Annotated in this window: 45 protein-coding genes (2 of these 45 cut by a window edge); 18 read left to right on the top strand and 27 right to left on the bottom strand. The window is 44.6% G+C overall.

Features of this window, described 5'->3' with window-relative positions; translation table 11 throughout:
- From J3492_RS01970 to purH, 3 genes are all read left to right on the top strand, one after another.
- Positions 1–102, top strand: partial view of a zinc-ribbon and DUF3426 domain-containing protein gene (locus J3492_RS01970; protein WP_207989476.1) — the end only. 999 nt of this gene lie to the left of the window's left edge; 102 of the gene's 1,101 nt are visible here — the last part of the coding sequence; its start codon lies beyond the left edge, outside the window; the stop codon is at positions 100–102.
- 198 nt (positions 103–300) lie between these two features.
- Positions 301–570: a DNA-binding transcriptional regulator Fis gene (gene fis / locus J3492_RS01965; protein ID WP_207989474.1), complete on the top strand. Its 270-nt coding sequence runs from the start codon at positions 301–303 to the stop codon at positions 568–570.
- A gap of 270 nt (positions 571–840) precedes the next feature.
- Positions 841–2,421, top strand: coding sequence for a bifunctional phosphoribosylaminoimidazolecarboxamide formyltransferase/IMP cyclohydrolase (gene purH, locus J3492_RS01960; protein ID WP_207989217.1), 1,581 nt, complete (start codon positions 841–843; stop codon positions 2,419–2,421).
- Positions 2,422–2,550: 129 nt separating this feature from the next.
- Here the strand turns inward: purH and J3492_RS01955 are convergent, their stop codons facing one another.
- A complete protein-coding gene (locus J3492_RS01955) occupies positions 2,551–4,425 on the bottom strand; it encodes a SurA N-terminal domain-containing protein (RefSeq protein WP_207989215.1) in 1,875 nt (624 codons plus the stop codon).
- Positions 4,426–4,712: 287 nt separating this feature from the next.
- On the bottom strand, positions 4,713–4,985 hold the full coding sequence (locus tag J3492_RS01950; RefSeq protein WP_207989213.1) for an HU family DNA-binding protein: 273 nt from the start codon (positions 4,983–4,985) through the stop codon (positions 4,713–4,715).
- 579 nt (positions 4,986–5,564) lie between these two features.
- Here J3492_RS01950 and J3492_RS01945 point away from each other — a divergent pair.
- The 8 genes from J3492_RS01945 to fdx all read left to right on the top strand — a co-directional run bounded on the left by J3492_RS01945 (position 5,565) and on the right by fdx (position 12,911).
- Complete coding sequence (locus tag J3492_RS01945; RefSeq protein ID WP_207989211.1) at positions 5,565–6,206, top strand: hypothetical protein; 642 nt, start codon at positions 5,565–5,567, stop codon at positions 6,204–6,206.
- A 568-nt stretch (positions 6,207–6,774) separates the two neighbouring features.
- Entirely contained in the window at positions 6,775–7,284 is a 510-nt protein-coding gene (locus tag J3492_RS01940; protein WP_207989209.1) for an Rrf2 family transcriptional regulator, read from the top strand.
- Positions 7,281–8,507, top strand: coding sequence for an IscS subfamily cysteine desulfurase (locus J3492_RS01935; protein WP_207989207.1), 1,227 nt, complete (start codon positions 7,281–7,283; stop codon positions 8,505–8,507). Before J3492_RS01940 ends, J3492_RS01935 begins: the two co-directional genes overlap by 4 nt.
- A gap of 199 nt (positions 8,508–8,706) precedes the next feature.
- Complete coding sequence (iscU, locus tag J3492_RS01930) at positions 8,707–9,117, top strand: Fe-S cluster assembly scaffold IscU (protein WP_207989205.1); 411 nt, start codon at positions 8,707–8,709, stop codon at positions 9,115–9,117.
- A 190-nt stretch (positions 9,118–9,307) separates the two neighbouring features.
- Positions 9,308–9,628 (top strand): iron-sulfur cluster assembly protein IscA, encoded by a 321-nt coding sequence (iscA, locus tag J3492_RS01925; RefSeq protein WP_207989203.1) that lies wholly within the window; start codon positions 9,308–9,310, stop codon positions 9,626–9,628.
- A gap of 158 nt (positions 9,629–9,786) precedes the next feature.
- Complete coding sequence (hscB, locus tag J3492_RS01920; RefSeq protein ID WP_207989201.1) at positions 9,787–10,380, top strand: Fe-S protein assembly co-chaperone HscB; 594 nt, start codon at positions 9,787–9,789, stop codon at positions 10,378–10,380.
- A 196-nt stretch (positions 10,381–10,576) separates the two neighbouring features.
- Positions 10,577–12,457 carry a Fe-S protein assembly chaperone HscA gene (gene hscA, locus J3492_RS01915; RefSeq protein ID WP_207989199.1) on the top strand — a complete coding sequence of 627 codons (1,881 nt, stop codon included), beginning with the start codon at positions 10,577–10,579 and terminating at the stop codon, positions 12,455–12,457.
- A gap of 115 nt (positions 12,458–12,572) precedes the next feature.
- On the top strand, positions 12,573–12,911 hold the full coding sequence (fdx, locus tag J3492_RS01910) for an ISC system 2Fe-2S type ferredoxin (RefSeq protein WP_207989197.1): 339 nt from the start codon (positions 12,573–12,575) through the stop codon (positions 12,909–12,911).
- Between the two features lie 132 nt (positions 12,912–13,043).
- Here fdx and J3492_RS01905 read toward each other — a convergent pair whose 3' ends face one another.
- Positions 13,044–13,475 (bottom strand): HIT domain-containing protein, encoded by a 432-nt coding sequence (locus J3492_RS01905; RefSeq protein WP_207989195.1) that lies wholly within the window; start codon positions 13,473–13,475, stop codon positions 13,044–13,046.
- 130 nt (positions 13,476–13,605) lie between these two features.
- The gene (gene mfd / locus J3492_RS01900; protein WP_207989193.1) at positions 13,606–17,286 is read right to left on the bottom strand and encodes a transcription-repair coupling factor; all 3,681 of its coding nucleotides are present in this window, start codon (positions 17,284–17,286) and stop codon (positions 13,606–13,608) included.
- Between the two features lie 228 nt (positions 17,287–17,514).
- Between mfd and J3492_RS01895 the strand changes: the two genes are divergently transcribed.
- Positions 17,515–19,149: a BCCT family transporter gene (locus tag J3492_RS01895; protein ID WP_207989191.1), complete on the top strand. Its 1,635-nt coding sequence runs from the start codon at positions 17,515–17,517 to the stop codon at positions 19,147–19,149.
- Positions 19,150–19,243: 94 nt separating this feature from the next.
- Here J3492_RS01895 and rraA read toward each other — a convergent pair whose 3' ends face one another.
- Together rraA and J3492_RS01885 are read right to left on the bottom strand one after the other, a co-directional pair.
- Entirely contained in the window at positions 19,244–19,780 is a 537-nt protein-coding gene (gene rraA / locus J3492_RS01890; RefSeq protein ID WP_207989189.1) for a ribonuclease E activity regulator RraA, read from the bottom strand.
- Between the two features lie 38 nt (positions 19,781–19,818).
- Positions 19,819–20,520, bottom strand: a complete 702-nt coding sequence (locus J3492_RS01885) for an NAD-dependent epimerase/dehydratase family protein (protein WP_207989187.1) — start codon at positions 20,518–20,520, stop codon at positions 19,819–19,821.
- 453 nt (positions 20,521–20,973) lie between these two features.
- Here J3492_RS01885 and rpsT point away from each other — a divergent pair, with 453 nt between their 5' ends.
- Positions 20,974–21,240 (top strand): 30S ribosomal protein S20, encoded by a 267-nt coding sequence (gene rpsT / locus J3492_RS01880; protein ID WP_207989185.1) that lies wholly within the window; start codon positions 20,974–20,976, stop codon positions 21,238–21,240.
- Between the two features lie 71 nt (positions 21,241–21,311).
- Here rpsT and J3492_RS01875 read toward each other — a convergent pair whose 3' ends face one another.
- The 19 genes from J3492_RS01875 to J3492_RS01785 all read right to left on the bottom strand — a co-directional run bounded on the left by J3492_RS01875 (position 21,312) and on the right by J3492_RS01785 (position 43,988).
- Positions 21,312–22,148: a histidine phosphatase family protein gene (locus J3492_RS01875; RefSeq protein ID WP_207989184.1), complete on the bottom strand. Its 837-nt coding sequence runs from the start codon at positions 22,146–22,148 to the stop codon at positions 21,312–21,314.
- A 118-nt stretch (positions 22,149–22,266) separates the two neighbouring features.
- The gene (locus J3492_RS01870) at positions 22,267–23,061 is read right to left on the bottom strand and encodes a metallophosphoesterase (protein WP_207989182.1); all 795 of its coding nucleotides are present in this window, start codon (positions 23,059–23,061) and stop codon (positions 22,267–22,269) included.
- A 140-nt stretch (positions 23,062–23,201) separates the two neighbouring features.
- Positions 23,202–23,903 carry an orotidine-5'-phosphate decarboxylase gene (gene pyrF, locus J3492_RS01865; protein ID WP_207989179.1) on the bottom strand — a complete coding sequence of 234 codons (702 nt, stop codon included), beginning with the start codon at positions 23,901–23,903 and terminating at the stop codon, positions 23,202–23,204.
- Positions 23,904–23,980: 77 nt separating this feature from the next.
- On the bottom strand, positions 23,981–24,388 hold the full coding sequence (locus J3492_RS01860) for a LapA family protein (protein WP_207989177.1): 408 nt from the start codon (positions 24,386–24,388) through the stop codon (positions 23,981–23,983).
- Between the two features lie 133 nt (positions 24,389–24,521).
- Positions 24,522–24,824 (bottom strand): integration host factor subunit beta, encoded by a 303-nt coding sequence (locus tag J3492_RS01855; RefSeq protein WP_207989175.1) that lies wholly within the window; start codon positions 24,822–24,824, stop codon positions 24,522–24,524.
- Positions 24,825–25,226: 402 nt separating this feature from the next.
- Positions 25,227–26,906: a 30S ribosomal protein S1 gene (gene rpsA / locus J3492_RS01850; protein WP_207989173.1), complete on the bottom strand. Its 1,680-nt coding sequence runs from the start codon at positions 26,904–26,906 to the stop codon at positions 25,227–25,229.
- 316 nt (positions 26,907–27,222) lie between these two features.
- Positions 27,223–27,930 (bottom strand): (d)CMP kinase, encoded by a 708-nt coding sequence (gene cmk, locus J3492_RS01845; protein ID WP_207989472.1) that lies wholly within the window; start codon positions 27,928–27,930, stop codon positions 27,223–27,225.
- A 223-nt stretch (positions 27,931–28,153) separates the two neighbouring features.
- A complete protein-coding gene (gene tadA, locus J3492_RS01840; RefSeq protein WP_243453049.1) occupies positions 28,154–28,753 on the bottom strand; it encodes a tRNA adenosine(34) deaminase TadA in 600 nt (199 codons plus the stop codon).
- Between the two features lie 6 nt (positions 28,754–28,759).
- Entirely contained in the window at positions 28,760–29,497 is a 738-nt protein-coding gene (locus J3492_RS01835) for a uracil-DNA glycosylase (protein WP_207989171.1), read from the bottom strand.
- A 137-nt stretch (positions 29,498–29,634) separates the two neighbouring features.
- Complete coding sequence (locus tag J3492_RS01830) at positions 29,635–32,169, bottom strand: AAA family ATPase (RefSeq protein ID WP_207989169.1); 2,535 nt, start codon at positions 32,167–32,169, stop codon at positions 29,635–29,637.
- A 688-nt stretch (positions 32,170–32,857) separates the two neighbouring features.
- The gene (locus J3492_RS01825) at positions 32,858–33,271 is read right to left on the bottom strand and encodes an ATP-dependent Clp protease adaptor ClpS (protein ID WP_207989468.1); all 414 of its coding nucleotides are present in this window, start codon (positions 33,269–33,271) and stop codon (positions 32,858–32,860) included.
- Positions 33,272–33,366: 95 nt separating this feature from the next.
- Positions 33,367–34,167 (bottom strand): hypothetical protein, encoded by an 801-nt coding sequence (locus J3492_RS01820; protein WP_243453048.1) that lies wholly within the window; start codon positions 34,165–34,167, stop codon positions 33,367–33,369.
- 259 nt (positions 34,168–34,426) lie between these two features.
- Positions 34,427–35,494 (bottom strand): N-acetyl-gamma-glutamyl-phosphate reductase, encoded by a 1,068-nt coding sequence (argC, locus tag J3492_RS01815; RefSeq protein ID WP_207989167.1) that lies wholly within the window; start codon positions 35,492–35,494, stop codon positions 34,427–34,429.
- Between the two features lie 95 nt (positions 35,495–35,589).
- Positions 35,590–36,726 (bottom strand): uroporphyrinogen decarboxylase, encoded by a 1,137-nt coding sequence (gene hemE, locus J3492_RS01810; protein WP_207989165.1) that lies wholly within the window; start codon positions 36,724–36,726, stop codon positions 35,590–35,592.
- Positions 36,727–36,873: 147 nt separating this feature from the next.
- Complete coding sequence (gene proB, locus J3492_RS01805; RefSeq protein ID WP_207989163.1) at positions 36,874–38,046, bottom strand: glutamate 5-kinase; 1,173 nt, start codon at positions 38,044–38,046, stop codon at positions 36,874–36,876.
- 100 nt (positions 38,047–38,146) lie between these two features.
- The gene (cgtA, locus tag J3492_RS01800; RefSeq protein WP_207989161.1) at positions 38,147–39,352 is read right to left on the bottom strand and encodes an Obg family GTPase CgtA; all 1,206 of its coding nucleotides are present in this window, start codon (positions 39,350–39,352) and stop codon (positions 38,147–38,149) included.
- Positions 39,353–39,687: 335 nt separating this feature from the next.
- A complete protein-coding gene (locus J3492_RS01795; protein ID WP_207989151.1) occupies positions 39,688–41,133 on the bottom strand; it encodes a glyceraldehyde-3-phosphate dehydrogenase in 1,446 nt (481 codons plus the stop codon).
- A 350-nt stretch (positions 41,134–41,483) separates the two neighbouring features.
- Positions 41,484–42,434 carry a lipocalin family protein gene (locus J3492_RS01790; RefSeq protein ID WP_207989149.1) on the bottom strand — a complete coding sequence of 317 codons (951 nt, stop codon included), beginning with the start codon at positions 42,432–42,434 and terminating at the stop codon, positions 41,484–41,486.
- 429 nt (positions 42,435–42,863) lie between these two features.
- A complete protein-coding gene (locus tag J3492_RS01785; protein WP_207989147.1) occupies positions 42,864–43,988 on the bottom strand; it encodes an NUDIX domain-containing protein in 1,125 nt (374 codons plus the stop codon).
- Positions 43,989–44,170: 182 nt separating this feature from the next.
- Between J3492_RS01785 and hemP the strand changes: the two genes are divergently transcribed.
- Positions 44,171–44,335, top strand: a complete 165-nt coding sequence (gene hemP / locus J3492_RS01780; RefSeq protein ID WP_201574229.1) for a hemin uptake protein HemP — start codon at positions 44,171–44,173, stop codon at positions 44,333–44,335.
- A 96-nt stretch (positions 44,336–44,431) separates the two neighbouring features.
- Here hemP and J3492_RS01775 read toward each other — a convergent pair whose 3' ends face one another.
- Both J3492_RS01775 and J3492_RS01770 read right to left on the bottom strand, forming a co-directional pair.
- Positions 44,432–49,426, bottom strand: coding sequence for a translocation/assembly module TamB domain-containing protein (locus tag J3492_RS01775; protein ID WP_207989145.1), 4,995 nt, complete (start codon positions 49,424–49,426; stop codon positions 44,432–44,434).
- Positions 49,427–49,574: 148 nt separating this feature from the next.
- Positions 49,575–52,982 (bottom strand): BamA/TamA family outer membrane protein, encoded by a 3,408-nt coding sequence (locus J3492_RS01770; protein WP_207989141.1) that lies wholly within the window; start codon positions 52,980–52,982, stop codon positions 49,575–49,577.
- Positions 52,983–53,374: 392 nt separating this feature from the next.
- Between J3492_RS01770 and J3492_RS01765 the strand changes: the two genes are divergently transcribed.
- From J3492_RS01765 to J3492_RS01750, 4 genes are all read left to right on the top strand, one after another.
- Positions 53,375–54,700, top strand: coding sequence for an MFS transporter (locus J3492_RS01765; protein ID WP_207989139.1), 1,326 nt, complete (start codon positions 53,375–53,377; stop codon positions 54,698–54,700).
- A gap of 198 nt (positions 54,701–54,898) precedes the next feature.
- A complete protein-coding gene (coq7, locus tag J3492_RS01760; protein WP_207989137.1) occupies positions 54,899–55,543 on the top strand; it encodes a 2-polyprenyl-3-methyl-6-methoxy-1,4-benzoquinone monooxygenase in 645 nt (214 codons plus the stop codon).
- A 306-nt stretch (positions 55,544–55,849) separates the two neighbouring features.
- Positions 55,850–56,839, top strand: a complete 990-nt coding sequence (locus tag J3492_RS01755) for a tetratricopeptide repeat protein (protein ID WP_207989134.1) — start codon at positions 55,850–55,852, stop codon at positions 56,837–56,839.
- A 504-nt stretch (positions 56,840–57,343) separates the two neighbouring features.
- Positions 57,344–57,671 carry the beginning of an esterase/lipase family protein gene (locus J3492_RS01750; protein ID WP_243453047.1) on the top strand. 2,129 nt of this gene lie beyond the right edge of the window, so 328 of the gene's 2,457 nt are visible here — the first part of the coding sequence; its start codon is at positions 57,344–57,346; the stop codon falls past the right edge of the window.

Here is a 57,671-nt window from a genome sequence, read left to right as displayed (position 1 = left end):
CCACAAAACCTATTAACTGCCGAGCAGACCAAACCCCTGATGTTCACTATTCCGATTACTCATGAACGCATCAGCCAAGTGACGATCGATCCCATTTATTAAGATATAAGGCTTATCTAAAGAAGACCCTTATTACCTGCTTGCCACTCTTGAGGACATTACCTTATGGCACACCGTACCCACTCCTCTGCCAACCGTTTTGCCCAAAGCGCTACTCATGCTACCGACTGCCCTGACCAGGATGGCCTGTGTCTAACCGATATAACCACCGAGTCCATCTCAGATGATGCTGCCAGCCACGTGCACAGTTATACATCATCTACCGCTTCATTAAATGACGCACAGCAGCCTTTGCGGGTACACGTTGAGCGTGTGGTTCGTGAATACTTTGTAGCGCTAGAAAATGAAGTACCAACAGACCTTTATGAGCTTATCTTAAAAGAGGTTGAGCTGCCCTTACTGACTGTCGTTCTTGAGCAAACCCGTGGTAATCAAACAAAATGCGCTCAAATCTTAGGGCTAAACCGCGGTACCTTACGCAAAAAAATGAAAGCCTATAATCTAATGTGATTTATCTAAAACGTATCAACTTTTCTAGCATAAAACGGCTTAGCGCTTTGTGTAAACTCGCTAGATGTTTTATCATAGCGTTCATCATTTATAGAAGCGCAACTGCTAAAGTTAATCAATACTCAACATTGATATGTTAGTATTGAGCCTTCATTATTGACTCTTATCACTACTATGCTCGGCAACTTATAGTTTGACGACATGACAGCTATGGTTGCTATTACTATCCTGCCAGACGTAATGTCAGGCTTTTTTTATGGAACTGTTTTTATGGGTACAAAACCGCTTGCTCTACTCTCGGTCTCTGATAAATCCAATATTGTCGCATTTGCTCAAGGGTTGATTCAGTCAGGATTTGGTCTACTTTCTACTGGTGGTACCTATCGTTTACTTAAAGAACATGACGTAGATGTCACTGAAGTATCAGACTATACAGGCTTTCCAGAGATGATGGATGGCCGTGTCAAGACACTTCATCCAAAAATTCATGGCGGTATTCTAGGGCGTCGTGGTACTGATGATAAAGTTATGAGTGAGCATCAGATAGATCGTATCGATCTGGTCGTCGTCAACCTCTATCCATTTGCTGAAACAATTGCTCGCCCCGACGTGACCATGAATGATGCCATAGAAAACATCGATATCGGTGGTCCCACTATGGTGCGTGCTGCAGCTAAAAACCATGCCCATGTTGGCATTGTTACTGACCCTGCTGATTATGAGCGTATCATGACAGCATTAAATGACAATGGTCAGCTCACAGCGGCTCTACGTTATGATCTAGCTGTCAAAGCTTTTGAGCATACCGCACAATATGATGGTATGATTGCAAACTTTTTAGGACGCCGTGTCAATGATACCCAGCAACCAGAAACCTTTGCACGCACCCTAAACCTGCAGCTCGAAAAAGTACAAGACCTGCGCTATGGTGAAAACCCACATCAGCAAGCGGCATTTTATATTGAAAACCATCCGAGCCGTAGTCAACAAGCCTCCATCTCAACCGCTCAGCAGTTACAAGGCAAGGCTCTGTCTTACAACAATATTGCAGACACAGACGCAGCACTTGAGTGTGTCAAAGCCTTTAACGCTCCTGCTTGTGTGATTGTCAAGCATGCCAATCCTTGCGGTGTTGCAGTAGATAGCGACCAAGTTGCTGCTTATAAGACTGCCTTTAGTACCGACCCTGAATCTTCTTTTGGCGGCATTATCGCTTTCAACCGTCAGCTCACTGTTGCGGCAGCCAAAGCAATTATCGACAATCAGTTTGTAGAAGTCATCATCGCCCCTAGTCTAGAAGATGGTGTACTGGACGTTACCAGCAGTAAGAAAAACGTCCGTGTCTTGGTTTGTGGCGAACTGCCGACCTCAGATCAACGAGATAGCCAGCTTGACTATAAGCGGGTCAATGGTGGTTTATTGGTACAAGAGCAAGACCTTGGTTTAATCACTGCCAATGATCTAAAAATCGTCACTGATGTGCAACCTACAGAGTCGCAAATTGCTGACTTATTATTCAGCTGGAACGTGGCAAAGTATGTTAAATCTAATGCGATTGTCTATGCCAAATCTCAGCGTACCATCGGGGTCGGCGCAGGACAGATGAGCCGGGTTAACTCTGCACGTATCGCCGCTATTAAAGCAGAACATGCTGGGCTAGCTACTGCCGGTTCTGTCATGGCATCAGATGCTTTCTTCCCATTCCGTGACGGTATAGACAACGCTGCAGAAGTAGGTATTTCAGCGATTATTCAGCCTGGTGGCTCTATGCGTGATGATGAAACCATTGCTGCTGCAAATGAGCACGGCATTGCCATGGTCTTCACTGGTATGCGCCATTTCCGCCACTAGTATTCAGCCAGTTAATATTTATTGATTTATTTATTATCCATTAAAAAAGCCACTGTATTAAAAATACAGTGGCTTTTTCTTTGACTGCGCTTTGGTATTAGAGCTACCGATTAGGTCTAATTAACGTCTTTACCGACCCTGTGCGCTTGCCATGTTGGCTTCATTGATATCTACTTTATACACCAAACGCAGATAGTCTAAATAATCCTGCAATTGATCTTGTCCTAGATTATCCCGAATAATATTGGCAGTTTGCAGCTTTTCAAGATCAGACAGCTGAGATTGCTGTTGGGTCTCGATACGATCCCCAACCAACACGCTTGCTCCCATCTCTGTCTCACTGGCTAAAGCAACGACACCCTCTTCAGGCGCTTGCGTACTAAATGCCAGACTACGCTCTTTTTCGGTAAGTAGACCGGTTTGACGGCTGACTTCACCTAAAGACTGTAGGTTTGCTGCGTATTTTTCAATATCAGCTGGAGTTTTTATCTGAGCGGCCAACTGCTTAGCCTCTTGAAGGGCAAGCGCACTGGCTTTTTGTTGACGTAGTATCTCAGTGATTTTAGGTGTCGCTGCTTCTAGCGTCAAAGTCTTGGTCGGTCGATAGTGACTTGGCTGTACCCATACCGTACCTGTACCCACTTCAATGCCTGCAGTGACTGCTTGGTCCTGAATGGTAAACTCATCGAAGGCTTGATTGATGACTGCAGGCTGCGACAATACTGAGGTATTGTTGTTTTTACGGTAATCTTCGATACGCTTAAGGGCGACGTTTTCTTGCTGCGCAATATCTTCAATACTAAAGCCATCTGCTGCCAAGTCATTGATAGCGGTGACTTTATCAGCATACATAGCCTGACGCTTGTATTCTTTTGCTTTGGCGGTGAGCTCTTCACGCATACTGTCCATAGAGGGCACTGTGCTACCATCGTCTTTTGTCACCATAAATATCTGATAACCAAAACTGGTTTTGACAGGTTCTGTGACCTCACCAACACTCAAGTCCTGTAACGCAGTTTCGACAGCAGCAGCATCAGTCCCAAACACCGATGGATTGAAACGCCCAATGGCACCGCCATTGGCACCTGACGGATCATCTGACTCGGTCTTAGCCAACGCTGCAAACGACTCGCCTGCCTCCAAGCGCTGTTTAATACTGTTCGCACGAGCCTCAGCATCCTCACCCGTCAATAGAATTTGGCTAAGCTGACGTTCATCAACGACTGCCAGACCCTGCTTATAAGCCTCATATTGCTGTTGCAGCTCCTCTGTGCTGATATCATCAACGTCAATCAGCGCCGGACTTAGTTGAATATATGCCAAATCCACCATGGCATCGCTCTTAAGTGTGTCTTTATTGGCGTCATAATAGGCTTGTATATCGGCATCAGTCAGCGTGACTTGCTGCTCATAGTCTTGCCAATTAAACCGACTCAGCCAAATATGACGTGACTCTAGCTGCAAATCTATCAATTGATTTACCGCTGACATTGGATAAATGGCGGTACCAACGATACTGGCATTAAGCTGATCGAGGCTCAGCTGATTGCGAAACTCAGCAAACAGCTGATCCTTGGTCATGCCACGCTGACGCAAAAAGAAGGAAAACTGATCATTTGAGAACTCACCATTTTCATCTTTAAAAATATCCTCTTGCAACAGCAAACGGTTGATGGTGTCATCTGACACCGTCATGCCAAGCTTGCCTGCTTGCTGCTCAAGTAAGGTACGATCGATTAGACCTTTAAGGACTTGCTGATGTAACACCTCTTCATTCAGCAGGCTAGCATCCTCTATTTGATCCAAAATTTCAGAACGTCGGTTATTTACAGCAGTTTGATACTCAGACAATCCCACACTCGCTTCACCTACCTGAGCAATTTGGTTTGGATCTACTCCCCCTTGGAAGTAACTCTCAATACCCAATAAAGCAAGTGGTGATAGGCATAGAATTAATAAAATGCGACCAGGCCAGCTTTTTAAAAAATCGCGCAATTTATCCATAATTATTTCTACTTTTAACCTATATTAATAAAAACCATCGCAATAAGACCAATATCAGTGGATGCAATGGCATGGTGAGGGACCTCTAATATATAAAATAGCAGCGTCACGCGCGCCCTATGATACGTGATTTTTGACTGATACTCAAAATATTCACACCACTCATTTATAGAGACAACGCTAATTTTATACAATAAAAAAGCACCTTCGTTAAAAGGTGCTTTTTATCGTTTGCACGTCCATTTGATATATAAATGGTCACTCAAACATGACAAGCTAAAGGCGACTTAGTTTAAGCGCTCTTTTAGGTTTTTACCAGCTTTAAAGCTTGGTACTTTGCTGGCAGGTATTTTAAGCTCTTCGCCAGTCTTAGGATTACGGCCAGTACGTGCTTTACGGTCTTTTACGCTAAACGTACCAAAACCAACTAATGAGATGCTATCGCCAGCTTCTAGAGCTTCACCGATACTTTCCATGACGGCATTTAGGGCATCACCAGCTTGTGTTTTGTTTAGGCCACTTTTTTCGGCAATGCTATCAATCAATTCTGACTTATTCATAAGTTTTCCTTCAAGTTTAAGGGCTGAAATAAACGCTAACGTCAGGCATTGTATCGCTCTCAGAATATTTAAGCAATAAAAACAAGTTCCAACGTCTTAATTTTCAGGTTTTGCGTTGTTAACGTCTTTATATCAAGGCTATATAAGGAGTGCAAGCGATTTTACATTTTTTCGTGGCCATCATTACCTTTTTGACACTTAAAATTACTCAACTCAACTGTCAATCGCTGTGTGATTTGTAAACTTAAAACTATATTATAAAGCAGCCACTAAACTATAGCGTTATAGAGGTTTACAATACCCTCTACTTAAGATATAAAATCACCCTATTAAAACTTGTATCATATGGCTTACCGCTGATTTGGTTTACTAACCGGCACATCTATCAGCGTTACTTTTTATGATGAAGGCGTTATGATAAAGACGCTATGGTTATTGTTTAACGATAACTACGATACAAAAATTACTGTTTAAAGTTACTGTTCAAAAACTGTGCGCAAAAGCGGCATACCCCATAAGCTTGCAGCGCTTGTTATTTTGGCGATCACTATTACCTGCCCAACAAAACGGATTATTTACATGAAGCGTTCTACGTTGTCTCACTCCCTTCTTAATATTACTCTGGTATTCGCTGAGTCAGCATTAACCCTGCTATTACGCTTGGATCCTGAGCTACGTAAAGCTGCCTACCCACTTGCTAAGCAAGGCACTGTCGTCAGTTTGCGTTTATACCTACCCCATGTTGAGATATTTGCCACCTTTAGCTCTAAAGGAGTGTTACTGGATGCTCAGCTGCCCGTTGATCGTAGTGAGCCTGATATCGTCATTAATGCTTACAGTCTTCAGGTATTAAATGCGGTGATGTCTCATGGTAGTGATGCGGCGGATAAGTTACAGATGCGCGGTGAGGTCCATCAAGTCCAATTGGTTCGACAGTTTATAATGCAGCTGGGTATGGGCAGCCTTATTCAAGGTATTATTAAAAAATTTAAAGGAAGCACTAGCAAGTCTAAGCCCAATGATGACGAGATGGAAGCAAAGAAAAATGACTACAAGCTACGCATAAAAGAACAACAAACACAAATTAATACGCTAACCATCAAAAACCGTGAGCTCGAAACAACAGTAAAAGAATTACAAAGCAAACAAAAAACCTTAACGATTTCAGCGGTAGTAGCTGCTGTCATCGCCGTCATCGCTATCGTGATTGCATTACTCTGAGACTAGCGCTACCCAATCAAGCCTATCCCATTTTGCTCAATAGTCTCTGGATGACGTGATGGCATTAGACTATTGAGTAGCCCCGTCGTTTTGTCATCTTACTCACAATTGTTATCTCTAGTCAGGTCAGTATAAAAAAGACCCAACAAGACTAGAATAAATTATTTGCAGCCTCTGTCAGTATAGGTACAGCACGCAAAAAAATTCATACCAGTCTTGCCTGTTCATGCAATGTATGTATTTTATTTAGTATCGACTATAAGACTTGGTGATTTTATTTTATTAATTATAGCGATAAATAAGGTTAACCATTTAACCACATTTTAATCTTGACTAAATTACTCAGGATTAAGTATAATACCTCTATTGCAACAGACATCGGATGAATTATCTGTCGTGTGACGGTCGGATGCTTATAACCGGTCGTGCCGCTGCGGTCAGAATACATTTATTGCTTTTGACTTATTTATTAGAGTTGATACCTGTAAAGCTCAGTTCAACGACTCAAACTACGATAATAAGTTCGTGATCGAATGTGGCTTATCATTGATCAACTTGGAGATATTTTATGCGTTTAACCACTCGAGGCAGATATGCCGTGACCGCATTATTGGATCTGGCCATACAAACCAGCCAGCAAGACAGTGCCGTCTCTTTATCTGATATTGCCAAACGACAGTCTATCTCTATCTCATATCTTGAGCAATTATTTTCTAAATTGCGAAAACGGGGACTTGTGACCAGTATTCGCGGCGCAGCAGGCGGTTATCATTTAGCCAAACCACTGCAAGAGATAGACGTCATGAGTATCATATCCGCCGTCGATGAGTCGGTGAATGCCATGCAGTGTGAAGGACGTGGCGACTGTCAAGGTGGAACCATGTGTTTAACCCATGATTTATGGTGCTCATTATCAAATCATATCGAACAGTACTTGAAAAATATAACATTAGCGCAATTACTAGATATAGAAAGCGTGCAGTCCGTATCAGAACGTCAGCACCTGTCTACAAAAGAGACTTCTATAAAAGACATTAACACTATTACTTTATCGACAAGCGAGGCAAACCCAGCATGAGCCAACATAACTCCCTTATTTACTTAGATTACGCTGCCACTACACCAGTTGCCAAACCGGTAGCTGCAAAAATGAGCGAATATCTGACTGTAGATGGTATCTTTGGTAACCCAGCCTCACGCTCACACGGTTATGGTTGGCAAGCAGAAGAGGCAGTAGAAACTGCCCGTCAGCAAGTTGCTGAAGCGATAAATGCTGACCCTCGTGAGATTGTCTTCACTTCTGGGGCGACAGAGTCAGATAACTTAGCCCTCAAAGGGGCGGCCAATTTTTATCATTCTCGTGGTAAGCACATCATCACCAGTAAGATCGAGCACAAGGCGATATTAGATACCTGCCGTGAGCTTGAGCAAGAAGGCTTTGAGATCACCTATCTCGAACCACAAGCAGCGACTGGTCTTATTTTACCAGAGCAAGTAAAAGAAGCGCTGCGTGACGATACAATCTTAGTGTCACTGATGATGGTAAACAACGAGCTTGGTACCATTACTGATGTGGCTGCTATCGGTGAGATTACCCGAGAAGCAGGTGTGATCTTCCATGTCGATGGCGCACAGTCTATTGGTAAAGTGCCTGTGGACCTGGCAGAGATGAAGATTGACCTGATGAGTTTCTCTGGTCATAAAGCCTATGGCCCCAAAGGTATCGGCGCATTATTTGTCCGTCGTAAGCCACGTATTCGTCTAAAAGCTGAGCAGCATGGCGGTGGTCATGAGCGTGGTATGCGTTCAGGAACGCTACCAACCCATCAAATCGTTGGTATTGGTGAAGCTTTTGCCTTAGCCAGTGAGCGCTACGAAGAAGATCATGCTCACGCAGCCAAACTGCGCCAAAAGCTATGGGACGGTCTACAAGATATCGAAGAGATTTATTTAAATGGTGATATGGACAACAGCGTACCCAACATCATTAATATCAGCTTTAACTTTGTTGAAGGTGAATCGCTTATGATGTCGCTAAAAGACTTGGCTGTCTCGTCAGGTTCGGCTTGTACTTCAGCGACACTTGAACCATCATATGTGCTTCGTGCTATTGGTCGCCCCGATGAATTGGCTCACAGCTCGATTCGTTTTAGCTTTGGCCGCTATACGACTGAAGAAGACATCGATAGAGTCATCAAGCAAATGCATGAAGCCGTTGACAAGCTGCGTGCTTTATCGCCGCTTTGGGATATGTACCAAGAAGGTGTCGACTTAGACTCAGTAGAATGGACTGAGCACTAATTTAGCAAGTGAATGGCCCTTTAAGCCATTACATATATTGAATAGATAATTTTTACTAAACGATTGATCAGACAGTTATAAGTACAGTGTTATTGTATATATACATTATTATTGACTTAAAGTTTGACCCCAATTATCGATGAGTAGATAGTTACTGATAAGTAGTCTATCTCTCATCACCTAACTAGGAGAAAACCTCATGGCCTATAGTGACCAAGTTATTGATCATTACGAAAATCCACGCAACGTTGGCAATCTTGACAAAAATGCTAAAAACGTTGGTACCGGTATGGTTGGTGCTCCAGCTTGTGGCGATGTGATGCGTCTACAGATCCAAGTCGATGATCAAGGTATTATCGAAGATGCTCGCTTCAAAACTTATGGCTGCGGCTCAGCTATTGCATCAAGCTCACTCGTTACTGAGTGGCTAAAGGGCAAAAGCTTAGACCAGGCGGGTGAGATTAAAAACATGGATATTGCTGAAGAGTTGGCACTGCCACCAGTAAAAGTCCACTGCTCTGTACTTGCAGAAGATGCGATTAAAGCCGCTATCAGCGATTACAAAGACAAGCATGGTACTGGTGAAGCAGCTGAAGAAGCCACCAGCTAAACGTGCTACTGCATACGTCATGCTGACTCAGGAGTACTGTAGTAGCATTGTGTTAAAAACCAGTAACGATCTTGGTCGTTACTGATGTTGAAAAATGCTAGAAGGTGGCAATGACGCTTATGTACTTGTCACCTTTTATTTTATATTTAATGAACCTTTTTATTATTTATTATAGTCAATGGGAGTTGGCATGATTGAAATGACAGAACGCGCCGCTCAGCATGTACGAGAGTTTTTAGACAATCGTGGCAAAGGCGAAGGTATTCGAGTGGGCATCCGTACAGCCGGCTGTTCAGGTTTGGCTTACGTTTTAGAGTTCGTCGATACACCGGATGATAACGATACTCGCTACGAAAGCCGTGGCGTCAATATTTTTATTGATCCGAAAAGCTTGGTGTATTTAGATGGCCTGCTTATGGATTACGAAAAAGAAGGCTTAAACGAAGGCTTTAAATTTACCAACCCCAATCAAAAAGGTGAATGTGGTTGTGGCGAGTCGTTTACGGTTTAAGATTTGGATCATGAACGATAGATGCTAGTATAAGCTTGGCGTTTTCAGCCCATCATACTTTAGGCTCATCATTAAATAATTTTAGTTAGCTATTTTTATTAGACAGGTTTTTCAACCTGATCAAGTATTTTATAATAAATAAAAGCAAGGCGTATGCTATGACAGACATTACCGCAGAAGCACAATTTGATAACTTTTTTGCTTTATTTGAACAACCTGCTCAATTTGACGTCGATCAAGTGCGCCTTGAACAACAGTTACGTCTATTACAAAAACGCTATCACCCTGATAATTTAGCAGTCGATGAGACTAAGGGCGTGACAAGTGCGCTGCAGGCTAAACAGCAATCTGAACAAGCTTCAGCACTGATTAACCAAGCATACCAAACCTTAAGCACTCCTGATAGTCGTGCCAGTTATTTACTGCAATTGGCTGATCAGGCACAAAACTTGGAACACTCGATTGCAGATTTAGACTTTTTAGAAGATGCCATGCAAATGCGCATCGATCTCGACGAAGCCATCGAAGACAAAGATCGTGCGACATTACAACAGCTACATCCGCAAATTACGGCACGCCTGACCAAACAATCTGAGCGCTTTAGCCTTGCCTATCAAGATGAAGACTGGAAAACAGCAATTGATGCCACACAAAAGCTAAAGTTTTTGGTCAAGTTAGATGCTGATGTAACAACGGGGCTCGATGAAGTAGCGAGCGCTGAGCAGTCAGATGATGATGATTTATACGTTTGAACTACTGACTTTAGGTTTGGTTACTTTTGAATAAGCTTGGTGTTCTTTCTATAGATGCTGCAGCTTTTGTATTCAAACGCAGTTCTCAAGGGAAAAGTAATATTTAACCACCCAACACTTAAAACCAGTTTAACGACCACGTATAATCTCTGAATTTACTTCATTTCACTTATCTATTTTATCTCTGAGTTAACTTATGTCTTTATTGCAAATTGCCGAACCCAATCAAAGTGCCCAACCGCATCAACATCGTTTTGGTCTAGGCATCGACCTTGGTACCACACGTTCATTGGTTTCAGTAGTGCGCTCTGGCAAGGCACAAGTCCTAGAAGCAGGAGCTACGGCAGATACGCTACTGCCATCCGTGGTTTATTACCCAAGTACAGGCAGACCACAGGTTGGCTATGACGCCTTAGCTCACTTAGCAGATGATCCAAAAAACACCATCATCTCGGCGAAACGCTTTATGGGACGCAGTCAAGCAGACATTAAATTCTCTCATCCCTATGAGCTGAGCGGCAATGCAGACGATATGCCAGCCTTCGTCACTGCCCAAGGTGAAGTCTCTCCTGTCGAAGTCTCAGCACGTATTCTGGCCGCCCTTGAGCAACGAGCCGCAAGCGCATTGCCTGCAGACAGTATCGAAGGCGCAGTGATTACTGTACCTGCTTACTTTGATGAAGCACAGCGCCAAGCCACTAAAGATGCTGCTCAAGCGGCAGGGATTAATGTCCTGCGACTGTTAAACGAGCCTACCGCTGCTGCAGTGGCTTACGGTCTAGATAAGCCAGATGAAAATGAGACTAATGAACACTATTATTTAATTTACGATCTGGGTGGTGGCACCTTTGACGTCTCTGTCTTAAAACTCACTGATGGCGTGTTTGAAGTATTAGCAACGGGCGGTAATAGCGCCTTAGGGGGTGATGATATTGATCGCCTTATGACCAATTGGCTGATCAAACAATTAAGCATCGACCCCAAAGATGTCAGCCGTCATGACAAATCGATACTTGCCCAACAAGCCAAAGCATACAAGCAAGCACTTACCGACGCTGAGCAGGTCAATATAGATATCACGGTCAATGGGCAATCTTATCAAGGCGTGCTACAGCGTAAGGACTTGCTGACCATAGCAGAGCCAGTCACTCGCCGTACGCTAAGCGTCTGCGAACAGGTGTTACGTGATGCCAAACTTGAGATTGAAAACTTGGATGAAGTGATCTTGGTCGGTGGTTCTACCCGTATGCCTGCTGTACAGCAAACAGTAGCAGAGTTTTTTGCCAAACAGCCTTTGTGTCGTCTAAACCCAGATGAGGTAGTCGCCCTAGGTGCGGCTCAAACAGCACACCAGCTCGTTAATGGTGACAGTGATAACAATCTATTGCTGTTAGATGTCACCCCTTTATCGCTCGGTCTTGAAACCATGGGTGGCCTGGTTGAGGTACTGATTCCACGCAACACCCCCATTCCAGTAAAAAAACGACAAGTATTTACCACCTATCAAGATGGTCAGACGGGTATGGTGATCCACGTGGTGCAGGGTGAGCGTGAAACTGTTGAAAACTGTCGCTCACTTGGACGTTTTGAGCTATATGGCATACCACCAATGAAGGCAGGTTTTGCTCGCATTGAGGTGACCTTTAGTATTGATGCCAATGGCCAGCTTACTGTCAGTGCACAAGAGACGACGACCAAAACAGAAAGTAAGATTGAGATTGTGCCTGCTTATGGCCTATCTGATGAACAAAAAGAACAACTGCTTGTGGCCGGGTTTCAGCATGCCGAAGAAGATAAAAACGCCCGCTCTTTGATTGAGACCAAAGTAGAAGCAGAGCGTGAAGTATTGGCGCTGCAGTCGGCACTAAATGAGTTTGCAGCCCTACTCACCACCGAAGAGCAGCAAGCCCTTACCGAACAAATCCAAGCTCTACAGACGGCGCTGAGTACTGACGATCTAACTGTGATTGAAACGGCACAAGCCAATCTCAAGCCACACAGCGATGCTTTTGCCGCTCGTATTATGAATCAAAGTGTCAAGGCCAGTATGGCGGGTACCAGTGCACAGGACTGGTAATAGATACGCTTCATCACTCATACATTTATAGATAACGCCTAACTATTGTACTAGGCTGATATCTTATAGCTTTTACTTTTTACCTTTTAATTGATTAGCACTGGATAGATTATATATGCCAAAGATTACCGTATTACCTCATCATGAGATTTGCCCCGAAGGCACTGAAGTCGAATTAGAGTCAGGTCAAAACCTGTGCAAAGCGCTATTAGAAAAAGGCATCAAGATAGAGCATGCTTGTGAGATGTCAAAAGCCTGTACCACTTGTCATGTTGTCGTACGTAAAGGTTTTAATAGCTTGGATGAGATGGACGATATCGAAGCTGATTTACTCGACCGTGCTTGGGGGTTAGAGCCAGACTCTCGCCTGTCTTGTCAGGTCATGCTAGAGGACGAGGATCTCACCATTGAGATTCCTAAATATACACTCAACCATGCCAAAGAAAACCATTGATCTGTACTTCTCTTTGAAGCAGTATAGCTCTAGTAGCAAAAAGTACATATAATAAAGCCAGCTCACGAGTAGCTGGCTTTTTCACATCTCTACCATCGATATCTCATATCCATCACTGATATCTATGGATATTTACATTTGCCAGTCAAATGGCATCTGATGATGGCCTCGCAGCGCCATCATTAAGGTCTGCTGCATCTGAGACAACACAGCCGGCGTATATGGAATAGCGGGGATACCCCATACTGGGTTTGGCCATTGCATATCGTTTTGATAACGCACGATATGATGAAAATGCAATTGTGGCACCTGATTACCAAGTGCTGCCACATTCATTTTGTCCGCTTGGAAGGTCTTGGAAAGTTGGCTTGACAGCCAGCTTGACTCACGTAAAAACTGCGCTTGATCAGACTCAGAAAGCTCGTATAGCTCTTTAATACCTGATACACGTGGCACCAATATTAACCAAGGAAACTGGCAATCATTAATCAAGCGACACGTCGACAATGGAAAATCACCCACCAAAAAACTATCAGCGGCAAGTTTAGGATGCAGTTGAAACATAGTGACGGCTTCTCTTGTTATAAAACATCAATGGAATCAAGATTTATAAAATCTAAAACATAAGGGTGATCTATTTTATCAGTTATCAGCCAGATAAAATAGCGCCATTAGCGATTCACTGCCGCAAGCTCTATACCGCCTCGAGCACCATATGCTCACTAAAGTAGCGCAGCAGCTCTTGAATGACAGTCACTCGCTGCTCAGCAGTTTCAAGCTTGTCGGCATCTGTATAGCGAATGCCTGAAGCGCCATTCATGCGATAGCGCTGACCATCGGATTGAATCAGCTTAATAATCGCTAACGCATCAACTGGGGTATCGGGAGCAAACTCCAATGTTACGCTATTGCTATTGGCATCTATTTTATTGATTTTAAGCGGCTCGGCTTGTAAACGCAGACCATGAATGGCAAACAGCTGCTTGGTTTGATCAGGCAAGCTACCAAAGCGATCTATCATCTCAGTACGAATATCCGTCAACGCCTCCTTGTCATCAGCATTACTAATACGCTTATAAAATAATAAACGCTGGTGTACGTCGTGTAAGTAGGCTTCTGGTATCAAGGCGGCACTGTGCAGATTGATCTCGCTGGTCAGTGATAACGGGGTGTTTAAATCTGGCTCTTTACCGGCTTTAATCGCTTTGGTAGCCCGCTCGAGCATATCCATATACAAGCTAAAACCAATCGCCTGCATATTGCCACTTTGCTGCTTGCCGAGTATCTCTCCGGCTCCTCGAATCTCTAAATCTTCGCTGGCTAGCATAAAGCCTGCGCCAAGCGTATTGGCACGCTCGATAGCGTGTAGACGTCGCTTTGCATCGCCTTTAAGCCCTTTTAACGATGGCACCAGTAAGTAACAGTAGGCTTGATGATGACTACGGCCCACACGGCCACGCAATTGATGCAGCTGTGCCAGCCCAAACTTGTCAGCCCGCTCAATAATAATGGTATTGGCATTGGGGACATCGATACCTGTCTCGATAATCGTCGTACACACCAAGACGTTGAATTTTTTATGATAAAACTGCTGCATGATTTGTTCAAGCTGCCGTTCTTGCATTTGACCATGCGCCACCCCTACCCTAGCTTCTGGCACCAGCTCACGAATTGTCTCTGCCATACGCTCGATACTAGCGACATCATTATGTAAAAAGTAAACCTGCCCGCCACGTAATAGCTCACGTAAGATAGCCTCTTTCATTAACGCCTGTGTCTTTTGCATGACAAAGGTTTTGATGGCGAGACGACGGGCAGGCGGCGTGGCAATAATTGACATGTCACGCATACCAGATAGCGCCATATTTAGCGTACGTGGAATGGGTGTGGCGGTCATAGAAAGACTATCTACGTCGGTCTGAATCGCCTTAATACGCTCTTTATGCCGCACGCCAAAGCGATGCTCCTCGTCGACAATCATCAAGCCCAAATTAGCAAACTGAACGTCTTCTTGCAGCAGTTTATGCGTACCGATAACGATATCGACCTTACCTGCCGCCAGATCTGTCAACACCGTATCTTGATGTTTTTTGCCGCCAAATCGTGATAGGGTTTCGATACGTACTGGCCAATCAGCAAAACGATCACGAAAGTTATCTTCGTGCTGTCCTGCCAGCAAAGTCGTCGGTACCAGTACCGCCACTTGATAACCGGCGCTAACTGCAATAAAGGCGGCACGCATCGCCACTTCTGTCTTACCAAAGCCCACATCCCCACAAATAAGTCTATCCATAGGTTGGTTTTGCTTCATATCATGCATCACTGCCTGAATGGCATTGGCCTGATCTGGGGTTTCTTCATAAGCAAATTGACTGGCAAACAGCTCGTACTGTGAAATATCTATCTTAAAGTGAATACCTACTTTTGCTTCACGCCTTGCCTGCATATTAAGCAACTCAGCAGCCACATCATGAATTTGTTCGAGCGCTTTTTGCTTGGCCTTATCCCACTTGCCGCTACCGATCTTATGTAGTGGTGCCAGCGCTGGATCACCACCACTGTAGCGACTGATCATTTGTAAGTTTGCGACAGGCACATAGATACTGGCATCGTCAGCATATTTTAAATGAATAAACTCTTGCTCACCATCACCCACATCTAACGTAATCAGACCATTATAACGGCCGATACCGTGCTCAATATGAACGACTGGACTGCCTTCAGTCATCTCTGTGACGCTTTTGACTAAAAACTCTTCAGATACCCCACTGTGACGGCGACGGCGTGTTTGTAGTACTTGACGGCCAAACAGCTGAGTTTCACTAATGAGCACCAGACGCTCAGGGACATAAACGCCACGCTCAATCGGGGCAACGGTCAAACCCACCTGAGGCAGGCTATCCTGCTGTATCGACTGCTGCGTATGCTGATTTGCCAAAAATGCCTCAAAGTTATTATAGGTGGTGATGCCGATCTTACCTTTGAACAGCTCTATTAATATCTCACGGCGACCAGCCGTCTCAGCGACGATCAGCACTGGCGTGTCTGTCTGCGCTTGACGCTCTAAAAATGCTAACAGCGCAGTTAAGGGCTCGGCCTTTTGATGATTGACAGATAGCTGCGGTGGGTGCTCTGCACTTAGCGTCACCACACCTTTTTGCTTTTTTGAGTCGGACATATCCGCTGAATCATCATGAGCAGTCAGCTCGTCACGGGCACTAAGAATCACACGGGGGAAGCGCTTGAGCTGCTCATTAAGTACATTTGAGAGTAAATATAGCCATTCAGGAGCGACAATAGGCTTATCGATATCATGACGGCGTTCTTCATAACGACGCTGGATTTGTGACCAATAGTCTGACTGTTTTTCACTGATAAGCTCATCCGTGATAAACAAAGCGTCACTGGGTAGATAAGAAAATAGCGTACCTTGTGCTTCCCAATCCTCTAGATCAAAAAATAATGGCTGATAATATTCAAGCCCGCTACTGGCAATCCCTGCCATCACGTCTTTGTGCAGCTCAGACTTACGGCTGCTGGTATTGGGAAACATCTCGGCGAAGTTGGTACGGAACGTCTCTCGACCTTCTTCTAATGGAAACTCTTTGGCAGGAAGTATCTGAAACTGCGTCAGGGGTTTAGAGATATCTGGCAGCTTATGCAGTAGCGACAGTGATTCTTGCCCCATGCTTTGATCATTATTTGCAATCAAGGCTTTAAGATCAGCCTCAGTTAAGGTTCGCTGAGTTTGGGGATGAAAAAACTTGATGGTTTCAATCTCATCATCAAACAGATCCAAGCGCAGTGGGAATGGCTGCCCCATCGCAAAAATATCAACAATACTGCCACGAACAGCAAACTCGCCTGGCTCAAAGACGTTTTCTACCGCTCGGTAACCCGCCTTTGCCAACAGCTCACGCTGGGTATTGATATCAAAAGTATCACCGACACTAAGATCGAAATGCTGACCAATCAGCCAGCTGGGCGGTGCCACACGCTGCATGAGGGTCTGTACGGATATAAGCAAGACACCTGATGTCGGCATATCAGTAAGCAGATTAATACGTTCACTGACAATATCCTGATGCGGTGACAGCTCATCATAGGTCAGGGTTTCCCAGTCAGGAAACACATAAGCATCGACACCGCAAAACGCCAGCTCGGTCTCTATCTGATTGAGCTGGTTTTGATCCCGGGTTACCACGACTTTTAATCGCTCCTCAACCTTCCATAACGGCTCATCAACCAAACTTGCCAGCCACAAGCTGCTGACTGCACCGTGAACAGGAGCGAGCCAACGTTTTTGCGACTCCTTAATAGGAAACAGCTTCTGATTAATGGGGGCAAATGCGGCAGTCAAAGCAGTGATAGGCATAGCAAATTCAAGTCATGGTTAGGAAGTAGAAGGCTATTATACGAACATTTTTTACATTGACCAAATCAATGCCGTAACGGTTTGTCACCGTTTGACAATGGTCAGCTATTTGTTAGTATGGCCTACTTTTTAGCTGTTGCACTTTTAATACATTTTTATTAACTCATGTTTGTTAACCAGGACATCTTATCAAACAGCTCAGCTACCTCATCAGGAGATTCGTCACCTATGAACGAGCACAAAAAAATTCCCAAACCGCTAATTGACAAGTTCCGGCGGCAACTCTACACCACCAAGCACAAGGTGGGAGAAAACAATATTGATATATTCGGCTTAGAGCTGCATAACCCTGTGTTTTTTGTGACTGCGCTTGCGGTTATCGGCTTTGTGCTGTTTACCTTGCTAGCACCTGAAACTGCCAATTTATGGCTAAATGGCACTAAGGATTGGGTGGTTAATCGGTTTGATTGGTTCTTTGTCAGCACTGCCAACATCATGGTGTTATTTTGCTTTATTTTGATTGTATCGCCTTATGGCAGTATCCGTATTGGTGGCATCAATGCACGCCCCGACTTCAATAGACGCTCATGGCTTGCGATGTTGTTTGCTGCTGGTATGGGTATTGGGCTGATGTTTTGGAGCGTGGCAGAGCCGCTTGCTTATGCCAGTGGCTGGGCAGGTACACCGCTGAATGTGGCGGCGGACAGCCCTGAGGCATATCGGGCAGCGATGGGTGCCACCATGTATCACTGGGGACTGCACCCTTGGGCAATTTATGCTGTAGTGGGTCTGTCTTTAGCACTTTTTGCTTATAACTTTCGCTTTCCGCTGACCATGCGTTCGGTATTTTACCCTATATTTAAGGAAAAGACTTGGGGTTTACCCGGTCACATCATCGACGTACTTGCCGTGCTGGCTACCATCTTTGGTCTGGCAACCTCACTAGGGCTTGGTGCTCAGCAAGCCGGTAGCGGGTTGAACTATCTGTTTGGTTGGGATTTTGCTGGCAACTCACTGGAGATGATGATCATCGTGGTGGTCACAGCACTTGCCACGATATCTGTGGCACGTGGCCTTGATGGCGGGGTCAAGGTACTGAGTAACGTCAATATGATAGCGGCCGCAGCGTTACTGTTGTTTGTATTTTTTGTGGGTAACTCGCTGGGCTTATTGGGCAAAATCGCTGCAACTACCGCTGATTATATCTCTTATATCGTACCGCTATCTAACCCAGTCAACCGTGCTGACAGTGACTTTTTTCACACATGGACGGTATTTTATTGGGCGTGGTGGATCAGTTGGTCGCCATTTGTCGGTATGTTTATCGCACGTATCTCAAAAGGCCGTACGGTACGCGAGTTTGTGGTGTCCGTTATGCTCGCACCCACGCTGGTTACCATCATTTGGATGACTATCTTCGGTCAGACAGGGCTGAGTCAATACCAAAACCAAGTGGGCGAACTGGCAGGCGGGGTGAGCAATGCCTCGCTCACTTTGTTCCAGATGCTAGATAATCTGCCCCTTGGTACCATAACGTCCTTAATCGCCATTATTTTGGTTATGGTGTTTTTTGTCACCTCCTCAGACTCAGGCTCGTTAGTGATTGACACCATCACCGCAGGCGGTAAGATTGAAGCGCCTGTGGCTCAGCGTATCTTTTGGGCCATCGCTGAGGGCGCTATTGCGATCGCTTTACTTTATGGCGGCGGCGCCGAGGCACTCAAAACCATTCAGGCCGGCTCGGTCAGTACCGGACTACCCTTTACCGTGGTGCTGATCGTCATGTGTTTGAGTCTTTGGCTTGGCTTACGGCGCATTTACAAAGCGCGCGAGCAGATGCTCTCTGAATTAGAAAAATACTAGGGACTGTTGATACAGTCGACCACTGATGGCTACAAAAAAGCCCCAGTCTATTCACATAGACTGGGGCTTTTGCTGTCTTTAGTGATAATTTATCTTAATCGATCAAAGGCTTGTCACTGGCAATAATGCCGTTATTATCGACATAGACAAACATTCCTGAGTTCAACGTCAAATCACCAAAGCTGATTTCTAGATCCGTTTGCCCTTCATCACGGCGGGTAGACTTGCGTGGAATACAGCCAAGTGCCTTAACCCCAATGTCCATCTGTGCTAGGTCATCAACATCACGGACACAGCCGTAGACAATGACCCCTGCCCAACCATTATCGATAGCGGACTGGGCAATCATATCGCCAAGTAACGCACAACGCATAGAGCCACCGCCATCAACGACCAGTACTTTGCCCTCGCCATTGTTGTCCTTACCATCACTATTTAATAGCGCTTTGACTCGGCTATTATCTTCAAAGCATTTTACGGTCACTATTTCGCCGCAAAACTTGTCTTTTGCCCCAAAGCTGTGAAATGACTTGCCTTCGATATTGGGCAGGCAGACCTGCGACTCAGGATTGGCATCCAATAAATCACAAGTGACAAAATTCTCTTTGTTCATAGCTGTCGATTCTGACATGATGATACACTCCTTGTTGAGGGTTAATGGCTTTTATTCTACTTTTTTACTCGTGTCATCGCTAGCATCTGTTTGTTTTCGATGATATCTGTCGTGCTTGGCACACTCTCTTTACGATATCTATTACGCTCGTATACGTCATGTGCCGCCATTGCCATAGCGATGGCCACTCGTTTGGCTGAGATTGGATGTAGAGGCAGTGATTCAGACACCAATGGCGAGATGAGCTTAAAGACTGTTTGGCTAATATTCTCAAGTGGCCGGCCTTTATGCTTGCCCAACAGTAGTGAAGGGCGAAAAATAACCAACTGCTCAAAACCTATAGCGGTGATAGACTGCTCTGTCTCCGCTTTTACTTGATTGTACAAAAACCGACTGTCTAAGTCTGCATTCATAGCAGACAATAAAAAGAAGTTTTTGACCCCTTTGTCATAGCATAGCTTGGCAAAGTTGACATTATAATCATGATCTACTTTTCTAAACACCTCATCACTGCCTGCTTGCTTTTTGGTCGTACCTAAGCAGCTAAATGCGTCTGTTGAACCATCGACCCCTACACTGGCAAACACTTCTGCCAAATTATTAAAGTCAGTGACTTGATAAAAACGCATACTGGCGTTGATATAGCGCGGTGGACGCCGAGCAATCACAATTACAGTGTCATAAATTTCACTAAGCTGCTTGATCAGATGTTGTCCTACCAACCCTGTTGCGCCAATGATAACTGCTTTTCGCTGCATACCCTATCCATCTTCTTTTATTTGATCTTTTGACTATCATACCTAACCTTAGGCTATCATACCTAAGTTAGGGCCCTGTAGAGATGGGGATTCTAAAGTTTATTGTAAGAGATTTTATCACGGTAATGAATCACAACCGACTAATAACCTGCATTCCTTTACACTGCCTATCAGAGAACCACCCCAGTCATAACTTCTTTGAGTTTTAACAATCAAATACATTGTTCTTAGCGCAATAATTTGTTAAGATATCCGGCTTTACACGTCATAACTGTTTAATTATTCCAAATGGTTTTGACGGTTGCGATGTTTTATGGGTACTAGAGACCCTAACAACAGACATCGACATCATATTTGACGAGACGGCTGCTCGTCACCGATGATTGTTCGAACCCTTATTTATTGCAATCAACTTTCACACATTTTTATCTGTCTTTCATAAAGGAGATACGCGTGGCTAATACTGCACAAGCTCGTAAACGCGCCCGTCAAAACACCAAACGTCGTCAAGAATCTGCGTCACAACGCTCTATGGTTCGTACTTATTTAAAGCGTGTTGATGCGGCTATCGAATCAAAAGATTATGACGCAGCTACCGAAGCTTACAAAAAAGCGGTACCTGTGATTGATCGTATGGCTGACAAAGGCATTATTCATAAGAATAAAGCTGCTCGCCGTAAGAGCCGTCTAAACAAAGCGATCAAAGCCTTACAGGCATAAGATTTGCAGCGACCACATTAGGTGTTTGCTAAAGCCTTGTTCTTGTGACAAGGCTTTTTTTGTTTAAAGCGTTATGTCCACTTTACTTCTGGCGGTAATAAGAGCTTGTTAGAAGGAAACCCTGATAAGCGATAGCCATCTAACAAACTCTTGATGGGACGCACATACACCTCACCCCGCCAAATAAAATAAGCATTTGCTTTATCAAAAGGCCTATCATCAAACCACAAAAACACTCCTTCCATCATCTTAGGCCAGTCATTCCAATCGATCTCGACAACATCAAGCATGACTGCTAAAAAAGCAGACAGTAACGTATCATGGCTCACTGCCAACATTAGATGACCCGGCTGCGGCTGGTTTTGATAAAAAAGCGATAAAATATCCAAGCCACCTTGATACGCATTTTTGGTGCCTTCAAGATTGCCTTGCAAAAACCGATTGATAAAGTTAAGTACCCCGATCTCTTTAAACACCCGATTCGCAATATCAGGCTCAGTCACCAGACTACCAGGCTCGACCAACAACGACTGATGCTCAATATGGCGCTCTAGCCCTGCCCCCTCTTGCATCAATTGTGCAGTATCAATACAACGTCCAATCGGGCTTGAGATACTATCGACATCCAATGAATAAGGTAAATGACTTGCAAGCCAACGACCCCATGACTTAGCGAGCACACGACCTCTAGGGGTTAATGGCAGCTGATAGCTGGCAAACCCCTGCCCATCAGAGCGCTCACGCAGGGAGTGTCTGGTAAATAAAATAAGCCGCTTATCAGTTGGCAGCAGCTCAACCGATGGAATCATACTATCAGGCAAGTGAGCAGGTGCTGGCGCAATTGGGTTTTTGGTCAGAGATGCTTCAGCCTGATGCTTAGAATTATAAGAATCTGGAAGTTTATTCATGGCGACTAGCGTAGCAGAATTCTCATCTTAAGTGAAAGAAATACAAGTTGAGTAACGATATAAAGTCTTGGCTTGTCGTCCTCTGATGCTTGTCTCATGACAGACCATTAGAAAAAACTTAGATTTCAATCACTTTGTCCCAAGCAAATGCTATCTCAGTGCTGCTGACTTCATTGGGATAAGCACGAGGGTTGACGAGCACACGCGTGTTGTGAATTTGATAATCAAATGCTTCATGGGTATGTCCATGCACCCAAAGCGTAGGCGCCCATGACTCATACATCCAAGCAGATAGATCACTTACAAAAGCAGCATTACTTGGCAAGTTAGCATACTTCTCAGACACAGATAATGGGCTGATACTGTGGTGACTCATTACCACCGTTTTTTTGCCAAGCGTTTTGGCCGCCATCAAGGCTTGCTGCAGCCATTGACGCTGCTTAGCATGAATCTGTATCGAGACCTCAGGTGAAAACAAATCATATCCGGCATAAATCTGCTTATAGTCTCGCATAAATCGCCTAGCAACCATCATAGTATCTTCATCAGCTTGATATTGATAGTCGGTCCACAAGGTACAGCCTAGGATGCGCACATCACCCACATCCATATATTGGCATTGCAAAAAACGTAGCCCCTGACAGGTGGTGGTATTATAGTTGTCCCACGTTGCCAGTTTTTTGTCAAAATGCAGTACATCTTCACTAAAGTACTCATGATTGCCAGCAATAGTCACGACAGGGACTTGCAACCGTGCCGCCTGCTCTTGCAACCAAGGCATGCCGCTATCGCTATTGGCAGTATCTCCTGCTACCAGCACCAAGTCAGCCTCTGTCTTGGGGATATGACCCATGGGATGTGACTGGCGAGCGTAGCTATCGATGTGTAAATCGCTTAAAATCTGTAATTTCATATTATCCAATACAACCAAAAAACATCAATAAATAGAAAACAGTGTAGCACTTAGCTTTGCGCAATTAAAAAGTAAAAAAGACAACTCAGGAGCTGTCTTTTTTATTATATTTCAAAAATAGAGATTCCACTTTATTCTTGTTAAATACCTTGCAAAATTTTATGTAGCTTTGCAGTAGGGTCTGGCGCTTGGGTGATAGAACGCCCAATCACCAAATAATCTGCACCATCATCTAATGCTTGCTTCGGCGTGCAAATACGCTTTTGGTCGTCTGCATTATCTTCTGGTAGGCGAATGCCAGGAGTGACCAGCTTGAAGTCTTTCCCACACAGTGCTTTAAGCGCTTTTGCTTCTTGAGCGGAACACACGACGCCATCAAGACCTGATTGCTGCGTGAGCTGCGCTAAACGGCTTACTTGTGGTTCTAAACCATCAGTGACACCTATCTGTGGCAACACGTCCTCAGTCATAGAGGTAAGTACAGTGACGGCAATCAATAACGTGTCATAGCCACCTGCTACTAACCGCTCCTTTGCCAATGACATCGCTGCACTACCTGCGCTGGCATGCACATTCACCATCCATACACCCAGATCTGCCGCTGCTAGTACCGCTTGTGCAGTAGTATTAGGAATATCGTGAAATTTTAAGTCCAAAAACACTTCAAAACCACGCTGATGCAACGCTTTTACGATCTCAGGACCTGAACGCGTAAACAGCTCTTTACCAACCTTTAAACGACATAAAGCCGGATCCAAATGGTCCGCTAACGCTAGTGCTGTATCCATAGTATTATTGTCTAAGGCAACAATAACAGGGGAGTTTATTATTTTTTTACTCATAATTTCGCTACTTATTATTCATGATGAGAGAGGTGGTTCTATCAGTACTGTATGACCATAAGCCATACAAAACCTAATCAGTCACGCTTGCGCTTAGTTAAGGTAGCACCCTTGTGAGCCGTACTTGTAGAGGTATCTTGCACCTGAGCAGGCGTCGCACCATAGACAGCCTCCTCTACCGTAGGGGCAGTCGCTTGACGGTCGATAACTGCGTTAGCTTGCGCCACTTGTTCTTCTAAGTTTTTATTGAGTTTTTGCAAACGAGAGATTTCCCACTTATTTTGTAGGACACGAAACATTAAAAGTGACAACAACAAACCTATCACTATGCCTAGTGTTAAGCAGATAATGAGTAGTAGTCCTAGATTCATCGCAGGCGCTTGAGAAAATAACAAACTCACAGCGACCTCAGTGTTGTTGGCCAATACCAGACCAAGCGAATAAGCAAAACTCAAAAAAAGTAAAACCAGCAGTAAAAATCGCATTATTTATATCCTTCAGCTATCGGTTATGTACAGCAATCACTTGATAACAATACGTCATTAAGACGCTGCAAATAGCCATCAAGAGCTCAACACACTCAGTGCTTATTATTCAGACTAGCACATTGTTATAGGATCACACTGCTGCTTTTTCGTTTACTGCCTCGCGTAACGCTTTACCAGGTTTAAAATGAGGAATGGCTTTAGCGGGTACTGGAACGCTCTCTCCTGTCTTAGGGTTACGACCTATGCGAGCCCGGCGATGATGCAAACAAAAACTACCAAAGCCTCGCACCTCGACCCGACCATCATTGGCTAAAGTATCGACCATCAAATCTAATATTTCACGAACTGCGTCATCTACTACTGTTTCAGCCATCGTGTCACAGTTAGCGCTCAAATTATTGATAAAGTCTGATTTGTTAATCGCTTGTTGCATTATTACGCTTGCCTTTTTATGTTGTAGTTATCATCTAAAAGCACAGCCATGAGTTCAAGCTAGATTATCGCTAATAGATGGTAAACCTACCATTAGATTAATATTTATTGATTGCCTTATAGCTACGAAAAAGCATCTTTGTAAACACTCAAAAACACCAAATATTTCCATTTATATGAATGAAAAGTTTTTACGCTTCAAACACTTAGTGCTAAGTTTACATTTCGTTACTCAGGGTTGCAAATGATAGCGGAAATTATTGTAAATGGGAATGACCGTTTAAGCAATTAAAGCAAAAACTTTATAAATCTTATTTTTTAATAACCAAATATAATTTCACTCATAAAAAAAAGCGACCGAAGTCGCTTTTTTTATATTACTTTTAGATCAATAATTTGTCGCTTACTGCATTTGCTCTTTGATCAAGTCACCAATTGTTTTTGGCTGAGCATCTGTTGCTTGTGGCGCGTTGCTACCTAGATCTTTGATTGCTTGACGCTCTTCAGCTTCGTCTTTTGCTTTAATTGACAGGCTGATGTTGCGTGTCTTACGATCTACGCTGATGATCTTCGCTTCGACGTCATCACCAACACTTAGGTGCTTGGTAGCGTCTTCAACACGGTCACGCTGAATCTCTGACGCACGTAGATATGCTTCAACTTCATCAGCAAGCTCAATCGTAGCACCTTTGGCGTCTACTTCTTTCACTTTACCGTTAACGATAGCACCGCGGTCATTAGCGACTAGGTATTCGTTAAATGGATCTGAGCTTAGCTGCTTGATACCTAGGCTAATACGATTTGCTTCTGCATCTACAGACAATACCATCGCTTCAACGGTGTCGCCTTTGTTGTAGTTACGAATCGCTTCTTCGCCAGTTTCGTTCCAAGAAATATCAGACAGATGTACTAGACCGTCGATACCACCGTCTAGACCGATAAAGATACCAAAGTCAGTGATTGACTTAATAGTGCCTTCGATCTTATCACCACGCTCATGCTTCTTATCAAACTCATCCCATGGGTTTGCTAGTGTTTGCTTGATGCCGAGGCTGATACGACGACGCTCTTCATCGATATCTAGAATCATCACATCAACTTCATCACCCACTTGTACTACTTTTGATGGGTGGATATTTTTGTTGGTATGATCCATCTCTGAGACGTGTACTAGACCTTCGATACCTTCAGCAATCTCAGCAAAACAACCATAGTCAGTTAGGTTGGTCACGCGAGCTTTAACAATGCTGCCTACTGGATAAGTACCACCTACATTGTCCCAAGGATCAGTTCCTAGCTGCTTTAGACCTAAGCTAACACGGTTGCGCTCACGATCAAACTTCAGTACTTTAACCTTTAGGTCTTGACCCACTTCAACCACCTCAGATGGGTGCTTGATGCGGCGCCATGCCATATCAGTGATGTGAAGTAGTCCGTCGATACCACCTAAGTCTACAAACGCACCATAGTCAGTAAGGTTCTTCACGATACCTTCGATCTCGATACCTTCTTCAAGCTTATTGAGTAGCTCTTCGCGCTCAGCTGAGTTTTCAGCTTCCATCACTGCACGGCGGCTTACCACAACGTTATTACGCTTTTGGTCTAGCTTGATAACTTTAAACTCTAACTCTTTACCTTCTAGATGTGTCGTGTCACGAATCGGACGTACATCTACTAAAGAACCAGGTAGGAACGCGCGTACTGAACCCACGTCTACGGTGAAGCCACCTTTAACTTTGCTAGAAATGATACCTTTTACAATCTCATCATTATCAAAGATTTTTTCGAGGGCATTCCACGTTTCGACGCGCTTGGCTTTTTCGCGTGACAGCAGGGTCTGACCCATACCGTTATCGACTGCTTCAACCACGACATCAACGCTATCGCCAACTTCAACTTCAAGTTCGCCTTCTTCGCTTAAAAACTCTTCACGAGCAACAATACCTTCAGATTTAAGACCAGTATCTACAGTGATCCAGTCATTATCGATGGCTACTACAGCACCTGTGATGACCGAGCCACGCTCGATATCCAGACCCTGCTCTTCAATGCTCGCTTCAAATAGTTCAGCAAATGATTCCATTATGTCTACCTTTGTATAGCCGTATCCTGTCCAGCACAGTACGGATCAAATTTATGATTATATAAAACGTGAATACTGGTTTTATATCTTATACAACCATATAAAAAACTTTTGTTGGTAATAAGCGTACTATATTGGCTCATTAGCAACAACAGTCTTTTTGTGAATTGCTTACTTAATATAAGTAATCATGGTCAAAGCCGCTGTCTTTCTGTTCCTTTTTTTGCTATCGACAGCTTATAGCGAAACGCCCCCTACTATCATATTTAAACCGTTAGCGTCAGTTGAAAACAAAACGATTAAAATTTCAAAAGCGTTAAGCCGTAAAGCAGATACCTTGCTTTTGGCAATAAGCCTTTACTTGCTCATAAACAGCACTGGCATCCAATGTCGAGCTGTCTATCACTAAGGCGTCTGCTGCCGGTTTTGATGGTGCAGTAGCACGATTTTCATCACGGGCGTCACGAGCCTTAATCGTCGCTAAAATCGCATCAAAGTCCGCAGCTTGGTGGTTATTTAACAACTGAGCCACTCGGCGCTGCGCACGTGCCTCAGCACTAGCAGTCAAAAAAACCTTCACATCGGCATCTGGAAATACGACAGTACCCATGTCTCGGCCATCAGCGACAAGTCCCGAGCGGGTTGCCATATCTTGTTGCAACTTGAGTAATGCCTGACGCACTTGACTAAATACCGCAATCTGTGAGGCATAACCGCCAACGGTTTCATTGCGCACTTGCTCACCTACCGCCTCTCCATTCACTACAATATCGACCCGACCTGAGTCGTTATTGGGTACAAAGGAGATATCAAGACTTTGGGTTAATACCAACAAAGCATTTTCGTCAATCGGCTGACTGGCATCTGCTGATACTAAACCCGCTTCGTAAGCTTTTAAGCCTACGATACGGTATAAAGCACCAGAGTCCAATAACTGATAATTTAATGCTTGAGCTAAACGCCAAGTGACCGTACCTTTGCCCGCGCCGCTGGGACCATCAATACAGATCACAGGATAACGCATCATGGCTTGATTATTACCGTTATCAAATAAAGCGCCATCAGGTATAGGTTCAGTCATGCTAATCACTCAAATTATATATAGACGCTACTTGTACTGGGGATTCAATCGCCTAAAAACCACAATATTACATTATATATCAAACACTTAAGTACAACTTAAGTGTTGCAGCACCAAATAGGGCGATATTATAACAAGAAAACGGCATCATCACCATGGCTGATATTTATATTTCATCACGATGTTGTTTTATCAGTAACTGCTTTGCCTGCTGTATTTTTTTTGCTGACTTACGACGCTCCCGAAAAAACGCTTTGAGCAGTTGGCTACTGTGTGCGCTACACAAGCCCTGATCCACTTCAAGCGTATGATTATAAAAATCTTGAGCAGGCAAGTTTAGTTGACTGCCAACCATACCTGCCCGTGGCTCACTAGCAGCAAAAACGAGTCTGGCGACACGTGCATGTATCAGCGCACCAACGCACATAGTACACGGCTCAAGGGTGACATATAAAGTCGTACCTGCTGGTAAACGGTAATTATTGAATGCAGCGCAGGCTTCTCTAATCGCAATGACTTCTGCATGAGCGGTGGCATCATGACGACTTATTGGTTGATTAAACCCTTGACCAATAACCTGCTGATTATGTACCAGCACTGCACCGACTGGTACTTCTCCAAGCGCTGCCCCTCGCTGAGCAAGCTCGAGCGCATGATGCATCCATTGAACGTCTTCAATGGGCCAAAAACGACAAAGACTTAAGTCAGGCGGGCGCAAACTATCACGGCTCAATTGAAACGGCTGTATAACAAAACGTGTCATCATCAATAGCTACTGAGGCAATTGCCAATCAATAGGCGTCTGACCGTGTTGAGACAGATAGTCATTGGTTTTAGAGAACGGCTTAGAGCCAAAAAACCCACCGCGATTGGCTGCAAGTGGTGAAGGATGAACCGCCGTCAGAATCAAATGCTTATCCGTATCGATATACTTGCCCTTTTTTTGTGCTTTACTGCCCCACAGTATAAAAACTGTGTGCTCTGTTTGCTCGTTGACCACATCAATCACCGCATCAGTAAATTGCTCCCAGCCTTTGTTTTGATGGCTGTTTGGCTCACCTTCTTTGACAGTCAAGGAGCTGTTTAATAGCAGTACGCCTTCCTGCGCCCAATGCGTTAAATCCCCATGAGCAGAGTGCTGAGTGCCAATATCATCCGCCATTTCTTTTAGGACATTATTAAGTGAGGGTGGCTTTGGAATGGCCTTTGGTACAGAAAATGACAGCCCCATGGCTTGACCTGGACGATGATAAGGATCTTGACCCAAAATAACGACCTTAACTTGCGATAAGGGGGTTAAGTTAAAAGCATTGAACATTAAGTGAGCAGGAGGATAGATACTGTTCTGCGACTGATATTCCTCTTTTAAAAAAGCACGTAAATTGTCCATATTGGCAGACGTCAGCTCATCCGCTAAAGCGGTTTTCCAGTCCTCTGGCAAACGCACCTTATCTAAAATCGCTTGTTTTTGCTCTGGTGTTTTGGTGTTTGTTTCATCGAACAGTCCCATGACATATCCTTTATATTTTTATAAACTAAAGCCCTGCTGATAAGGGTAAGGCCTCATATCTACCTTATAATGAATTATAGCAATAAAAAAACGGCTACCACAGTCATATGGTAACCGTTTCAACAGATGATAAATTATCAGCTGGCTAGTGACTCAGAATCTGGACGCGGTTCGTGAGTTTCAACCACAGTCAATACGATACGACTGTCGGTTGAGGCTTTATCACGTTTGTCAATATTCATAGATGGTTTTTGTAAATCTACAGCCACTTCATCAGACTCTAAAGTAACATGCACCACCCCACCATTGACCAACTCACCAAATAAAATCATATTTGCCAACGGCTTTTTGATTTCATCTTGAATCAGGCGCTGCATAGGACGTGCTCCCATCAAGCGATCATAGCCTTTATGCGCCAGATAGTCACGAACCTCATCATCAATCTCCAGCGTCACCTGCTTGTCATCAAGCTGAGCTTGTAACTCTACCAAGAACTTATCAACCACTGACACCACGACCGAGGTATCTAGAGCATTAAACTGTATAATGGCATCTAGGCGGTTACGGAATTCAGGCGTAAAGACACGCTTGAGTGCTTCGGTGTTGTCACGGCTATGGTCTTGCTCAGTAAAGCCCATAGAAGAGCGGCTGATACTATCGGCACCGACGTTGGTGGTCATAATGATAATAACCTGCTTGAAACTGGCCACACGGCCATTATTATCCGTTAAAGTACCATGATCCATGACTTGCAATAACAAGTTAAAGACATCAGGGTGCGCTTTTTCGATCTCATCAAGCAACAACACACAATGTGGGTGCTGATTGATCTTTTCAGTTAGCAGACCTCCTTGATCAAAGCCGACATAACCCGGCGGCGCACCGATGAGACGTGAGGCCGTATGCGCTTCCATATACTCTGACATATCAAAACGCACCAACTCTACCCCTAACAGATTTGCCAGCTGGCGGGACACTTCTGTCTTACCCACCCCTGTAGGTCCTGCAAACATAAACGAACCGATTGGCTTATCCGCCTCTTTTAGACCCGCTCTCGATAACTTAATGGCATCTGCTAATGTCTCAATCGCTTCATCCTGACCAAATACCAAGTGCTTAAGATCACGATCTAAATGCTCGAGTATGCTTTTATCATCAGAGGATACGGATTTAGGCGGAATACGTGCAAGCTTAGCGATAATTGCTTCAATATCAGCAACATCGATTTTGATCATCGCCTTTTTGCTGTTCGCCGTTTGTAAGTCATCTATATCGTCTGACAGATCTTCTGCTTTGGCAGTTACAGCATCTTTCTGCACGTTTTCAGCAGCAGTATCAGGCTCAGCTTCGGTATAATCTTGCTGATCGATGCTTTGTTCTAAATCAGCAATAAAGCTCTCTTCTGCATCGAGGTCTTTGCTATCAGGCACTACGCCTAAGCGTTTGTAAGCTCCTGCTTCATCGATCACATCAATCGCTTTGTCTGGCAAGAAGCGCTCATGAATGTGCTTAGATGACAGTTGCACTGCAGACACCAACGCTTCGTCAGTGTATTCAACATTATGAAACTCTTCATAGCGTGGCTTTAGTCCACGTAAAATATCAATGGTATCGTCCACACTTGGCTCTTTGACATCAATTTTTTGGAAACGACGTGAAAGCGCATGGTCTTTTTCAAACACTTGACGATACTCAGTAAAAGTCGTCGAGCCTATGCAGCGTAGCTCACCATTGGCCAGTGCTGGCTTGATTAAGTTTGAGACATCCATATTGCTGCTCATCGATGAGCCTGCACCGATAATCATATGAATTTCATCGATAAACAAAATCGCATTCGGTTTTTTCTTTAACGCATCAAGTAACGACTTCATACGTTTTTCAAAATCACCGCGATACTTAGTTCCTGCAATAAGCGCACCGATATCAAGACTATAAATCACGCAGCCATTGAGTGGCTTTGGTGCTTTATCATTGATAATCAACCACGCTAGGCCTTCGGCAATCGAGGTTTTACCCACACCAGGCTCACCCACCAATAGCGGGTTGTTTTTGCGGCGACGGCACAACACCTGCGCTGTACGCTCAATCTCAGACGCTCGGCCAATCAAAGGATCTGTCTTACCTTCAGCGGCACGTTGATTTAAGTTGCTAGCAAACTCTACTAAAGGATCTTTGCTGGTTTTTTCAGACGCACTACGGCGCTCACCCGTCATTGATGCCCGTGGCTCAGACGGCTCATCTTTATCTTGACCGTGTGAGAGATATTGTGTCAGCTCTAAACGACTGATGCCTTGTTTTTTGAGCAAATACACAGCATAGGTATCGTGCTCAGAGAACATCGAAACCAAAATATCCGATCCTTCAACCAGACGACCACCCCCGATCGACTGCACATGAAAGATAGCACGCTGCAAAATACGATCAAAGCTCTGGGTGGGCTGCGGCGATTGCTCCATATCCGCATCTATAGTCGGCGTATGCTTGCTAATATAAGCTTCCAGCTCGGTACGTAGATTTGAGATATTGGCATTACAAGCGGTCAAGGTATTGGCCGCATGGGTGTTTTCTAAAAGCGCTAATAGTAAGTGCTCTACAGTAAGGTACTCGTGTGATTTTTGGCGCGCAAGCGTCATTGCTAAACGCAAAGAAACTTCAAGATGACGACTTAACATAACAATTTCCTACAGTTATACATGTTTTTATAATTCAACAGCTTAGAGATTAAATCAGGGCGACAGACAGATTGTTCAAGGGCCATAAGTTGGTTTTAACCATCAATAGTAACTTCTAATCATTCAAACATTACTCTTGGTAGCCAATAGATTTGCAACACTATAATCTTACACAGCGCTTCAACACACTAAGCTTACTATCACGTTTTACGACACTATATCTTCATATCAACACGATAGGCCATTATAGTCAATCTATAAAAACGTACCAAAATGTATCCATGCATCTAGATGCATATGAGCATTAAGACATAATATATCCACTATTTACTGATAGTCACTAATCATTGAGATAAGTACTGAACGTGACAACATCAAGCGATACCTTTTCATACCTTGCTCTTATCCCAGACTGTTAATCAAGGTTACTTAAAGACAGCAATCGTGTTAATAACGCTGATGCATGAAATAAGGACAAATAAAACGTGAAGTTGACTTTGAAGATAGTGTGAAGGATTAAAAGACAGCACTATTAAAGAACTCTTTAATAGTTATCCATAATACTAATATGAGGGAGGTTTGATAAAAATCAAGAATAAACAAGGACATACGGTGCATGAAGAGCGGTATATCTATGAGAAAATAAAGCAGTGTTGTGCAAGCTGTTTCGGGCGCACCGGCCGTATGCTTACTCGCCTTGATGAGGTTCTATTTGAGTCAGTAATGGATAGCCTTCACGATGGGCCAAACTGTTTACTTTTTTTGCTTTTGTTTCAGCAATATCTTTAGGATAGATACCAGCGATGCCTTTACTGCTGTTATGAATGGTCAGCATAATCTCAACCGCAGTATCAATATTATGGCGAAACTCAGACTGCAGAATGTACACTACAAACTCCATTGGTGTGTAGTTATCATTATACATGACTACCGCATACATTGGCGGCTTGGCAATCTCAGGCTCTGCTACCAGTACATCTGCTTGGGGGTCAGTATCGGTATCACTGTCGTGAGCTCGATGGTCAGCTGGCAAAGTGGCAGGCAAACTTGGAAAGTGCCAATCTAAAACCGCAGGTTCGGCATGGATGAATCTTTGTATCATGGTCATAGTCAAATAATATTATAAAATAAACTGAGAATATAAAAGTGAGAGTGGTGATCACGTCATCACCATGACAACTGTGGTCATTGACGTGTTTAGGGCTGAATCGGACTTTGATCGATCTCTGGTAGGTCTAAAAGTGACAATGGCATACTATCGACCCTATCACCCAGCTGCCAGTCATATAACTGCTCAACCTCCTGACCATCTGCTTCTAGACTCAGCTTAACCTGCAGGGGATCAAAGTTATCGGGCATCACAAAGCGCCCTCGTATACGTACGATGCCTTCGATGGCATAGCCTGTAGGATTTAGCGGCACCTCTACAAAGCTATCTTGATTTTGTAAGGTCAAAGTCACTGTTAGACTCTTGGCCTCTCCGTCTTCACTAAGCATCCCTACATCAAAGCCATATTCAAAAGCGTTTTCGGGCAAGGGTTCAATTTTAGCACCAAGTACTTGTAGTGCCATACCGCCTTGTTCCGTAATAACCTTGGCATACAACTGATTGAGCTGTGCAACCTGCTCGCTTTCTACTTTTAGCTCTTGCTGATTGCGACGCAGCTCTTCTAGGTTTGCCAAGCTAATTGCCAGCTCTTGCTTGGCGGTCTCTGCCTGACTGCTTAATACTTTATTACTGATACGTAAGTCTTCGAGTTCATTCGTCACCTGCTCATTATCAATGGCTGCTTGCTCAGTCTCTGTCTGTAAAGCATGATAGCCACGTTGATAACCAAACATGTGGCCAAAAGTCAGCGCCACCACCGCCGTAGTCAGCACCGCTACCGCAAATAAGGCAAATAGCAACGTCGATGCACCTTGCTGCTGACAACCAACCGTTGAACTATTTTTTATACGGCTTTTTATATGACTTTTTATACGATAGGCCTTATACATGGATGACTGCATTATCAAATCAGGTTTAGCTTCAGAAGGTACATATATAAAGGCGTGACCTACTAAAAATGCTGACTGCAAAGGCGAGCAAAAAGCAGATTTGAGACGCATTTAGACAGTATTTCTTAACCGTAAGAACAAAATAGTATAACGGAATTTAAAGTCAATACCTAGCAAAGGGCTGTAAGTAGAATGACTTAACAGTAAAGGTTCTGTAATAACTGATTAGACCATTATATGTCAAATTATTGACGCAGCGTTAAGGGACAATGGGCGCTGCATTCAAGCCTAACGTCTCATCAAGCCCAAACATCACGTTCATGTTTTGAATCGCCTGCCCTGCTGCGCCTTTTACTAGATTGTCCTGCACAACCATAACCGTAAGCTCACCACGTGTTGCATCTTGATGGACCGCAATACGTAGGCGGTTGCTGGCACGCACACTGCGAGTATCAGGGTAGACGCCTGCTGGCAACACATCAATAAACGCCTCTTCAGCATAACTGGTCTCAAATGCTTGTTGCCAATCTACAGCACAGCCCTCTGTAGTTAGCTCCAGATGTATAGTGCTGAACATACCACGAATCATCGGCACCAAATGTGGTAAAAAACGGATTTTGTGCTTAAACTGACTGCTTAATAACTGCTCAATACCTTGTTCAATTTCTGGTAAATGACGATGCCCTTTTATACCGTAAGCCTTAAAGTTATCAGTCGTTTCCGCATAATTGAGTGCTAAGCTTGCCTGGCGACCCGCACCCGAAACCCCTGACTTGGCATCAATCACGATGCGGGGCTCAATCAAACGGGTATCTTGCTTATTTTGCAGCTCAATGATTGGTTTTAGTCCCAATATTGCAGTCGTTGGATAGCAACCCGGGTTCCCCACGACTAAAGCGTCAGCAAGCTTTTCTCGATTGATTTCAGGTAGGCCATACACGGCACTTTTTAGCAACTCTGGACAGCTATGTGGCTGCTGATACCAGGTTTCAAAGTCTATCAATGACTGCAGACGAAAGTCAGCCGCCAAATCCACCACTTTCACACCCGCTTGCGTTAAAGCTTCCGCTTGCTTCATCGCTACACCATGCGGGGTTGCAAAAAACACCACATCACATTTTTGTAAAGCATCTAACGTCTCATCACCCAGATCACTAAACACAATGTCTGAGATCCCGCGCAAACTTGGAAATATCTCATCCGCACGAGTACCTGCTTCACTGCGTGAAGTCAGTAGATCAATGGACACCTCAGGATGAGCGGATAACAGACGGATCAGTTCAACACCTGTATAGCCCGTCCCGCCAACGATAGCTGCTGATATCATAAGATGTCCTTTTACTAATAAGTCATTAAATGTAGCACTTTAAATATCGCATTAAAGTCTAGTGGTAGTGTATGTCTGCCTATGATTGACGACACTTAAATCTGATAATCATGTACCGCATCGATAAATACTTTTGCACGCTCAGGATCAACCCACTGAGTGATACCATGACCTAAGTTTGCCACATAGCCCGTTTTTTCACCATTGGCGTAAGCACGATCGAGCATCGCTGTAGTCTCAGAACGAATGAGCTCGGGCGAGCCATAGAGCGTGGCTGGATCTAAGTTACCCTGAATGGCTTTATTACGCTGTATTTTTTTATGTTGTTTGGTGAGGTTGCGCTGGCTTTCTGCCAAGACTTGACGGGCACGATCGAGCGGCATCGTCCAATCGAGACCTAAAGCATCCGCCTCACTATCAGCTTGGATATCAAGCCAGAGGCCACCACCTTTGGTGAATAAGACCACAGGTATATCTGGATGACGTACCTTCAACTCAGCAACGATACGCTTATTGTAAGCATGCGAAAAGTCCACAAACTGACGATGGGCTAATGCACCACCCCAACTGTCAAATATTTGTAATATCTGAGCCCCTGCCACGACTTGCGCATCCAAATAGTCAATCACAGCGACCGCCAGCTTATCTAATAGCTGATGTAAAAACTCAGGGTTACTATATAAGAAGCCCTTAGTATAGCGATAATCTTTTGAGCTGCCTCCTTCAATCATGTAAGTGGCAAGCGTCCAAGGACTACCAGAAAAACCAAATAAAGGCACTTGACCGTTTAATGCTTTACGAATGCTGGTCACTGCACGCATGACATAGTCGAGCGAATCATTGACATCAAGCGTAGGCAATCTATCAAGATCTGCTTGTTTGCGGATAGGGTGCTTAAACTTAGGGCCCTCGCCTGTCTCAAAGTATAGACCCAGACCCATCGCATCAGGAATGGTCAAAATATCACTAAATAAGATCGCAGCATCTAAGTCCATACGGCGTAAAGGCTGTAGCGTCACTTCAGTAGCACGGGCGGTGTCTCGGCACAAGCTCATAAAATCACCGGCTTCTGCACGTGTGGCTTTATATTCTGGCAAATAACGGCCAGCTTGACGCATCATCCATACAGGCGTCGTATCTATAGGCTCAAAACGCAGCGCTCGCAGCAACCTATCGTTTTTTAATGGCGCAAAGTTATGCTGGTTTGCGTTGGTATTATCTAAAGCGCTCATGCACAAATCTCCAAAATGCTAAAAATCTCATCGCTGACATCGTCAAAAATAAGAATGAATAATAAATAAATCAGATTAAACCACCATGAAAAACCATTACCTCAAGGCATCTAATATAAACAAGGTAGCTGACAGCAACATAGTGGATCACATAGACAATGCTAAATTATCACGATGAACCATAACCACACGCTCTTCTTTATCACCAAGAATCTTGTCAAACTTCTCTGTACGCTCCCGAGCCACTTGGCGAGCGTCATAGGATGAAAAGTTGACTTGACCCACTGCCAAACGCTCACTGGTGTCTTGATGAACGATCTCTACCACATCACCTTCATCAAAGTCGCCACGTACCTCTACGACACCTACTGGTAATAAGCTCTTATTTAATTCGGTCAACGCTTTGGCAGCACCGTCATCGACTATCAAGGTACCTGACATACGTAAATGGGCAGCTATCCACTGTTTACGAGCGATGATTTTATCTTGCTCATTGGTGGTTAATAAAGTACCCACTGCTTCACCTGACACCACACGAGTGATGACATTATCAATAGCACCACTCACAATGACTGTTGGACAGCCACCCATAGCGGCTAGGCGACCGGCACGTATCTTGGTCAACATGCCACCACGTCCTAATTTGCCGCCATCACCGGCGATATCAAACAGATAATCTGCCATAGCTCGCTCTTGGCGAATCATTTTTGCATCAGGATTTTCACGAGGATTGTCAGTAAAGACGCCTTCTTGGTCAGTTAAGATAATATATAAATCGGCATGAACCATAGCGGCTGCCATCGCCCCTAAAGTATCGTTATCACCAAACTTAATCTCATCAATCGTAATAGTATCGTTTTCGTTGATGACTGGTAGCACTCGCCAATCTAGTAGCTGAGTCAATGCACTGGCTGTGTTCAAATAACGGCTACGATTTGATAAGTCATCATGAGTCAGCAATAACTGCGAGCTTTGTACACCATGCTGAATCAATGCTGACCACCAGGTTTCGATCAGCCCCATTTGCCCGATAGACGCACAGGCTTGTAACGCCGCAAGTTTTTTTGGCCGCTCTTCTAAGTTCATGCGCACCACACCCTCTGCTACCGCACCTGAAGATACCAGTAGTACCTCCATGCCTTGGTTGTGTAGTTTTGCGATTTGTTTTGCCCACTCATAAATGGCAGTACGATCCAGCCCACGACCATTATTGGTTAATAGCGATGAGCCAATCTTGACAATAACACGCTGAATATCAAAGTTACGGTCTTGCTTAATAAACCTTGCTTCTTCGGTCGTTTGTTCTATGTCACCTGCCATAAAAACTCCTATCTATACTATTTATTGCGAATTAAATTTATACATTATGTGTTTGTAAATAAGCGCCCTATCACTCTACTGTCTTAGAGCGCATCGGTTATCAATAAGGAGCATACACCACTTCAACGTCGTTATCATCATCGTCATCATCAGGTAGCTCTAGCCCCTCACGCTCAGCCTTACGAGCGGCGCGATAAGCTTCTCGCTGCGCTTCGGTATTGCGCCGCACTTCTGCCTCTAAGCGCTCAAAACGCTCTTTTTGTGCCTCAGCAAAGATGGGGTCTTCCTCTTCACGCTCACGCTCGCGCTCGATCTCATTCATAAGGTGGTATTTAACCGCATCTACCCCTTCGCCAGTCAAGGTTGAGGTACGAAATACTATGCCTGTCCAACCCAGCTCTGCCACGATATGTGTACATACTTCGTTTAGATCTTCATCAGCGATTTGATCCGTTTTATTTAATACTAAGATTTGTGGCAAGTCGGCAAGCTCAGGCGAAAAACGCTCCAGCTCATTTAAGATAACACGGGCGTTTTCTACAGGATCGCTGCCGTCAATAGGCTTAATATCCACGATGTGCAATAAGCGACGTGTACGAGCCACGTGCTTTAAGAAGCGAATACCAAGACCTGCCCCTTCTGATGCGCCCTCGATCAGTCCTGGAATATCAGCCATGACGAACGAGCGATGAACCCCGACATCGACTACGCCTAAGTTGGGCACTAAAGTAGTAAAAGGATAATCAGCAACCTTGGGCTTGGCCGCAGAAACTTGACGAATAAAAGTGGATTTCCCAGCGTTAGGTAGACCTATTAGTCCCACGTCAGCGACTACTTTTAGCTCAAACTTCAATACTTTAAGCTCCCCTTCAAAACCAGATGTGGCTTTGCGAGGTGCTTGATTGGTTGAGCTCTTAAAATGAGTGTTACCTAAACCGCCATCACCACCTTTAGCGACCAGTACCGTCTGACCGATCTCTGTCATATCACCAATGACTTCATCGGTCTCAGTATCGATAATCGTGGTACCAATCGGTACAGGCAAAAAGATATCTTCAGCCCCTTTTCCTGAGCAGTTCTTACTTTGTCCGTTTTCCCCACGGCGGGCGTCATAGCGGCGAGTGTAACGGTAGTCTACTAGAGTGTTGGTATTGTCATCAGCAATGACATACACATCGCCACCGCTACCACCATCACCACCATCAGGGCCACCACGTGGGACGTATTTCTCTCGGCGGAAGCTGGCGATTCCATTACCACCGTCACCTGCTTTTACCGTTACGACGGCTTCATCAATAAATCGCATGTTACTTTCCTTAATGACAGTCTATGACTGTTTTAATTTTTACGCAGGCACTTTATAAGGGTCTATGTATCCGCACCGTTTAGGATAAAAATTGACTTATTAAAAAGTGACTTATTAATAAGTGTTCTACTAAACGCCAAAATGCCTGGCTAGACTGCTATTATTATAAAAGCAAAACGCATTTGCATCTATAATAATAGTAGCCATCCTTATGTCAACAACACCCGATGACCAAATGGACTATCGGGTGCTGTAAATACTGCCTAATACCTCATCATACTGCTTACGTCTTGTCTAAAACCATCTGACCTATTTCAGCAGTTTATGAGCAGTTATTATGCAGGAATTTGAGTATAGTTAATACCTGCCATTTGCGTGGCCAAACGTAGTACTTGTGTACTATAACCCACTTCATTGTCATACCAGATATAAACGGTAGCATGATTGTCAGTGACAATAGTCGCTTGCGCATCTACGATACCGACATGCTGAGTGCCGACGAAGTCGGTAGATACGGCTTCTGTAGAGTCAGTATAAGCGATTTGTGACTGCCACGTGCTACTGTTGGCCATTTTGCGCATGAACTCATTTAATGCCTCTGCACTTTCTGGCGCTTTTTTTAAGTTCAAGTTCAGTATTGCTAAACTTACATTTGGCGTTGGTACACGAATCGCATTACCTGTCAGTTTACCGCTCAGCTCAGGTAGCGCTTTACCAACCGCTTTTGCAGCTCCTGTACTGGTGATGACCATATTTAATACTGCACTACGGCCACGGCGGTCGGCTTTATGATAGTTGTCAATCAAGTTTTGATCGTTGGTAAAGGCATGAATCGTCTCGACATGACCATTTTCGATACCAAACTCATCATTTAAAACCTTTAATGATGGCGTGATAGCATTGGTCGTACAGCTGGCAGCACTGACGATAGTGTCGTCACCGATGGTGTCATTATTGACGCCATAAACGACGTTTTTGATCTCACCGCCTGCAGGTGCTGTCAGCAATACCTTTTGCACCCCTTTGGCTTGCAAGTGCTTACCAAGACCGGCTTCATCCTTCCAAATACCTGTATTGTCAATAATTAAGGCATTGTCGATACCATAGGCCGTATAATCGATCTCACTTGGATCGTTGGCATAAATCACTTGTACAAAACGGCCATTAATAACCATGCCGTTATTGTCCTCATCGATACTGACACCGCCCGCAAAGCTACCATGAATTGAGTCACGCTCAAGTAATGAAGCACGCTTCGCCAAATCCCCAGCGGCTGCAGGACGTACGACGATGGCTTTTAGTTGCAACCCTTTAGCGCTTGATGCTTGAGACAGCAACAAACGAGTTAATATGCGCCCGATACGACCGAAGCCATATAACACCACGTCAGTAGCCTCATTAATCGCTTGTTTATCTGTATTAATGGCTTGCAAAGCTGACTGTATATCACTGTCATTTGCAATCAATTGACCGACATCGACACGGGCGGCCTGAATATCGCTGCTAGCTGCTAAAGCCTTGACCATCGCTAAAGTATCTGCAATCGCAATGGGCTGAGCGTCTGTATCACGTAGGGCTGCTTTTTGATGCAATGCCAATACCTGACCGACTGAAGTGGTATCCAAAGTTTCACCGAACAAAGTCACTTGTACATCTTGTTCATTATATAGTTTATTTAATAGTCCAATCAGCTCAATCGCTTGTTGTTCTTGATTGTTATAGCTGCTTAAATGGTCTTGATGCAATTGGCGTAAGGTATCAGCTTGGCTCACGAGAAACATCCTTATGGTCAGTAAAATGTAATGAATTGAAGTTGATGATGTATAACAACAGAAATGTCAGATAAGAGTACTATTGAGAAACTAGGGTCAATCGCTACGATATAGGGCTACCATGACAAGATAATAAATGTTGTACAGGGCTATTACCCTCATCAAGGCAATTAATGGCTAATGATTTTAGCTCAAAACGCCTTATTTTGCCAGTGATAACCATTATTACTAACATTTGCCCCTAAAAAGCAGTGCTTTTCAGAGCAAATGGTATTTTTAAATAGAATATACAGATCAAAGATTGACACAACGAGTGTATCATAAAGCATTCTGCTATCTAAATATAATGCTATTGAATATCAAGGTACCAGCTTGACCGTTTGACCATCGTGCTCAGTAAGCTTAAATTCTTTTAGATTATAGCCTTGTTGCTGGGCAATCTGACGATATTTGGCATAAGTTTGTTGAGAGATATTAGGCGAGCGTGCTAGCAACCATAGATAGTCCAGATCAGGCGTTCCTACTAGCGCGGTTTGATAACTTGGATCATGCGCCAGTACCCAGTAATCTGCACGTCCGACAGGCAACCAGCGAATCCAAGAAGGTAAAAAGGTCACTTTCAATTTGCTTCCCGCCGCATCGACAGGCTTCGCAACACCTTCAGCCTCAATAAACTCGCCATCTTCGCCTTTGCATCTGTTTAATACCGAAATGTTTGAGCTCTCTGCTGTTTCGGTATAAGTGGCTGTAACATCACTCACGCAGTTGCGCTGAAAATACATCGGTAGCCGCCCTATCTCGTACCAAGTGCCAACATATTGCTTGAGGTCAATACTGTCTACTGGCGTTGGCTCATTGGCAGAATGATGAACAATCGTTGTGGGCGTCACTTCTGCTGTCTTCGTCATGGCCTTTTCATCACTTTCAGTAGGTATAACCGCAGACGCTGCATAGGCAGAAATGGCTGCTAATGGCACAATAATAGCCAGCGCAATCCCAGTATGCTTGAGTAATCCATTCATAAACACACGCTCCGGAATCTGACTGTTTGGTTCTGTCTCATTCTGCTTAGTTTTTAAAGTCTCAGACGGCTTTTGATTAAGGTAAGAGACTTTTTCATTCCACTGCTCGTGTGCAGCCACAGCGAGATGCTGATGGTCGTATTCATCATCATTACTGGCGGCTCCGGTTTGAGTGCGGCTTAAGTATTGCTTGTTGCGTTTTTGGCACTGCTGAGACGGCTCATCGGTTGTCTCTCGATGAGCGTTCTCTAAAACAGTAGGCTCATTACTTTTTATATTGGTTTTCATAAGATTATCACTGCTCTATAAATAATTCATACTAAATGTCTAGTCAGTATAACGCCCGTGATATTTGATTATGAGACCATATAAAAGATGGGGTCGTAAACAGGTCAATAGAGCGTTTTAGAGACTCATTCTTAAGACTGATTACTGACTTATATTCACTTAAAAATTTCATATAATATAGTAAGGATATCCCTATCGTAAAAACAGTGTGACAATGTAGGGAATCGCAACGGTTTGTAAGTATTGCTTTCTTTACTCCATAAAACGCATATAAAGTTACTAAAACACTAAGTCTAAATACCAAGCAAAAAATAAATGCTGCAACTTATTCAATAGGATAACAGCCGATAATAAAAACGGCCTATCCACTTTGAACATTTTGACCACACTCATCGTCATTGCGAGATTTCTCAAGTAACGCTTTTGCAATTAGTGGCTTTGTAAAAACTGTCTAATACCTGCTATAGCTGCTGCACCCTGTACTTTAGCGTCTTGTAACAAATCTGGGGCAAGGCCACCTAAGCCAATGACAGGGATATCTGCATGCGCTGCAAGTGCTGACCACTGTATCCAGCCAAGTGGTACGGTATCTGGATGAGTCTGGGTAGCCAACACAGGCGACAAAAACATCCCGATCACTACTGGCAAACCTTGCTGTATACGCTCGGCAGCCAACTGATTGGCGGCATAAATACTGTCTAGATCGTGACAACTTACTATGATTGGCTGGTCTGACGATAATGGTGGGCGCTTCTGAGAGGTATCCTTGGCGCCTGCATACCAGTGCATTAAATCACCATGCGTCAAGTGCGTGGCGACAACCTGAGGTTCTGTGAGTGCCGATTTTGACGCTGTCTGATCGAGCAAGGACTCAGCAAGCATGGAGCCATCAAACGTAAAATCATCGGGCACAATCATCTGCAAATCTGGACGCAACTGCATCAGCTGCTTGGTTATCGCTTTTGAGTCTGGGGCTTTGATTCGAACATAAACCCATGCCTGTGCTGCTAGGTGCTGCCGATGATATGCCAACCACGCTGCTGCTGGATCTGTATGCTGGTCAAAGTCTGATAATGCGTAAGTCACTGTTATCAAAGACGGCAATCGTAACCAAGTAAGAATCGTTTGATTAGCCGCAGGTAAAGGATATTTGCCAGCGAGCACTTCATCTTTATCTGCCCATGTCAGCGCCTGACCCTCTAGACCATACTGACAGTATTTATGCTGGTCATACTGTCTGGTTGTCAGTTCAATCTTGTAGACCTGCAGGCATACTTGCTTATCACTATAATCGTGATGTAAACGCCCGAGCTTGACGATGGTATTGTCATGAATATTAATACCTGTCTCTTCATTGACCTCACGTATGAGGGCCTGCTTGTCCGTTTCATCTGCATCTATCTTGCCACCGACAAACTCGTAGCGATTGCCCTGGTGCTGTTTGGCACTTCGAAACCCTAGCAGATACTGCTCTTGATAATGAATCACTGCCACAGCGACATTGACGATATGGGTTTGCGCAGCAACTCGCTGTTGCTCTGACTTTATGGACATAAAATAGCCTCTACTGTTTAAAAATGACAAAAGCTTATATGACTGTGGTTTACACAACGACTAATATTTATTTTAAAATTCGCTTGCAAAAAACCTCAATGTAAATGATAATTATTATCGTTATCAGCTTATTTGCTATAGCTTGTTTGTCGTTTACTTGACCTGATCAAAAGGATTTTATTATGAGCTTAGTTATTTCACGTTTTCTTAACCAACGCGAAAACCGTTTGCCCACTTTGCAATCACAGCACCTGTTTGCGCTTACCAAAGAAGTGCGTATCGAGCACGAAGGTGAAGAATACCGCTTACGACTTACTCGTAACAACCGCCTCATTTTAACGAAATAACCGGTTAGAGTTGACGCAGCGACAGTAAAAACTCAATTATTTAACACAATAAAAAACGCCTTTAAAAGGCGTTTTTTATTGTGTTTATAGCGTCTGTTAAAACTGCCAACTATAAACCACGTCGACTGCATTTTCTGCCGCAGATGTCGCCTCTACATAGATACGGCGTGTGAGCTGATAACGGATCGATAAGCTGTTTTGAGCATTGAACACACCAACACCATAGCGTATATACAAATCAGGCGTGACGTAACCGGTTACATTGACATTTGTGTCTTCGCTATTGCCTGACGCATCTACGGTCAGACTCTGTAAGCCAAAAGCCTGTCCGATTTGATTGGTTAAGCTGCGTGTACCGCTTAGCCCGAAGCTCAGGCCAGCAGCGGCTAAGTTGTTGGTTACTCGAGATTTAAAGCCCTGTTCACTAATCTGGGTGGCACCTGTATTACTGAGACGACCTGTCACAAGCGCATTCATGGCCTGCTGCTGCGTGAGCCCTGCATTGTTAAAGACAACAATATTTGGGTTTTCCGTATCGCCTTTGACTCGCAGACCTACCGTTTTACCTTCGATTGTTTTTACCGCTTCGATGCTCAAATTGGGCTTCATAACATCACCATTAAAGCGTATTTGTCCATAGTTGAGCTCTAAGTTCTGGCCAAAAGCATCGATGTTGGTACGGCGAGAGACTTGAACCACACCTTTTGCACGCATCACACCCATGCCATTTTGGGTAATATTCAAAGCACCTGCCAGCGGCAATACCGCGCCAAAGCCACGGAAATTCACATCATCACCCAAATCAATACCGATATCAGCGTTGATTGACCATGGTTTTGAGACAGCCAAAACCTCATCAATATTACCAATGAGGCGCCGATCAAGGACCACAGCATCTTCGGTCTGCGTGATAATATCTTCACTAGCTTCGGGAGGGCGAATGGTCGCTGATGGCACACTAACCGCCCCTTCAATATTGACATAACGTTCTTCTGGACGCACGATGATATCAATATCAGGATTGACTTCTGCCAACAATAAAGGCGGCTGTGTCAAGACCAGTCTTTCTCCAATAACACTAAGTTTGGCTTGTAGCTTTTGTTTCCAATCAATGGTTCCTGTCAACTCACCAGCCCCCGAGCCGCTGTTAAACTGTCCGTCAATTGTCGCTTGCATACCACGAACTTTAGCAACAGCATCGATATTGGTTAGATTGACAGGCAAATCGAGCATGGCGACGCGTCCATTAGCGAGCTTGATATCTCCATAAAGCTGTGGCTTGCTAAGCGTACCACCTAAACCTCCTGCCATGGTGATATTGCCCTCTAGAGCACGCATACCTGGGAAGAAAGGCTTGAAAATAGCCAGATTGAGCTCGTTTAGTACCAAGGCTCCTGATATGGGCTTAGGCGTTTTGTACGGATCTACGACGACTTCTGCATAACCACGGGCACCATGTCCTGTATTAATATCTGTCCGTAGCTTTAGACCTTCAGGTACTGACATAGCAATCAGTGACACCCGCTCATATGGGAAGGTAACAGGCGCAATATCATCCTCTTGAATCAGACCAATTTTACCGTTATCTGAATATAAGGTTGTATTGATAGTAGGCGGACGACCTTGCTGCCAGCCCACCACAGCTTTACCATTAATAGTGCCATGCCAGTCGATGTCTTTTGGTAAAAACACCGAAAACAAGGAGGTATCAAACTTTTGTAAAACAAGATCAACTTGACCACTGGCTTTGGATGCTAGCAGATTTTCACGAAGACACAGCTTACCCGTTTGATCTGCCGCTTGCCAACAATGCGCTGCCAGCTGTACTTTTAGGTCACTGCTACCGCTGTTTTGCGGCTTAGGCAAATGAACGATCAGCTGTGCCGGTTGTCGCTGGTTTAAGGTGGCATAAGTTGACTGTAAACGGCCTTTACCGATGACGCCTGACCAACTAAGCTGATCACGATTGAAGCCACCTTTAAGGCGGCCTGACACATCAAGCTTGTCATTGGCCACCTCAATATCTAGCACATGTGCCTGCTCAGTGCCGCTAAAAGATGCATTTACATCTTCAAAGCTTTGCTCTGCAACCTCTAGACCCTCTGCATCGATCACAAATTGGCTTGGACTATTGGCCAAGTTGACTAATTTTCCACGTATTCGACCTTGACGCAAAATAAATCCAGGCAAGGCTATTCGCTCACCGAGTAGATCAACATAAATCGTCGGCAACGCCTGCCCTACAGGTTGTGATAATGTCGCACCGCCGGTCACCTGCCCTGCAAGCTTGTCTGAGAGCTGATCAAGACTAGTAATATTTATCTTGGCTTGTAACTGCTTGGCATCACCATCAGCTGTTAGATAGTTATCACCCAAACGTAATATCAGGTTGTCAGCATCTAGACTATCAATAAGTGCATTTACCTGCTGGTACTGAGCTTCAGCATCTTGGGCTTTTAGACGTTCAAAATAACTGGTTAAATCTTCAGGCAGCTGCAACTGAGCAGTCAAGCGACCTTGAGCATTTAAAGGTTGGTCTTTTAATGTCCCTCTCAGATTGATTTGTTGTAGATTGATCACTTGCTGCGCTTTGCCCCAACGCCCATCGGTATTCACAGTGCCCGTAATGGCGCTTGGCATCTCTTTAGAGAAATAGCCTAGATTAAAGCGATCCATGACAGCATTGATATCCCAAGCGATACCTTGGCGCACATCAACCGTACCTTTGGCATCGATGCTGCCTGCTGCACCCGCATGACGGAAGCGCTTGATCTGAATCAGTTGTGAATCACCACTGGCATCTATGGTCAGCTTGCCCGCAGGTAGCTGCTTGGAGTCCAGAACACCATCAAAGTCTACTGCAAAACGCTGCAACACACCGCCTGCATCAGGACGGTTTTTGGGTGCAGGTTGCCATTGACCACTGGTGTTCAAATCACCGCTAAGAATAGCTGGGTTGTCTGGTAAAAAATAACCCAAATCAAAATCATCAAAGCGTCCTGTAACCATCCAGCCGATGTCTTGACGTAAGTCTATCACCCCTTTCACCTTCGCTGCGCCTGCCTCACCCGCATAATCTAACTGGCGAACATTAATAAGCTTGGGCGTACCAGCAGCATTGATTGATAATCTACCATCAGGGACATCCAAGGTCTCTAGCTGACCATCGAAACGAGCGTCAAACACTGACAGCTCGCCACCCACCAGATCAATACTCGCATCACCACCACCGACGATACCAATATCACGGCTGTCTTGCGTCGCATCCAGCTGGGCTTGTAAGTCGGTGCTTTTTAGATTAACAATATGACGTTGACCTTTGACACCGTTTTTGGTGATATTAAGTAGACGACCATTGGCACTGAGCGTACCTGTTAGCCGCTCTAATGGTAGGTCGCTACGATACTGCTTGGGCAATAGGCCATTGGTACGAGCTTCAATCTGCCATGTGAGTGGCCGTCTCTGAGTAGCCAGCTGTATTTGACCTGTACCGGTCAAATCACCGACGATGCCTTTATAATTAAGGTGATTGATATTGATGACATCATCTACTTTGCGCACACCTAGATTATAATTGCCTTTAGGGGCTGCATTTAACTCGTTGATAAGTGCATTGGCATCGACAGACAGACGCGAGCCACGCACGATGACATCAGCCTGTCCACGCGGACTGTCTATATCACCAATATCAGGCACATTGCGGCGAATGAGGTTTTGCCATCTAGCGTCTACATACCAAGGGGCGGTTTGTGCGGACTTGGGAGATACCTTACCACGCACGATATTTGCATTGACATGCTCACCATCACGCTGACGCAGATCAGCATCGATTTGTAGATTGCCGGCCAGGTTTTGGTGTTGGTAATGCAGCGACAGCCTTCCGTCGAGCTTTTGTGGGGCATAGGCTTTGAAATCAGCATAGTCATTAGGTATGGCCTGACGCACATCAAAATTACTGCCCAACGCTCGTACCTTGGCATCAAAGCTATCTTGCCAGTCTAATATGCCTTGTAGCAATAATCGGCCAGCAGGGACATCAGCATCCAAACGATCAATGCGCAGCTGACTGTCGGCGATGATGCCCCGGCCTTGATAGTGTCCAGATGGAATGTCTTTGGCGGTCAGTTCAGTATTGATACGCAAACGTATCTCAGAGATAACGCCTGTTGCGGTCGCCATACCTTGTTTTAGGTGAATATTTTGATCTTCGGCATAAGGAATCAGGACATCATCCCACTGCAGTTTGGCTTGGAAGGGTGCGTTTTCATCCAACCCCTGCACGACAAACTCTCCACGCACATCATCTTCGTTATAACGGCTACGAACCTTACCAACTGTCCGTTTTACACTGCCAGTAGCGGTAATGTTAAGTGGATCGACATATGCTTTTTCTAGAGCGCTGACTTCCACAATAGCAGACATGTCGAGCGGATAGTCTCCTTGCAGATCTATATCTCCTGTCAGAGCGCCTACTTTGACAATATCAGCATAACGCAAGTCACCACGTCCAACACTCACCTGACTTCCTACCCAAGTAAGATCTCGAGCAGCAATATCATGGACAACGACAGGCTTCTTAGTCACTTGCTTATAAACGATACGTTTAATTTTGGCCTGATCAAAACGCAGGTTAACAGGCAACTGCAAGGTTTTATAATCAAAAGGCTCATCTGTTGGCGGTGCATTATTGATAATCTCTATTCGCTGAATATCAGCGTCACGTAGGTGCACTTCTTTGGCAAATACTGCTCGCCAGCCTACTTTGACATAGGCCTTGTCCACCAAGATTTGCAGGTCTTCGGTTGCCTGCATGTCGATATCAGTGACCCAAATACCATCTCGCAGATTACCGTCGCCATATTTGAGCGCAACGCCTGTTTCAGCGCCAACTTTCTCTAAAAGAAACTTAGTGCCTGACTGTGTCCCTGCTATATAAAAAAATATCAGAAACATAATCACTAGCACCATGATTATGATGATCAATAATTTCAGCAAAAAAGGCAGTGGATACCAGCGACGCACCGCACGGGCATCTCTTTGGGCAGGATCTTCATCCGATGGATGATCAGGCGGGGTCTTTTTGGTAAACATGACACTCAACTACGTTAAAAGATTATTACCAACAATCGCCATATTCTGTGGTGACAGCTGACTAAAGTTTATACCATAGTACGCTTGGCAAAGGCTTTATTTATTACAAACAAGAGTATGATAAATATAAGTTCCGTATCGGCGGACACTATAACGGCGAACCAATAAAGAAGTGCAGTCTAACTGGAATACTGTCTTCTGTCACGCCAGCAGCGACATCAACACGCACCACACCCACGGGTGAAGCCCAGCGAATACCGACACCAACACCCACTTTGGTGTCAGCCTTAAAGTCTTTGTCATAGGCATTACCTACATCCGTAAACACCGCCCCGCGGAACCCAGGTATAAACTCATAGTTATATTCGGCGCTACCAACCGCCAAGATCTGTCCACCCGTCAGATAGCCTTTGTCCAATGGGGATAAACTTTCATAGTCATAACCACGAATACTTTGATCTCCACCCGCAAAAAAACGCAACTTATAAGGCACTTCGTAAAAATCATCTGCCCACAGATAGCCTGTATCTATACTGCCAAGCACCTGATGCTTGTCTGACTCTCCAAAGCTATAGATACCACTCACACCAGCTCGAGCGATTGCCATATCAGTATCCGTCATTAAGCTGTCCGTACCTGCCTCAACACCATAATACTGGCGCAAACCTCGAGTAGGATTGGTCGCATTGTCTACGTCTGTTTTACTGACACCGTAACCAAACAACAAGGCTTTTTGCTTGGGTCTAGACGAGGTGAAACGTACCGGCAGATCATCTATCTCTGTGTCGTCCACTCCTGTCTCAAGCTCATCTAGACGATAACGCACAGAGTAGCTGCGATTCCAACCGCTTTCGCGGCGAATATTACGTGCTAAAGCAGCTTTTAGCGTCTTAGTGGACAGATCGAAGTTTCCTTCTCCTTGATCAATCACTTCCTCTTCATAAGCCAAACTTGCGTCCAATTTATCATCAAGCGGGTGCTTCCATGGACGACTACCATAGACGGTCACGTTTTTATTAATTCGTGATATGGCGGTCTCCGCCCCAGCTTGATAGCCTTTACGGTTGATAAGGTTATAGTCTATTTTGGCAGTTGCTCGAGTGCCTGTATCCGTCCCATAACCAATACCGACTTGGGCATCACGTGGCTTTTCCGCCGAGACATACACATATAAAGGCACTTTTTTATCATCTAGCACTTGCTGCGGTGTTTTACGCCCTTCCAGCGTTGGGGCAACAAAGTTTTCATCATTAATAAGGCTTTCTTCTTCTGGGAAAATCTTTTGCGCCAGATTACTGATGGAGTTACTGATTTTACCTAAGATACTGTCTACGGCTTCTGGGGGTTTTTCATCGAGTACTCGATCGGTTGGTAAGCTAATTAAGCGGTCTGCCTTTGCTTTGACGGCCAGCAGCTTATCTTCTGTTTCTTGATCGACTTCAAACTCAATAGGCGCCACATCCTCTGCGTCTACAGTCGCCCCGCTATTGGCAACAACACTGTCATCAGCCGTTGGCTCATCGACAGCAGTGTCATTACCCACATCGGTGTCAATATCCGCATCAATATTGGCTGATTCACTACTGTCAGTATCTGTAGCAGTATTATCGAAGGCTAAGGTGCTACTCTCACTGCTCTCATCTGGCGGTAAGATAGACTCAACGTTGACCGTGTTAAAGTAACGGGTCGCTGATAAGTCGTTGCTGAACTTGGTTACTGCTGGGCGATAAAATGCATCTCCTGCGTCAAAACCTACCAGCTGCTTTAATACTGATGTCTCCACAGGCAGCTTTGCAGGGTCTCGTGTCAGTGTGCCCGACTCTTTATCAAAAGTAAAAAACACCACCTCGTCAAACTCGTAACGATCACCTGTATTATAAACCAGCGACACATCAGCGGTATTGTCAGGCAAAATAATATCAACGGATTTGTTTAACCAGTATTGATCAAAATAACCATAGGTGTTGCTAAGAGATTCGATCGCCGCTTTACTGTTTTTGTAGACACGATGATTGAACACATCGCCTTCTTGTGGCGGCAAATCTTCTTCAAGGGCTTGAAACTCTGGTTGCTCACCGCCCTCCCCACGAATCTCCAAAATACGATTATCGACCCGTACAGGCTCACCGAGTTTTTCAATAACCACTTCAATGGTATCAGCAGTTGGCTGACGCAGGCGCAATGTGACGTCATAATAGCCGACAGCACGGGCCGCATCTAATGCTGTCTGACGCAGGCGGGGTAAAGCGGCATTAAAGTCCACTACTGCTTGTACGCTCGTATCGTCAAGAGCAGCTTTGATATTATTGATCGGCTGACTGTCTTTGTCCGCTTTGATCAGCTTTGGTTGGGCATCGATATCATCACTGTCCGCCTCTTGCTGCAGATAAACCGTCGTTTCTACATTTGGTATCGCTGCAACACCGCCATTGAATAGGCGGTTATACACCCCTTTGACTAACCCGCCGCTATTACGTGCCGAGGTTTTAGGTTTAGAGGTTTGCTCTATACTCTCAGCGACAGCCTGGTCTTCTGTAGAAGCTTGATACTCTGGTAGATAGTCTTCGGGGTTTAATGGATCGACACCATTCAGTTCTTGCTCAATCGATGCTTCGTTTTCGATAGGCAGCTTACCTGCACTTGCTTGAGCCTTGACATCAGTGGTCTTATTCTCAGCACCCGTTACTGCATCAGCCTCCTGTTGCGCCAACACCTCCACAGGATCTTGGTCTGCATCACCACTACTGGCGGCACGGCTGACATCAATAGGACGAGACATGATTTCAGCCGCTTTGGCACGGTCCGCAGCATCTTGGTCACGCCCGAGAGTATCGAGGTTGGTGGGCGCTGGTAGACTGGCAGCATCTAATACTGGATCCAAGCCAATGGGCAGCTGATGATTCTCTAAGGTTGCTATAGGCTGATCAAAATCCTTATCCAAAACAGCCTGACTATCCCTGCTTTGAGTGTCATTGCTTTGAGTGGCACTTTGAGTAGTGCTGCTCTGCTCGTCAGCTTGATTATTGCTTTGAGCAGTCACTTCAGCGAGCTCACGATCAATCTGCTCAGGCGTCATCATCTGATGACCTTGCTGCTGTATGCGCTGGGCTTGTTCGAGTATAGCGTCATCAGCGTTAGGCGGCGGTACTTCACTGGCCTCTGCCTCAATCAAGTCAGCATTGGGCTCTGCTGTAACAATGGCGGGGCTAGAGGGTTTAGAAGGCTTGATGAGATTGCCCAGACTTTGTTTGCTATAGTCGTCTAGTACTGACTGATCGACAATACCTTGCTCTACTGCTTGTTTTAAACGCAATGCATCCAAGGCGGCATCAAGCTGCGTATCTTCGGTTTTCATTAACGCATTGTATTTGGATAAGCTAGAAAGCTTGGCAGGACCATCAGCATCTGGACGAGCATCATCTGCTATAGCAGGAAGCGTAGCGCCAAAACCAACCAAGGTCGTGGCAAGAGCAGTAAAAAGGGCTGAGCGGGTAAAACGAGTACTCGGCAAGCTTGAACAGCAGCGCAGCAGCGTTGAAGGTTGATGTTTTATCATACTTAATTCCTATCACCTCACGCGGCACATTCATACTGACGATATGATATATAACGTCTATGCTTACCGGTGAATCTACTTTTAGCCATTGACCACAGGGGTTGGCTCTGAATCTTTTAACCAATCACCTGAACAATTAGGACGGTATTGGTTTTGAGTCAATCAAGTAAAAACTTTAAATCATAGCGCAGTTAAATATCAAATCATAGTATCTAGCGCATGTATTTCTGACATAGCCTTGCTATTATACGGTCTAAAAAGTATAAAGCCTATCCTCTATTTCGATAAGTTTTTGAAAACACTCATTATTATATAAAAATATAAATTAAACATAGGCCTGTACAGGCTTATGACTACTCTGTATTAGACGCTGGCCCATTGTAGGAGTTTCCATGGCAAATCAGTTTCAGTTATTCAAGCGTCGCCGCTTTAGCGCTATGTTCTTCACCCAGTTTTTGGGTGCTTTTAATGACAATGTTTTTAAGCAAGCATTAATTTTAGTCTTAACCTATACTGCTGCCAGTCAAATCGGGGTCGAGGTCAGTATTCTTAATAACTTAGCGGCCATGTTATTTATCTTGCCTTACTTTTTATTTTCGGCACTGGCTGGGCAAATCGCCGATAAGTATGAAAAATCCAAGCTCACTCGCCTAACCAAAATACTCGAACTGACGATCATGTGTGTGGCTGCGGTGGGTTTTGTATTTGAGTGGTATGCGTTATTGTTCGTGGCCTTGTTTTTGATGGGTACTCACTCGACCTTTTTTGGTCCGATCAAATACGCCTATCTGCCTCAAGCCATGAAAAAAGACGAGCTTGTCGGTGCCAATGGTTTGTTTCAGATGGGCACGTCTCTTGCGATCTTGATAGGTATGATTGTCGCAGGCTTATTGACTCAGCTGCCCGCATCCCTGTACTGGATTAGCGCAACTGTAATCGTCGTGGCACTACTGGGCTATATCGCCACTCGCTACATTCCGATCACCCCTGCGATGCAGCCTGATCTAAAGGTCAACTGGAATATCTTTACCACCAGTATGGCCACGGTGCGCTATTTGTACGCCTTGCCGTTTTTATTCTTTGTGGTGTTGGGCAACAGCTGGTTTTGGTTTTATGGGGCGACGTTTTTGACCCAGACACCTGAGTTTAGCAAGGTCATTTTAAATGGTGATGAGTCTGTGGTTATTTTTTTACTGACTTTATTTTCTGTCGGGGTTTCCATCGGCTCACTACTGTGTAAGTCCTTGACTAGAAACAAAGTCAGTCTACGACTACTGCCTTTTGGTATCTTAGGTTTAAGCCTGTTTGCTATTGATCTGTACTTCTCATTGTCAGGACTTAACCTTACCATCAGTCATGACCGCTTATTTGGTATTAGCGATTTGTTTGGTGTGACCGGTAGCTGGCGTGTGTTTGCAGATTTGTTCTTTTTAGGCTTTAGTGGTGGTTTATATATCGTGCCCCTATATGCCTCTATGCAAGCTTATGCCCCTAAAAGCCATCGGGCACGCATCGTCGGAGCCAACAATATCTTTAATGCTATCTTTATGGTGGTTTCAGCGATTTTTGCGATTGTGATATTAAATACTCTAAAGCTGTCGCTGCCACAGTTGTTTTTAGTGACAGGCTTACTTAATATTGTCTTTGGTGTATTCTTATATATCAAATTGAACAAACACCTTAAGCAAGCCGTGATTCAAACTCATGATGCGGTATAGTTAGTAACATTAAACAACCGTCACGCAATCGTTGAGCACATCATATAGTCAGTTGAAAACAAAACTGTCATAAATTCAAAAGCGCTACTGGTATAAATTTTCCTTGCTTGCTGCGTTCCCAGAGGCTGCGCAAAATTCATCCCAGTAGCGCTGTAACACTTTTAAATTGAGCCTACTATATTATATCAGGAGCTAATCATGGGAATACGATCCTTATCTAAGATTGACAACCTATTACTTGGCGTCGATAAGGCACTACGAGCGGTTGTGCCAAACTCCAACCCAAGTACACGACCATTGCCTGTCAGTGATGATACTATCCCTGAGCTGAGCATCACAGAGTCGCGTCATGTCGCCGGGCTGATGCGTATCAACCATACTGGAGAGGTGTGCGCTCAAGGCTTGTATCATGGCCAAGCATTTAGTGCCAAGGACGACGATGTCAAACAAGCGATGCAGCAATCAGCAGAGGAAGAAGTCGATCATCTGGTATGGTGTGAGACACGGCTAAAAGAGCTGGGTAGCCACCCAAGCATCTTTACTCCGCTATGGTACGGTATGTCATTTGGGCTTGGTGCTGTGGCTGGCGCTATCTCTAATGAGTTTAGCTTAGGTTTCGTCGCTGAAACCGAAGCGCAAGTCAGTGAGCACCTCCAAGATCATATAGGTCAACTGCCTGAGCAGGATAAGCGCTCACGTGAGATACTGGCACAGATGGATATTGAAGAGCTACATCACCGCGAGCTGGCACTCGCAAACGGCGGCGCAGCGCTATCGCCTTTGGTACGCCATACCATGCGCTGGATGGCCAATCGTATGAAAGCAACAGCTTACCATGTATAACCAGCCCAGATATTAGGCATTAGATAATAAAAGTAATGCTATAAAGAAGTGGACTCTGACCTTGATGGGTAACAGTAGGATTATTAACAATCCTACTACTGAGGAACTCAGTGCTAATTTGCTAGGGTAACAAAACTAAGCAGATTTAAGGCTGCTCAACACCCCGCTACAAACGCTAAACTTATTGTGTAAAAACTATGGATATAAAAAACTATAAAATCAAATTTTTAATACCATACTGAATACTTTTACCCTACTATCTAATCTACAAACCACTTAACAAATCACTTATTGATAACCAAGGTAATGACTGCCATGAGCCAATCTACAAACCACACCAAGCAATACAAGTCTGTGACTCTGACTGCTTTAGCAGCTGCCTGTGCCATGATGTTTGCAGCGCCCACCATCGCTGCCACTGATCAGGCGGCATCGGGTGCCAATGCGCCCAGCGCTGTTGACTCAAGTCAGCGTGTCATTCGCCGGGCTCAACCAGGCGGTAATGTACAGCAAAACGCTCGAGCTGCTGCTACTGCTGTCGCTTCAGCACCTACAGGCGCTACTCGCATTTATGAGCGTGGCCCTATCACTGCCACGGGCATAGATATCAGCCATGGTCAACTGCCTAATATCCCCTCTCCGCAAGTACAAGTTGCCAGTGTCAGCTTTGTACCAACGCTATTGATTCCGCAGACGACAAACGTGGGCACCGACAAACTTGACGTCAGTTTGCTTGATGACTTTATCAAAGAGGTTTCACCCAATGCTCGCCACTATCCACCCAACTTCCCTAACCGCTCACAGCGCCATTATGCCCGCGAAAAAATCAAAGTATTGGCAGATTGGATCGAGCCATATGCTAGCGCACCAGATGCTTCATTTGAGGTGCTTTTACGAGCTGCCAAACTAAATGGTATGGGTCGCAACCTAGATTTAGGCTCAGACTTTGCCGTACGTGGCGGTCGCTATATTGACCGTGCGATCAAATTACAGCCAAACAGCGGCGAAGCAAACTTTTTGTACGGTATGATGCTGTCTGAAGGCGGTGGGTTTAAAGAAGGGCAGAAATATCTAGATAAAGCTGTCAGCCTGGGCTACACTGAAGCTGAGCAAAGCTTGGCCCAATCAGACCTGCTGAGCGATCGTCGTAACGATGCTTTGGACCGTCTACGCCGATTAGAACAGCAAGTACCAGACAACGCTATTATTCGTCAGCAGATCAAGCTTATCGAAGAAGGTAAATACTATATTTGGGACCTGCCAGCGCCTAATATCAACCTTAAACCCGAAATCTAATGTTGCTTTATCCGCTATAAACCCTTCATCTGTTTACGGCTGAAGGCCAGCTGACTTAGCGACCAAATACGCCTTATCTTGTTGATAATCTATCAATAAGATAAGGCGTTTTTTATGATGTTATTTACCATCTGTACTTTATCTCTATCAAGGCTACAGTCAAATACTCAATGGCTTCTATCTTGGCATCATAATATAGTCGATACTAAATAAAATGGATACGTTATTTAGGGCGCGCCCTAGTCTAACGCTAAAAGTTACGCTAAACTTACCAACATGTAATAAGGCATACTGAGCGTTTAACCCTAGCGCTGATGCCAAGTACTGGCGAGGGCTCAATATAGTCGGAGTACTTTTAAACCGTACGGTGTTACCCGCCCTAGATTTACTTAGTATACTGTCTGCGGCCGGTCGCCTTGTAGCGATTTTGAAATTCCTTGACTATAGATCCTAAGCCCTATCCAAATAACTACCCCTTTATTCTTGCTACTTTTGAGGCCATTTATGCTTGCCGACCATAGCGCTGTTGCAGCGACATATATGAAGAAAAAGTCCACATCTATTGCAGCAGCGGCCATACTGACAGCGGTCACATTATTGCTACCGGCGTGTAGCACCGTTTCAGTAAAAACTCAGTCACAAGCAAAGACCATTGCCGCCGAGCGGGGCAACATCGTTACCGAAAACCAACTGAGTAGCACGACTGTCTCGACTTTACTCTCTGCAGGGCTTGATGAGCAAGCCTGTATGCAAAACTTTGATCTATGCTTAACACAACTGACAGACAGTATGCTCAATAAGCATTATCGATCTGCATTGGCTATTTTTGCTG

Source organism: Psychrobacter coccoides (assembly GCF_017498085.1).
Taxonomy (GTDB): domain Bacteria; phylum Pseudomonadota; class Gammaproteobacteria; order Pseudomonadales; family Moraxellaceae; genus Psychrobacter; species Psychrobacter coccoides.
The sequence above is the reverse complement of the archived record's forward strand: the minus strand, read 5'-3'. Positions and strand labels throughout refer to the sequence as shown.

Excerpts from the sequence above, each read along its gene's own strand:
- purH (WP_207989217.1), top strand. The coding sequence starts at position 841 with ATGGGTACAAAACCGCTTGCTCTACTCTCGGTCTCTGATAAATCCAAT.
- J3492_RS01955 (WP_207989215.1), bottom strand. The coding sequence starts at position 4,425 with ATGGATAAATTGCGCGATTTTTTAAAAAGCTGGCCTGGTCGCATTTTA.
- J3492_RS01950 (WP_207989213.1), bottom strand. The coding sequence starts at position 4,985 with ATGAATAAGTCAGAATTGATTGATAGCATTGCCGAAAAAAGTGGCCTA.
- J3492_RS01945 (WP_207989211.1), top strand. The coding sequence starts at position 5,565 with ATGAAGCGTTCTACGTTGTCTCACTCCCTTCTTAATATTACTCTGGTA.
- J3492_RS01940 (WP_207989209.1), top strand. The coding sequence starts at position 6,775 with ATGCGTTTAACCACTCGAGGCAGATATGCCGTGACCGCATTATTGGAT.
- J3492_RS01935 (WP_207989207.1), top strand. The coding sequence starts at position 7,281 with ATGAGCCAACATAACTCCCTTATTTACTTAGATTACGCTGCCACTACA.
- iscU (WP_207989205.1), top strand. The coding sequence starts at position 8,707 with ATGGCCTATAGTGACCAAGTTATTGATCATTACGAAAATCCACGCAAC.
- iscA (WP_207989203.1), top strand. The coding sequence starts at position 9,308 with ATGATTGAAATGACAGAACGCGCCGCTCAGCATGTACGAGAGTTTTTA.
- hscB (WP_207989201.1), top strand. The coding sequence starts at position 9,787 with ATGACAGACATTACCGCAGAAGCACAATTTGATAACTTTTTTGCTTTA.
- hscA (WP_207989199.1), top strand. The coding sequence starts at position 10,577 with ATGTCTTTATTGCAAATTGCCGAACCCAATCAAAGTGCCCAACCGCAT.
- fdx (WP_207989197.1), top strand. The coding sequence starts at position 12,573 with ATGCCAAAGATTACCGTATTACCTCATCATGAGATTTGCCCCGAAGGC.
- J3492_RS01905 (WP_207989195.1), bottom strand. The coding sequence starts at position 13,475 with ATGTTTCAACTGCATCCTAAACTTGCCGCTGATAGTTTTTTGGTGGGT.
- mfd (WP_207989193.1), bottom strand. The coding sequence starts at position 17,286 with ATGCCTATCACTGCTTTGACTGCCGCATTTGCCCCCATTAATCAGAAG.
- J3492_RS01895 (WP_207989191.1), top strand. The coding sequence starts at position 17,515 with ATGAACGAGCACAAAAAAATTCCCAAACCGCTAATTGACAAGTTCCGG.
- rraA (WP_207989189.1), bottom strand. The coding sequence starts at position 19,780 with ATGTCAGAATCGACAGCTATGAACAAAGAGAATTTTGTCACTTGTGAT.
- J3492_RS01885 (WP_207989187.1), bottom strand. The coding sequence starts at position 20,520 with ATGCAGCGAAAAGCAGTTATCATTGGCGCAACAGGGTTGGTAGGACAA.
- J3492_RS01875 (WP_207989184.1), bottom strand. The coding sequence starts at position 22,148 with ATGAATAAACTTCCAGATTCTTATAATTCTAAGCATCAGGCTGAAGCA.
- J3492_RS01870 (WP_207989182.1), bottom strand. The coding sequence starts at position 23,061 with ATGAAATTACAGATTTTAAGCGATTTACACATCGATAGCTACGCTCGC.
- pyrF (WP_207989179.1), bottom strand. The coding sequence starts at position 23,903 with ATGAGTAAAAAAATAATAAACTCCCCTGTTATTGTTGCCTTAGACAAT.
- J3492_RS01860 (WP_207989177.1), bottom strand. The coding sequence starts at position 24,388 with ATGCGATTTTTACTGCTGGTTTTACTTTTTTTGAGTTTTGCTTATTCG.
- J3492_RS01855 (WP_207989175.1), bottom strand. The coding sequence starts at position 24,824 with ATGCAACAAGCGATTAACAAATCAGACTTTATCAATAATTTGAGCGCT.
- rpsA (WP_207989173.1), bottom strand. The coding sequence starts at position 26,906 with ATGGAATCATTTGCTGAACTATTTGAAGCGAGCATTGAAGAGCAGGGT.
- cmk (WP_207989472.1), bottom strand. The coding sequence starts at position 27,930 with ATGCGTTATCCTGTGATCTGTATTGATGGTCCCAGCGGCGCGGGCAAA.
- tadA (WP_243453049.1), bottom strand. The coding sequence starts at position 28,753 with ATGATGACACGTTTTGTTATACAGCCGTTTCAATTGAGCCGTGATAGT.
- J3492_RS01835 (WP_207989171.1), bottom strand. The coding sequence starts at position 29,497 with ATGGGACTGTTCGATGAAACAAACACCAAAACACCAGAGCAAAAACAA.
- J3492_RS01830 (WP_207989169.1), bottom strand. The coding sequence starts at position 32,169 with ATGTTAAGTCGTCATCTTGAAGTTTCTTTGCGTTTAGCAATGACGCTT.
- J3492_RS01825 (WP_207989468.1), bottom strand. The coding sequence starts at position 33,271 with ATGATACAAAGATTCATCCATGCCGAACCTGCGGTTTTAGATTGGCAC.
- J3492_RS01820 (WP_243453048.1), bottom strand. The coding sequence starts at position 34,167 with ATGTATAAGGCCTATCGTATAAAAAGTCATATAAAAAGCCGTATAAAA.
- argC (WP_207989167.1), bottom strand. The coding sequence starts at position 35,494 with ATGATATCAGCAGCTATCGTTGGCGGGACGGGCTATACAGGTGTTGAA.
- hemE (WP_207989165.1), bottom strand. The coding sequence starts at position 36,726 with ATGAGCGCTTTAGATAATACCAACGCAAACCAGCATAACTTTGCGCCA.
- proB (WP_207989163.1), bottom strand. The coding sequence starts at position 38,046 with ATGGCAGGTGACATAGAACAAACGACCGAAGAAGCAAGGTTTATTAAG.
- cgtA (WP_207989161.1), bottom strand. The coding sequence starts at position 39,352 with ATGCGATTTATTGATGAAGCCGTCGTAACGGTAAAAGCAGGTGACGGT.
- J3492_RS01795 (WP_207989151.1), bottom strand. The coding sequence starts at position 41,133 with ATGTTTCTCGTGAGCCAAGCTGATACCTTACGCCAATTGCATCAAGAC.
- J3492_RS01790 (WP_207989149.1), bottom strand. The coding sequence starts at position 42,434 with ATGAAAACCAATATAAAAAGTAATGAGCCTACTGTTTTAGAGAACGCT.
- J3492_RS01785 (WP_207989147.1), bottom strand. The coding sequence starts at position 43,988 with ATGTCCATAAAGTCAGAGCAACAGCGAGTTGCTGCGCAAACCCATATC.
- hemP (WP_201574229.1), top strand. The coding sequence starts at position 44,171 with ATGAGCTTAGTTATTTCACGTTTTCTTAACCAACGCGAAAACCGTTTG.
- J3492_RS01775 (WP_207989145.1), bottom strand. The coding sequence starts at position 49,426 with ATGTTTACCAAAAAGACCCCGCCTGATCATCCATCGGATGAAGATCCT.
- J3492_RS01770 (WP_207989141.1), bottom strand. The coding sequence starts at position 52,982 with ATGATAAAACATCAACCTTCAACGCTGCTGCGCTGCTGTTCAAGCTTG.
- J3492_RS01765 (WP_207989139.1), top strand. The coding sequence starts at position 53,375 with ATGGCAAATCAGTTTCAGTTATTCAAGCGTCGCCGCTTTAGCGCTATG.
- coq7 (WP_207989137.1), top strand. The coding sequence starts at position 54,899 with ATGGGAATACGATCCTTATCTAAGATTGACAACCTATTACTTGGCGTC.
- J3492_RS01755 (WP_207989134.1), top strand. The coding sequence starts at position 55,850 with ATGACTGCCATGAGCCAATCTACAAACCACACCAAGCAATACAAGTCT.